Below are 42,640 nucleotides of genomic sequence, written 5' to 3'. Positions count from 1 at the left end.
AACGACCCTTTCCTGACATTCAGGTGAACGCTCAGCCCCCGGCGACCGACGGAATGATCTGGACTTCCTTCGCCTCCGCGAGCGAGGTCTTCGCACCGTCGAGACGGCGGCACTCCTCACCGTCCACATAGAAGTTCACGTACCGCCGCAGCGCACCCGTTTCATCCCGCAAACGCCGTTCCAGCGCGGGGAAACCGGCGCCGAGCGAGTCCAGGACCGCGTCGAGCGTCGGGGCGTCGACGTCGAGCGTTCCCGCCCCGCCCGCGAGCGGCCGCAGCATCGCGGGCAGCAGGACCCGGACCATCTAGACCACCTGGGCCCGGACGCACAGCACGTCCGGCAGATGCGCGGCCACCTGATGCCAGGTGTCGCCCCCGCCGGGGCCGGCCCACACCTCACCGGATCGAGTGCCGAAGTAGATGCCGTCCCGCGCGTCGGCGCACATGGCGTCCCTGAGCACACCGGCGTAGAAACCCTTGTCCGGCAAGCCGTTTCCGAGCGCCGTCCAGGTCTCGCCCGCGTCCTCGCTGCGGTAGACGCGGCAGCGGCCCTCCGGCGGGAACCGGAGCACGTCGGCCACCAACGGGAAGTTGTAGACGGTGTCCGGCTCGGTCGGATGGACGACCATGGCGAACCCGAAGTCGTTCGGCAGCCCGCCGGCGATCGACTTCCAGGTCTTCGCGTCGTCGTCGCTGCGGTAGACGCCGCCGTGGTTCTGCAGGAAGAACCGTTCGGGCCGGGCCGGATGCATCGCGACCTTGTGCACGCACTGCCCGAATTCGGGTTCCTCGTCGGGGAGGAATCCCGCGCTGATGCCGCGATTCGACGCCGTCCAGCTCTTGCCGCCGTCCTCGGTCCGGTAGACGCCGCCCGTCGACATGGCGACGGTGATCCGCTGGGAGTCGGTGGGATGCGGCAGGATCGTGTGGATCATCTGGCCGCCGCCACCGGGAGTCCAGTGTGGACGGTGCTCGTGATCCCACAGCCCGCGTACGAGTTCGAAGGTCTCGCCGCCGTCCTCGGACCGGAACAGCGCGGACGGCTCGACACCGGCGTAGACGACGTCACCGGCGAGCACGAGCTGCCAGATGCCTTCGAGCGCGGTCTCCGTGTCGGCGGGGAAGGCGACCGGGGCGTGATCGGGCTCGGACCAGGTCTCGCCGAAGTCCTCCGACGTCGCGATGGTCGGTCCGAAGTGTTCGTTGACCGCGGCCGCGTAGACCTTGCCGGGGGTCAGCGCGACCGCGCGCACGGCCTCCATCGGGAACTTCGGCTCGGAGAGTTCCCAGTTCTCGCGATCCTCGCTGCGGGCGAGGAACAAACCCTTCCTGGTACCGATCCCCAGCTGGAACTCCACGACGCCGTCCTCCTCGCTCCGGTTATGTGACCCAGGTCACCGTACTACCCGGAGCGCGGAAATGGAGGCGTCGCGCCGGCTGCTGTCCAAGGGGTCGTGGCCTTCGCCTTCTCGGGAGAACGAGGGTCACAGACGAGCAGCCGGCGCGACGGGCTTTCGGGGCGGTCAGGTGCCGCTGATCAGGCGCAGGGCGAGATCGGGGCTGAACTGACCGGCTTCGACGTTCGGCGCGATCCCGCATTTGCCGTCGGAGTCGCCGGGCACCTTGACCCAGAGCAGCATCTCGGCGCCGCCGCCGGTCTGCGAGGTCGCCCCGAGCTTGCGCCCGGCCGGGTTGCACCACTCGGAGCCCAGCGGGCCGTTGCCGTTGCGGCTGGTGTCGATCACGAACGGCTTGGTGTAGCCGTACTTGCTCGACAGCGCGGCGCTGACGGCTTTGCCGTAGTTCGCCGAGTCGGTGGTGGTCTTGTAGTTCGACACGTTGATCGCGAGACCGCGGATCGACTTCACCCCGACGGCGTTGAGCCGGTCGGCCATGGTCGCGGCCGGGATCCAGGTCGAGTTGCCGCCGTCCATGTAGGCCCAGGTGTTCGGAGCCTTCGCGGCGAACTGCTCCGCGGCGTACTTGAGCAGGTCGAGGCGGGTCTGGCGCTCACCGGTGGGCAGGCAGTCGACCTGCGCGAGCGCGTCCGGCTCGATGACGACGACCGCGGGCTTGCCGCCGATACCGTCGGCGAAGTTCGAGATCCAGGAGCGGTAGGCCTCCGGGCTGCCCGCGCCGCCACCGGAGTGACCGCCGCAGTCGCGGCCGGGGATGTTGTACGCGACCAGGATCGGCAGCTTGTCCGCGACGTCGGCGGCGTAGGTGTAGCCGTCGACGGCCTTCTTGATGTCACCGCTCCAGTTGCCGAACCAGCGTGCGCCCGCCTTCGTGGAGATGGCGGCCTTGATCTTGTCGGCGGTGCTGCCCGGGTGGTCCCTGACCCAGACCGCGGGGTTGGAGTTCGGGTCCACGTAGAAGCCGTTGGTCTTCTCGAGCGGGTTGCCGTCGGCGGCCATGGCCGGCGTGGCGGCCATGGCCAGCAGCGAGGCGGCCAACAGACCGAGCGTCTTGATGCGCATGTGCCCCAGCTTCGGGCCCTCCCGTACAAGATTCGTACAACCCGCGCGTTTCGTCCTCCGGACGCATCCAGAGGACGAAACGCGGCGTGGGTCAGGCCGAGTAACCCTTCGGCGGGATCAGGGTGGCGAGCTGGTTGAAGGTGAGCCAGTAGATCTGGTTGCCGCCGAAGTTGGCGGGGTCGGCGATCTTCACCGTCATGTTGTCGCTGTTGTAGCCGATGATCGTGAAGTAGTGGTAGATCGTGTAGTTCGGGTAGCCCGGCGGGTGGTTGTCCGCCGGGGCGACGATGTTCGCGACGATCGCGTAGCCCTTGTCGATGTCCAGCACGATGTCGCGCCACAGCAGGTCGCGCTGCGCCTGCGTCGGCGGGTCGTTCGGCATCTCCTTGGTCTCGTACCAGCCACCGGCGACGTGGTTGTTGAGGACGCGGGTGACCTGCCCGATCCAGTCGGTGCCGTTGGTGGTGGTCGGCAGTTCGTTCGCGAGCTGCTGCTGGCTCGGCGGGTTGCCGTTCTTGGCCGAAATGGCGATCCGGGTGGCGGCCGGGCCGCACCAGTACCCGGTCTCCTGGATCTGGTACTGGATGTTGAGCTCCGCGGCCGCCCTGACCCCTTCGACCTTGGCGGGCGGCGCCATCGACTCCACATCGACGACTGTTTCACCTTGAGCGACGGCCACCGCCGGAGCGGTGATCAACGCGGACGCCGCGAGCGCGGCGACGACCACGATCCTGAGTCGACGCATGGTAATCCTTCCCCAGTTTCACTTTTGAATGGTGAATAGTGAACATAATCTCCGGTCGCGCGGCTTTTGTCTGCGGCTCACCTGCGCTTTCCCCGGTCGGCCCACGACGAAAGTAGGATCGGATGAACGCTGGGAGGGGCATCGGGCAAGAGCGATCGTGCAGGTGATGAAAGACGATCACGAGCAGGCCGGATCGCGTGGACCGGACAGGCCGGATCTCGGCGGCCCCGATCCCGCACCCGTCTTCGGCATGCTCTTCGACGCCCACGCGGCACCGCTGCAGCGCTATCTCGCGCGCCGCGTCGGCACGGAGACCGCGCACGACCTCGTCGCCGAAACCTTCCTCGTGGCGCTCCGGCGGCGCGAGACGTACCGCCCGGAGGCCGGGACGGCGCGGGCGTGGCTCTACGGCATCGCGACGAACCTGCTGCGTCATCATGTCCGCACCGAGATGCGGGCCCTCAACGCGACGGCCCGGCTCGCGGCCGCCGACCGGGCGGTCTCGGCCGGACACGACGGCCGGGTCGCCGAGCGGGTCGACGCCCAGTCCCGCGCGGCCCAGTTGGCGGGTGCCCTGGCCGAGCTGAGCGTCGCGGACCGCGACACCCTGTTGCTGGTGTCGTGGGCGGGCCTGGATCCCGGCGAGGTCGCCGAGGCGCTGGGGATTCCCGCCGGGACGGTGAGATCACGGCTTCACCGGATCAGGAGATGGCTGCGCGCCAACGCCCCGGAGTCCACAAAGGACGGATCGAGCGAAAAGGAGGAGGGCGGAAGTGCACGGCGATAGCGTCAGGAAGGTGTGGTCCGAGGCCGAACTCGACGAGGCGCTGGCCTGCCTCCACGCCGAACCGGTAACCCGGCGGGACGAACTGTCCCGTGCCAGGGCGGCGCTCCTGCGCGCCGCCGGCGAGGTCGAGGACGAACTGCTCCCGACGCTCACGCCCCCGGCGAGGAGACGGCCCGGCGCGTGGCGATGGATCGCCGCGGCGGCCGCCGCCGCACTGGTGTCCGGCGGGGGGATCGTGGCGACGAACGCCTTCACCGGCGGCGACGGCCCGGCACCGGCGGACCATTCGGTCGTCGGGCCGAACGAAGCCGCGCTCGAATCCCTCCACGGTGACGACTTCCCGCTCCGCGACGATCAGTACCGGCTCGTCACGGAATCCACCTGGACCACACGCGTCACCAAGTCCGGGCTGGTCTACCAGACCCACGAGATCCTCGAACGCTGGCTGCCGGCGCCGGGCTGGAAGCCGTTCAAGAGCAGGTTCACCGGCACCGGCGAGATCCGCTGGATCAAGGGCGACTACCAGACGGCGAAGAGAAACGGGGAAGCACTGCCGGGCCCGTCGTCCTCGGTCAGCGTGAACGACGGGCCGCCGCCGCAGCCGACCGCCACCACGACGTCGTCGCCGCCGCCACCTCCGGTCCTCCCGCCCCAGGACCGGCTGCCTTCGGAGAGCGGCTGGACACACCCCGCCACGGACTTCCTCAAGGAACTGCCCATCGACCCCGGGAAGATGGCCGACCGGCTCCGCCACGACGGCATTTGGCCGGACGGCCGCCCCGCGGAACTGCCGAACTCGGCACCCGAGATGTTCGAGATGGCCTTCAACGTGCTCCGCTCGTCCCAGGGCTTCGGCGCACAGCGGGTGGCCCTGTGCAAAGCGCTCGCGAGAATGCCCGGCATCACCCTGGAGACCGTGACGACTCCTGACGGGCGACCCGCGCTGTCGTACTCGGTCACGATGCCCGACCGGACACGCACGTTCATCGTCGACCGGGCGACGGCGGCCGTCGTCGGGAGCCGCGCCGTCCGGTCGAACGACATACGGGAGGGCTGGCCGGGGCTGACCCTGTTCGACACGACGATCTCGGTGGTGATCACCGACGACGACGGCCCCTAACGAGCGTGTTTCGCGGCGTTGAGCGCGCTCGCGACGTCACCGACCTCCAATACCCGGATGCCCGGCGGGATCTTGCCGGAATCCGGCGGGACCAGCGCGTACGTGAAACCGAGCCGGGCGGCCTCCGCGAGCCGCCGCCCGACGCTCGGCACCCGCCGGACCTCACCCGAGAGCCCGACCTCGCCCATCGCGACGAGTTTGGGCGAGAGCGGGGTGTCCCGCGCCGACGACATCAGCGCCAGCACCACCGCGAGATCGATGCCGGGCTCGGTGATCTTCATGCCGCCGACCGTCGCGACGTAGACGTCCTTGTCGCCGACCTTGATACCCGCCCGCTTCTCCACCACGGCCAGCACCATCGCGACACGGGCCGAATCGAGGCCGCTCACCGCGCGCCGCGGCTGCGGTGACTGGGTCGCCGACACCAGGGCCTGCACCTCGCCCAGCAGCGGCCGCTTGCCCTCCATGGTCACCGTGACCGCGGTGCCCGCGACCGGCTCCGCGGTGTGGCTCAGGAACAGCCCCGACGGGTCGGGCACGCCGACGATGCCCTCCTCGACCAGTTCGAAGCAGCCGATCTCGTCGGCGGCGCCGAAACGGTTCTTGATGCCGCGAAGCATCCGCAGCGTCGAATGCTTGTCGCCCTCGAACTGCAGGACGACGTCGACCAGATGCTCCAGCACGCGCGGCCCGGCGACCGAACCGTCCTTCGTGACGTGGCCGACCAGCACGATCGGCAACCCGCGTTCCTTGGCCAGCGCGACCAGCCCGGAGGTGACCGCGCGGACCTGGGTGACCCCGCCCGGCGCGCCCTCCACCTGCGGGGAGGCCATGGTCTGGACCGAGTCGACGATCAGCACGCCCGGCTTCACCGCGTCGACGTGGCCGAGGATCGCGGAAAGATCGCTCTCGGCCGCGAGGAACATCTCGTCGTGGACGTTGCCGGTGCGCTCGGCACGCAGGCGCACCTGCCCCGCCGACTCCTCGCCCGTGACGTACAGCGCGCGGCCCGCGGTGGCCGCCCACTGGTAGGCGACCTCCAGCAGGAGGGTCGACTTGCCGACACCGGGCTCCCCGGCGAGCAGGATGACCGCGCCCGGCACGAATCCGCCGCCGAGCACCCGGTCCAGCTCGGAGACCCCGGTCGGCTTCGCGCGCGCCGTCTCGACGTCGACCTCGCCGATCGGACGCGCGGGGGCACTGGGCGCGCCGGCCGCGACCCTGGCTATCGCGGGGCGGGCGTCGCCGCGTTCTTCGAGCGTTCCCCACGCCTGACATTCGGGGCAGCGCCCGACCCACTTCGGCGCCTCGTACCCGCACTCACCGCAGCGGTAGGTGCTGCCTTTCTTGACCACTCCGCGAGGCTAGCGGCCACCACCGACAAACCCGGGGAGCGACAAGTACATGAAGGCCCCCTTCATTGCGTCTAGCGCTGTGAAGGGGGCCTTCATGTACTTGCGAGAGATCTAGTGCCCGCCGCCCTCGGCTTCCTTCTCCGGCGCGGGCGCCCGGCTGCCCGGGTGCGACGGCGCCGCGACCGGCAGGTCCACGGTGATGGAGCCGGAGTTCTTGAAGACGAAGGTGACCTTGATGGTCTGGCCCGCCCACACCGGCTGCTTCAGCCCCTGCAGGACGATGGTGGCCTTGCCCACCTGGTCCGGCGCGTTGGTCTGCTCGGGGCCAGCGGACGGCGTGACCGTCCCGGCGGAGCTCGACGGGGCACCGGAGGACGAGGGCGCCCCCGACGAGGACGGCGCGCCCGAGGACGACGGCGGCGCGGAGGACGGGGCGCTCGTCGGCGCGACCTCCTTGGTCGACTCGACCGCGTCGGACGGGCCGATCACGAGCGCGTGGCTCGCGGCGACGACCTTGGAGCCGGTGATCTTGGCGTCACCGGTGGCGGCTTCGGAGGAGACCGAGACGAGCTCGTCGTCCAGCTTGCCCTGGTTCACGATGGTCAGCGTCAGCGGCGCGGCGGCACCGGCCGGGTACGCCTGCCCCTCGGTCGGGAACTGGAGCGCGGCGTTCCGCAGCACCAGGTCCTTCGCCTGTGCGTACGTCCCGTTGACCGCGGGCTGCTGCGAGTCGGTCTGGGTGATCTGACCAGCACCGCAGCCGGCGAGCACGAGCGCGGCGCCGAGCGCCAGCACACCTGCGCCGAACACGCGACGATTCTGCAGCCTCACGTCGGAGTCCTTCCATCTCACGGCCTCTTCACCGCGAAGACTAGCCGGGCGCCTTCGCGGACCGAGAACCCGGTGCGTGTTGGCACCCCACCAATGCGGTGACGTGCCCAAGATCAACCGTCCACAAAGGATTTGGAAATCGTTCGCTTCTCACCAGCGTGAGCATGGGCGAATTGGGTTTGTCAACCCCCGGGCGGACCACCGTCAGGCCGCTGACCTGCGACGACGATCGCGGGCCACTAGGTGGGCCTCGTCGGCACGTGCTAAGATGAATTCAGCGAAAGGGGCAGAGGACACATGGTTTTCAAGGTCGGAGAGACCGTCGTCTACCCGCACCACGGTGCCGCACTCATCGAAGCCATCGAGACCCGCGTGATCAAGGGCGAGGAGAAGAAGTACCTCGTCCTCAAAGTCGCGCAAGGGGATCTTACGGTTCGCGTGCCCGCGGACAACGCCGAGATCGTCGGCGTTCGCGATGTCGTCGGGCAAGAAGGACTGGACAAGGTTTTCGACGTTCTGCGTGCTCCCCACACCGAAGAGCCCACCAACTGGTCTCGTCGGTACAAGGCCAACCTCGAGAAGCTCGCCTCCGGCGATGTGAACAAGGTGGCCGAAGTGGTGCGCGACCTCTGGCGGCGAGAGAAGGACCGCGGACTTTCAGCCGGCGAGAAGCGCATGCTGGCGAAGGCGCGGCAAATTCTGGTCAGCGAGCTGGCGCTCGCGGAGGGCACCGACGAGGACAAGGCTGAAGTCCTCCTCGACGAAGTTCTGGAAACCGCGGCAGTCTGAACCGGCGGGTGTCCCACGCCAGGTGAGGCTGCGGGGGATACCTCTACGATCGCGCACATATGAGCACCGTCCATATGAGCACAATCGTGTTCGTCACTGTCGTTCGACACCATGCCTCCGACGCGGAGCTCGCTCTCGCGCCGGTCAATGGTGAAGCGCTACTCACGCACACTGTGCGGGGGCTGCTCGCTCTGCCGGATCTCGATCTGGTGGTCGTAGCGGCCCCCGAGCGGTGTGCTGATTTGTTTTCGGCCGCTTTGAGCGGCTTCGAGGAGCGTTGCCGGATAGTACCCGGCTCGTCGCTCAAGCATGCTTTCGACACCATCGAAAAAGAGATCACCGGGAATCCGGTTTTCCTCGTGCACGACGCTCTGCGCGCCTTCACTCCCCTCGACACGGTCCGTGCCGTCACGGACGCCGTCCGTGCCGGATCTCCCTTCGTGGTCCCGGTACTGCCGATGGCGGACACCGTGAAGGTGACTGATGCGGCGAAAGTGATTACAGGGACCGAAGACCGCGCATACCTGCGTACGGCGCAAACCCCGCTCGGCTTCACCCGTGAGACTTTTCTCTCGTATGCCGCCAAGCCGTCTCTCGACGGCGCGTACAACGTCGCCGGGCACCCGGATGCGATGCGCGTCACCAATTCGTTCGAACTGAAGCTGGCCGAGGCGATCGCCCGGGCCGGGGAAGAGGAAACCCTGTGAGGATCGGGAACGGCGTCGACGTCCACCCCGTCGAGGCGGGCCGCGAATGCTGGATCGCCGGGCTCCTCTGGCCCGGCGTCGACGGTTGCGCGGGCCATTCCGACGGCGACGTCGCCGCGCACGCGCTGTGCGACGCGCTGCTCTCCGCGGCCGGGCTCGGCGATCTCGGCGCGGTGTTCGGCACCGGGGATCCGCGCTGGGCGGGCAAACACGGCGTCGAATTCCTCGCGGAGGCGCGGCGTCTGGTCGAGGCGGACGGCTGGACCGTCGGTAACGCGACCGTCCAGATCGTGGGCAACGCGCCACGCGTCGGGAAGCGCCGCGAAGAGGCACAGAAGGTGTTGAGCGAGGCCGTCGGCGGGCCGGTGAGCGTCTCCGGGACGACGACCGACGGGCTCGGCCTCACCGGACGCGGCGAGGGCATCGCGGCGTTCGCCACGGCACTGCTGCTGCCCTCGCAGGAATAGCCGCGGCCGGGAGCCGGTTCGGGCTGTCATGGCAGTCACACTTCCCGAACCGGTCCGAGCACTGGTGGACGGCAAGAACTTCGCGACCGTGGCCACGCTGGACGCCGACGGCGGCCCGCAGACCTCGATCGTCTGGGTGGGCCTCGACGACGGCGATCTGGTCTTCAGCGCCACCGAAGACCGGCTGAAGGTGCGAAACCTGCGCCGTGATCCGCGCGCGAGCGTCTCGATCACCGACGCGGAGAACCCGTACCGGCACACGCAGCTGCGCGGCACGGTGACGATCACCCCGGATCCCGGGAAGACGTTGCCGAAGACGCTCAGCCACAAGTACCTCGGCCAGGACCCGCCGCCGGAGGGCGACGAGGTCGAGCGGGTGATCGTCCGCCTGCGCGTCGAACGGATCGCCGGGAACGTGCGGTGATTAGGCTCTCGGGCATGGGTGTGACCTTCAACGACGCGACCAAGAAACTCCTCGACGGCAACAACTTCCCGATCCTCGCGACCATCAACGCCGACGGCTCCGCGCAGACGTCCGTGCTGTGGGCGAAGCGGGACGGCGACAGGGTGGTCTTCGCGACCGTCCGCGGCCGTCTCAAGGAGCGGAACATGGCCAGGGACCCGCGGGTGTCCGTCTCGGTCTTCGACCAGGAGAACCCGTACGACTACGTCGAGATCCGCGGGACCGTGGAGATGACCGACGAGGGCGGGCGCGAGCTGATCAACGAGCTGTCGCACAAGTACCTCGGCAAGGACTACCCGGAGGAGCCGGCGGACGTCGTCCGCGTGCTGGTCCGGATCACGCCGACCAAGATCACCGGCAACGCGGCCTGATGTGTCATGAAAGGGTCGTTCAGGACGAAAAACGTCAGGAACGACCCTTTCATGACACACCCGAGGGCGGCAGGAACCCCACGATCGTGGCTAATGTGGACCTCGTGACCTTTCGCGCTGTGTTGTTCGACTTCTCCGGCACGGTCTTCCGGCTCGAACAGGACGAGACCTGGCTCGCCGACCTCACCGACCACGAGGGCGAGAGCCTGGACCTCGAAGCCCAGACCGAACTGATGCGCCGGATGACCGCGCCGGTCGGCCAGGTCGTCGATCTCGACGAGGAGCACCTGTACGCCTGGAACCACCGCGACCGCGACCCGGTGCTGCACCGGAAGGTGTACCTCGAGGTCCTCAAGCAGTCCGGGGTGCCGCACGCCGACCAGGCCGTCGCGCTCTACACCCGGCTGATCGATCCCACCCAGTGGACGCCGTACCCGGACACCGAGGCCGTCCTCAAGGGCGTCTCGGGCAAGGGCGTGAAGCTCGGGGTGCTGAGCAACATCGCCTTCGACATCCGGCCCGCGTTCGGCCGCCGGGGCTGGGACGCCTACGTCGACGAGTTCATCCTGTCGTTCGAGGTCGGGGCGGTGAAGCCGGAGCCGGAGATCTTCCGCGCGGCCGTCGAGCGGCTCGGCGTCGAACCGGCGGAAACGCTCATGATCGGCGACAGCGAGGAAGCGGACGGCGCCGCGCGCGACATCGGCTGCGCGTTCGCGCTGGTAGAGCCGCTGCCGACGACGGAACGGCCGGACGCCCTGCTCAGCGCCCTGCGCACCCATAACGTGCTGTAATACGGTCACTGCGACACCGCTCACGCCGACCCCGTACCCTTTTAGGGTGGCACTACACCTCTATGACACGGCGACCCGGAGCGTGCGGGAATTCCATCCCGCCCGTAGCGGAACGGCGTCCATGTACGTGTGTGGTGCCACCGTGCAGGGCATCCCGCATATCGGCCACGTCCGCGGCGCGCTGAACTACGACGTTCTCCGTCGCTGGCTCGTCCACAGTGGACTCGACGTGCTGATGGTCCGCAACGTCACCGACATCGACGACAAGATCCTCACCAAGGCCGCCGCGGCGGATCGTCCCTGGTGGGAGTGGGCGGCCACGCACGAGCGCGCCTTCGAGTCGGCGTACGAGGCGCTGGGCTGCTTGCCCCCTTCGATCGCCCCTCGGGCGACCGGGCACGTCACGCAGATGGTCGAGCTGATGCAGCGGCTGATCGACGGCGGGCACGCCTACGCCTCGGGCGGGGACGTGTACTTCTCGGTCAAGGCGTTCGACGGCTACGGCGAACTCTCCGGCCAGAAGCTCGACGAGGTCCAGCAGGGCGAGAGCCTCGGCGAGGGCAAGCGCGACCCGCGCGACTTCACGCTGTGGAAGAGCGCGAAGCCGGGCGAGCCGTCGTGGCCGACGCCGTGGGGCTCCGGCCGCCCCGGCTGGCACCTCGAATGCTCGGCGATGGCGACCGCGTACCTCGGCGCCGAGTTCGACATCCACGGTGGCGGCGTCGACCTGGTGTTCCCGCACCACGAGAACGAGCGCGCCCAGTCGAACGCCGCGGGTGACCCGTTCGCGCGATTCTGGCTGCACAACGCCTGGGTGACCATGTCCGGCGAGAAGATGTCGAAGTCGCTGGGCAACACGGTCTCGATCCCGGAGATGCTCAAGAACTACCGGGCGCCCGAACTGCGGTACTACCTGGTCCAGCCGCACTACCGGTCGACGATCGAATACTCCGACGGAGCGCTCACCGAGGCCGCGCAGGGCTACCGGCGGATCGAGCAGTTCCTCCGCCGGACCGCGAGCAGCGCCGGCGCCGTGCACCTCGGCGAGATCCAGGCCGGATTCGCCGCCGCCCTCGACGACGACCTGGCCACCCCGCAGGCGTTCGCCGTGCTGCACAACACGGTCCGGGACGGTAACGCGGCCCTCGACGCGGCCGACAATTCCAAGGCACTCGAAATCGCCGCCTCCGTGCGCGCGATGACCGACGTGCTCGGCCTCGACCCGCTCTCCGCGCGCTGGTCCGAGGCGGGCGGCAATGAGACGCCCACCCGGCAGGCACTGTCCGATCTCGTGGAAGGGCTGCTGACCGAACGGCAGCAGGCCCGCGCCGACAAGGACTTCGCCCGTGCGGACGCCGCGCGTGACCGCCTCCAGCAGGCGGGCATCGTGGTGGAGGACACTCCCAACGGTCCACAGTGGACCGTCAAGGACGTCTGACTCTTACTCGGTTTCTAGCTCAAGGATTCTCACTGATGGCAGGCAACTCCCGGCGCCAGGGCGCTATTCGCAAGCCCGGCACGAAGAAGGGTCAGGTCGTCGGCTCCGGCGGCCAGCGCCGGAAGGGCCTCGAAGGCAAGGGCCCGACCCCCAAGGCCGAGGACCGGCCCGGTCACAAGGCGTACCGGATGGCCAACGCGCGTGACCGCAAGGATCAGGCTCGGCAGAAGAAGGCCGACAAGCCGGAACTGATCGCCGGCCGCAACCCGGTGGTCGAGGCGCTGCGCGCCGACGTGCCCGCGACCGCGCTGTACGTGGCGATCAACATCGACATCGACGACCGCGTCAACGAGGCCGTCCGGCTCGCCGGTGACAAGGGCATCTCGATCCTGGAGATCCCGCGCGACGAACTGGACCGCAAGACCAACCGGGCCATGCACCAGGGTCTCGGCCTGCAGGTCCCGCCGTTCGTCTACGCCGACCCGCGCGACCTGATGGCCGTCGCGAAGGACTCCGGGCAGACCCCGTTGTTCGTCGCGCTCGACGGCGTCACCGACCCGCGCAACCTCGGCGCCGTGATCCGCTCGGCCGCCGCGTTCGGCGCGCAGGGTGTCCTCCTGCCGGAGCGGCGCAGCGCGGGCATGACCGCGGTCGCGTGGCGGACCTCCGCCGGCACCGCGGCCAAGCTGCCGATCGCCGTCGCCACCAACCTGACCCGTCAGCTGAAGGCGTGGAAGGACGAGGGCCTGATGGTCGTCGGCCTCGACGCGGACGGCTCGGTCGACATCGACGAACTGGACCTCGCGGCGGACCCGCTGGTCATCGTGCTCGGCTCCGAGGGCCGCGGCCTGTCCCGGCTGGTGCGCGAGACCTGCGACGCGACCGTGTCGATCCCGATGGCGGCGGGCGTCGAATCGCTCAACGCGTCGGTCGCGGCCGGTGTGCTGCTGGCCGAGGTGGCGCGCCGCCGACGGCTCGCGGGACGTGTCTGACCCCGCACTTCGTCACACGGTGCGGGAACCTCAGGCTAAGGTCACCAGCGGATAACGCGTAAACCGCCTGGGGGACCCCGCACCGATGTCGTTCATTTCACCGCTGTTCCTGTGGTACTTCATGCCGGCGGTCCTGCTCGCCGTGCTGGTGTGCCCGCGCGGCTGGCGGAACGGCATCGTCGCGGTCGGCAGCCTGATCTTCTACGCCACCGGCGCCGGGCCGTACACGCTCGTGCTGCTCGGCTGCATGGTGGTCAACTTCCTCGCCGGGCCCGCGCTGGAGCCGAACGCGTGGGACCTGCAGAACAAACGACGCAAACGGCTGCTGCTCGGCGTCATCGGCCTCAACGTCGGCATGCTGCTGATCTGGAAGTACGCGGGATTCGCGACCCAGCAGATCGCGGCCGTGACGCACTGGTTCGGCGGCGGTTTCCCGGTGGCCGACCTGGTCATCCCGATCGGCATCTCGTTCTACACGTTCCACCACATCTCGTACGTGGTGGACATCTACCGCGGTGAACGCCGCGCGCTGCGCGACCCGGTGTCGTTCGCCGCGTACATCGCGATGTTCCCGCAGCTGGTGGCCGGGCCGATCGTGCGGTACCGCGAGATCGCCGACCAGCTGCCGCAGCGGCGGTCGCACCGCCTCGACGACATCGCCGCCGGTTTCCCGCGGTTCGCGCTGGGGCTGTGCAAGAAGACGATCATCGCGGACTCGCTCAGCCCGATGGTGGACGCCTGCTTCAACACGCCACCGGACCAGATGACCTTCGCGATCGCCTGGCTCGGCGCGATCGGGTACACGCTGCAGCTGTTCTTCGACTTCTCCGGGTACTCCGACATGGCGATCGGCCTCGGCCGCATGCTCGGCTTCCGGCTGCCGGAGAACTTCGCGAGACCGTACTCGTCGGTGACCATCACCGAATTCTGGCGACGCTGGCACATGTCGCTGTCCCGCTGGTTCCGCGACTACGTCTACATCCCGCTGGGCGGCAACCGCACCGGCGCCGGGCACACGTACCGGAACCTGTGCATCGTGTTCGTGCTGACCGGGTTCTGGCACGGCGCGCAGTGGACGTTCCTGATCTGGGGCATCTACCACGGCGCGCTGCTGATCGTGGAACGCGCCTTCGGCTACGACGTCACCCCGAAGTCGCAGGCCGCCCGCATCGGCCGCCGCGCGCTGACGCTCGTGCTCGTCGTCTTCGGCTGGGTCTTCTTCCGCGCCAAGGACCTGCCGCACGCGCTCGGCATGATCGGGCACATGGTGCTGCCGGACTTCACCGGCCTCACCGACGTCGTCGAGAGCGCGGTGACCAACCAGCGGCTGGTCATCCTGCTGTGCGCGCTGGCGATCGTGTTCCTGCCCGCGCATCCGGTGACCGGGCCGCTGCTGGAATCCTCGCGGAGCCGCCCGGCCACGGCCCTGCGGATCGGCGTGATGACCGTCGGGCTGGTGTACGCGGCCATCCTGATCGCGACCGGGACATTCAGCCCGTTCCTCTACTACCAGTTCTGAGGGAGCCTGAGAATGACCGACCTGGCGGCCCAGCCCGGAGTGATCCCGTACGTGGACAACCACGACGGCCCACGCCGTCTGCTCACGGTCGAGATGCGCCCGTTCCCCTCCAGTTCCGTGCCGTACGCCCCTATCGTCAGCATCGACGGCAGGCAGTTCGTGGTCTCCTGGGGTGCGGTCACGTTCGAGATCCCCGCCGACCGCAACGTGCACGTCAGCGCGCATCTGCACACCAACTACGGGTCACAGGCCGCCGCGACGCCCTTCGCCTCGATCGTCCTGGCCCCCCATCCGGAACCGGTCCGGCTGACCGCCCAGTTCACCGGTTCCGGTGGTTCGATGTACCCGGTCGGCTAGTTTGGGCGGATGACCGGCTGGAAGCGGGATCGCATCGGTTCGGCGCTGCGCGGCGAGAATCCGACCGTGCTGCGGCGCCTGGACGCGGGCTTCGCGGTGATCGGCGATACGCAGTTCCTCCCGGGCTACTGTGTCCTGCTGACCGATTCCCCCGCCGTCGGCAGGCTGAGCGATCTACCGCGGCCGCGGCGGCTGGAGTTCCTGGCGGATATGGAGTTGCTCGGCGAGGCGGTCGAAAACGTCTGCGCGCGAAGGGATCCGGGCTTCCGCCGGGTGAATCTGGAGATCCTCGGCAACACGGATCCGTTCCTGCACGCGCATGTCTGGCCGTGATACGACTGGGAGCCGGCCGACGTGGTCGGACGGCCGGTGTGGCTGTATCCGATGGAGAACTGGGCCGCGTCGCTCGGGCCTCAGCACGAACCGCTGCGCTCCGGACTGACCGACGAGATCGACAGGCTGCGGGCCGCGTCGAGCACCAGCTGAGCGAACTCCTCGCCGCGCACCATCGGCAGGTAGTGGCCAGCCTTCGGGACGTTGATCAGCCTGCCGTCGGCGCAAGCTTCGAGAAAGCGGCGTTCATGGCGTCTGAAGTGGTCGCGTGAGCCGTTGACGAGCCAGGTGGGCCCCGGATAGGCCGCCAGGGCCGCGAGCACGTCGAAGTCCGCGAAGGCCTTGGCGACGTCCGGGATGACCTCGGTCGCGATGCCACCGCCGATCACCGCTTCGGCGAGTTTCGGCGGAAGAGCGCTTCGGAACTGCCATCGGCTCAGCCGTTCGCCTTGGTCCGGCAGCCGCATGAGCAAGCGGTGCGCCATGCGGAACGGCGTCTCCAATGCCTTGCCCGGCAGGAAGGTCGAGCCCGCGACGACGAGACCCGCCACGCGCTCCGGATACCGCGCGGCCGCGGCGATGGCGACGTAACCCCCGAGCGAATGCCCGACGACCAGCGCGGGTTCGCCGATCGCTTCGGCGACCGCGTCCGCCGCCGTGGCCAGGGTGAACCGCTCTCCCCGGCGGGCGCCGTGACCGGGGAGATCGACGGCCTTCGCGGGATGGCCGAGAGGTTCGAGTTGCCCGGACCAGGCGGCACCGCTGAGCCGGATGCCGTGGACGAAGACGACGGGGACCATGGACTACCTCCTGAATGCAACGCACCGTTGCGTTGCAAAGTACGCGTGCTCGCCGCGCAACGCAACGGTGCGTTGTATTCTCGGGCGGTGACCACTCGGAACGGCCCGCGCAAGGCGGAGGCGATCTTCGCCGCCACCCTCGAACTGCTGGCGGAGCACGGCTACGACAAGCTCGCCATCGAGGCCGTCGCAACCCGGTCCGGCGTCAACAAGACGACGCTGTACCGCTGGTGGCCGTCGAAGGACGCGCTGCTGGCCGCCGCGCTGCGCGATTCGGGCCTGTTCGCCGTCGACATCCCGGATACCGGCGGCCTGCGCGGCGATCTTCTCGCCGTGGCAACGCAAATCCACCGGTTGCTGACCTCGGAGCGCACCGCGCCGGTCGTCACGGCGGCACTGACCGCGGGCCCCCGACGCCCGGAACTCGGTGACGTGGCAAGGAGTTTCTTCGCCGACCGCATGGCACGCGAACAGCCGATCTTCGAACGCGCCACCGCGCGAGGCGAACTGCGCGCCGGAGCCGATCCGGTGCTGGTGATGGATCTGCTGGCGGGGGCGATCTGGTTCCGATTGCTGCTGCGCGGCGGCGAAGCCGATCCGAAATTCCTCGAAGAAGTCGTCGACACAGTACTGGGTGGTGCCGCGTGAAAATCACGTTGAAGATCGAATCCGAACGGCTGGAAGATTATCTCGCCGCCGACGCGATCGTCGATCACGATCATCCACTGATCCGCGAAACGGCTGACCGTCTGTCACCGGCCGGCGGCACCGAGGTCGACGTGATTCGTTCGATGTTTCACTTCGTGCGCGACGACATCGCCCATACGGTTGACGCCGCCGATTCCCGCGTCACCCTTATGGCGTCCGAGGTTCTGCGCGAGCGGGTCGGGCTCTGCTACGCGAAGGCCCACCTGCTGGCCGCTTTGCTTCGCAGCCAAGGCATTCCGGCCGGGTTCTGTTATCAGCGGATCGGCGTCCTGCACGGGCTCAACGCCGTCCACCTCAGTGGTCCGGACCGGTGGATCCGGCTGGACCCGAGAGGCAACAAGAACGGCGCGGACGCGCACTTTCCTTTCATAGGAGCGAGTCAGCCGGAAGAGGAGCGGCTCGCCTGGACGCTGGATCCATCGAAGGGCGAGATCGACTTCCCCACGGTGTACACCTCACCGTCTTCGGCCGTCGTCGAAACCTTGTCGTCGGCGAAACCCGGCCCCGAGTGGTACGAAGGAATCCTTCCGCACGCTCCGTGAGTGGTTTTTCCGCGATCCGGCGAAACCTCCGATGCGAAACCGGCATCGCCGAGCGTCACATTCGTTGCTGGTCCCTTTCCCCCGATTTTCTTATTTCGACATTGTCACGATGCGCGTAGAGTAACTCCCCGCACTCGAACAGATACGCACTGCGTTCGTCCGTTCGGGTGCTGATCAAGGAGGTGACCCTCGTGCCCGCGGAAGCCGACCGGCTCCGCCGTACCCCGTTGCAAGAGATCTTCTGGACCAGGACGAGTCTGCTGCTCACCGTACTGGTCGTCGTCGCGGGCCTCAGCCTGTGGATCTCCAGCATGATGGATCCCGGCGCCGGCAAGACACTGCTCACTTCACTGGGCACCGGCACCCTGATCTCCGCGGTGGTCGGCTTCGGCCAGACCCTGATCACCGCCACCGCGTCACAGCGCGCGATGGTGACCCCGGTGATCGAGGAAAGCCGACGAGCGCTGGAAGCGCTCAGCGCCGAATACCGTTCGCTCAACAAGGAATTCTTCCCCACCCACGTCTTCGAGGCGACCACCGATCCGGATCCGTTGTTCAACCGGGTCATGACCGAAGACCTCGACGTGACCAGGCACTACTTCTTCCGCGGGTTCTCCGGCAGGCATGCCGCAGCCCGTTTGCTGTTGTCCCGCACCGAAAGGGAACTCCGCGTGGTCATCGCCGACCCACGCGACGAGGGCGCGATCGGTGGCCGGGCGCGCTATCTCCTGCGCAGCGAAGAAGCGGGCGTGGACTACGAGACGATCCGGTCGCGGCTCAACGACGAGATCAGCATCGGCCTGGTCGGGCTGTTCCTGGCGCGCAGCCGGTGTTCGCTGGTGGACATCACCGTCGTCGCCGACCCGCCGTTGGACCGGCTCGAAGTGTTCGACGAAAGCGTTTGGGTGACCTTGTACAGCGATATCCGCGGCGCGACCACGTTGTACCCGCGGACACTGCGATTCAGCGAAGGTTCCTTCCTGTACAACAAGGAACGCTCCGAGTTCCTGCGCGTGTCCCAATCCCGGTCCGGACGGCACTTCCGCATCTCCACCACGACGACCAGGGCGGATTTCCTCGCCCTGTACGAAAAGATCACCGGCTCTCCCCTGTCCGAAGAGAACTTCCTCGAACTGGAAGGGAAATTCCATTCCTTCCGGAAGGAGTTCACCACACTCGCCGAGTTGAACCCCTGACCTCTCGGCGTCGCAGAGCACTAGATTTGAGGAGCTGAAGTTGCTCACTCGCTTGTCCCCCCTCACCCAGCTCTCCGCGCTGCTCCGAACCGCGGACCTGCCGCTGGCGCAGCACTGGCGGATCGCCGACGGGATCTTCCGCGACTGGACATCGAGACCAGAGTTGCGCGACGACCTCCGAAGGCATCTGGAATCGCTGAGCCCGGACGAGGCGAGCGCGGTACTCGAGCGCTCCAGGGAGACCACCACCCATTTCGCCTGGTGCCTGCTCGATTGCCCGGCCGATCCCTTTTCGATCTGGCTGCACGAGTACAAGGCGCCGGAGGACTGGCGTGAGGGGTACGCCGATTCAGTCCACAATCACAGATATCACTTCTGCACCACGATCCTCCGTGGCACCTACGTCCACGAGCGCTATTCGACCTTGCGCGACCAGCTTTCCGGATTGATCACATCGGTTCGGTTACGACGTAGCACGCTGTGTCAGACCGGGTCGGTAGGCGTCATGTACGCGGACGAGTTCCATCGGATTCCCGAGGCCACCGAAGGGACTATGACGTTTTTGGTGAAATCACGCCCCGTGAGCGAGTTCAGTCTTTCCTTTGACCCGAAGACCGGGACAGGACATCGTCACGTTCCGGTTGAGGTCCGATTGGGGGATCTCGCCGGACGCATCTAACTACACACCGCCGTCGCAGACGCATACCATTACTCCACCCGTCTCCTGAACGGGATCGGAGAGGTGTATGCGCGCGCGAAAGAGCACGATTCCTTCCCATACCATTGAGGCCGTCGAGCAGCACGTCCGGCGACTGTGCTGGCGTTATGCCGACAAACTGCAGTTCCACGGCTGGCACCACGTGAGTTTCGTCCGGGCCAAGGCCGCGGGGTTCGCCGACCACAACGGCGCGGATCGCACCGTCGTCGAGGTGGCGGCGCTGGTGCACGATGTGAACTACATCGTGCTCCGCAACTCCCCCGCGGCCGCCGGACGCGATCTCAGGATGGACATCCTGCGGGAGTGCGGGGTCGAGGAGGACGTGGGCCGGTGGGTCGACGACATCATCGACGAGGCCGAAATGGCCACCAGAGGCCGCCACATCTCGCTCGAGGCTCAAGCGTTGAGCGACGCCGACACACTGTTCAAGGCGCTGCCGGTGACGCCGGTCGTCCTCGCCCACCGCTATCTGCGGGAGAACGGGCTGAGCCTGCGCGAACTGGCGCACAAGATCGTCGGCGAACAACGCGACGTCCACGACAGCGGCTATTACTTCTACAACCCCAAAGCGGCGGAGAACTACTCCCGCTGGGCGTTGGCGAATCTCCAGTTGTGGCAGTGCATCAAGGAAGCCGTCGACGATCCGACGGTCGTCGAGCTCCTCGACGCGGTGCACGCCGTCGACGCCACGGACTTCGAGGCCGAGCCCGCGGCGTCCTAAAGCGTCACTGAACGTGCCGGCACCTCCGCCAGTACGCGAAGGTGACCGCTGCCAGCAACGGGCCCCACAGTAGAAGCGGCGCGTAGGTGAGCTCGAAGAAGGCGAGTTGCCAGCCGTGCATCGCATTCGCGGGGTAGTCGGCCGGGAGCGGGTCGCCTTGGATGGTGAGCCCGGAAATCCCGGTGACGAAGGCCGTGGTCCACAGAACTGTCAGGATCGTGGCGCCGACGGCGGCGGGCAGGATCGCGGCGAGGGGCCGCACTCGGCGTCCGCCCAGCAGCGGGATCCAGCGCGGGACGACCTCGCCCCAGGCGGCGATCAGCCCGATGGCGGTGAAGGCCAGCAGTTCGGAGACGACGGACAGGCCGACGATGTACACCGGCCCCGGCAACCACGACGGGAGCTGGCCCGAGCCATGCGTGGCGTCGTCGCCGATATGGAAGACGACGGTCATGATCCGCCACAGGCCGGAGGGCAGCACGACGAAGGGGATGGCGTAGGCGGCGATCCGGGCCCACCGAGGTACTCCCGGCACCGGGGCGTGCGCGTTGTGCCAGGCGGCGCGCAGCCGCCCGGGTGCCGTGGGTTCGTGGACGGTCATGTGTGCTCCTCGGACCATCGGATGCCGATCAGTCGATCGGTTCCCACGATCACAGCCGCCACTGCCCGCCGGCGTCCCTCGCCGGTTTGAACCCGGTCCGTCGCTTGGGGGAAGGTGTGGTCTAGCGCTGCCCGTAGCCGCGAAGTTTCTCCACGACGTGCTCGATCTCGTCGGCTGGGAGCAGGTTCGGCGTTCCGGCCGAGCGCGCCGTCAGCCACACCTGGCAGACCCACTCGAGCTGTTGCGCCCGGCTGTACGCGGAGCCGAGGCTGTCGCCGAAGGTGGTGGTGCCGTGGTTCGCCAGCAGGCAGCCTCGGCGGCCGTCCAGTGCCTCCAGCATGGCTTTGGCGAGCTCTTCGGTGCCGTACGTCGCGTAGGGCGCGACACGGGCCGTCGGACCGATCGCGGCGAGCATGTAGTGGATCGGCGGCACCTCGGCGACCAGGGTGGAGACCGCCGTGGCGTGCACGGAATGCGTGTGCACCACGGCGGAGATGGGCTTGCCGTCCGGATCCGCCGCCTGCCGGTACACCGTGAGGTGCATCGGAAGTTCGCTGGTCGGTTTGAGCGTGCCTTCGACGATTTCGCCGTCCAGGCCGACCACCGGGATGTCTTCCGGCCTCAGCCCGGCGTAGTCGACCCCGGTCGGGGTCACCGCGATCAGCTCGCCTTGCCTCGCGGAAACGTTGCCGGAGGTGCCGACCACGAGCCCGTCCGCGGTCATCCGCCGGGCGAACTCGCAGACCGCCAGGCGTTCTTTGGCCAGGATCACCGTCACAACCTCCAAAGTCCGCGGGCCGCGGCCAGTGAGGCCTGATAGTCGGCATAGCCCTGCTCGTAGAACCCTACGTTCTCGGGCCGGACCTCGACGACGCGCGCGCTCTCCGCCCAGAGTTCCCGGTCGACCGGTTCGCCGAGGGCGTCCGCCGCGACGATCACCGCGCCTCGCGCGCCGACCCCGGGATCACCGGGGATCACGATGGGCCGTCCGAGAACGTCGGCGAAGATCCGGGTCCATTCGAGCGACCGGACCCCGCCGCCGCAGGCGTACAACGTGCCGGTGAGCCCGGCCGCCTCGAAGCAATGCCTTGCCGCGTAAGCGATCGACTCGCACAGCGCCCGGACGATGTCACCACGCTCGCTCTCCAGGCTCAGCCCGGAGAACTGGGCCCTCGCCGAAGCGTCGACGAAGGGCGCCCGCTCACCGGACGCGGAGAGGAACGGGAGCGCGCGGACCCCACCCGCGCCGGGCCCGCTCGCGTCGAGCAGCGAGCCGATCTCCTCGACCTCGATTCCGAACAGGCGGCACATCCAGTCGATCCCCGCCGTGCCGACCATCGCCGGCATCGCCCGCAGGAACTCACCCTCTTCCGGCGTGCAGAGGAACATCCCGGCGGGCTCGCCTTCCGGATCGAACTCCGCAGAGTCCGTCAGAACCTGGCAGGCGAGGGTGGTGCCGGCGGTGAGGATACCGTCGCCCGGCCGCCGTACACCGGCGCCGATGGCGCTCGCGGGCAGGTCGAACGGCCCCGCGGTGACGGGCAGCCCGACCGGGAGACCGAGCAGCCCGGCTCCGCGTTCGTCCAAGCGGAACACGGTCTTCGGCGCCGCCGGCTCCGCGAACAGGCTCCGGCGGTGGGAGAGCCCGACGGCCGCGATGGCTTCTTCGTCGTATCGCCGGGTGGCCGGGTCGAGGAAGGGCAGTGAGGCATCCGACGCGTCGACCGTGATCTCGCCGGTCAGCCGCTGGAGTACCGCGTCGACGCAGTAGCCCGCCACCGCCGCCCTGTCCAGCGACTCCGGTTCATGAATGTCCAAAAAGGACATGATCGCCGCGGCGCAACCGGGGAACATCCCCGACGCGGTACGGCGGAACACTTCCCTGGTCACCCCGCCTGCCTGCCATTGGGCGAGCAACGAGTTCGCCCGGCCGTCGAGCCAGGAGATCGCCGGGCGAACGGCGCCGCCGGATTCGTCGCGCAGCCACAACCCGTCGCCCTGACCGGTGAGGGCCAGTGCGGTGACCGGACCGTCGAGCCGGGCGGCGACCTCGCGCACCACCGTCGCCACGGTGCCCAGCACCTGGTCGAGGTCTTGTTCGACCAACCCGCCCGGCAGGTGGTGCACCTCGGAGGTGGTGCACGCGCTCGCCACGGACATCCCGGCCTTGTCGAAGACGACCGCCTTGGTCAGTGACGTGCCGATGTCGACGCCGATGATCATGGCCGCAGGACCTCGGGGTTCGCCAGATTCGCGAGCGCCTCCCCGCGGGCGTACCGGCCGACTTCGGCGGCGACGATACTCGCCGCCCGCTCCGCCGTCTGCCTGCTGGCCCCGGCGAGATGCGGCGTCGCGATCACGTTCGGCGCGCCCCGCAACGCCCAGTCCGCGGGCGGGGGCTCGACGTCGTACACGTCGAGCGCGAGCGCGCCGAGCCGTCCCGAGCGCAGGGCTTCCGGCAGCGGCGAGTAGTCCAGCAAACCGCCGCGCGCGGTGTTGACCAGCACAGCACCTTCCGGCAGCAGCGCGAGCTTGGCGGCGTCGATCAGGTGCCGGGTCTCCTCGGTGAGGCGGGCGTGCAGGCTCACCACGAAACTGCGGCGCAGCAGGTCGTCCAGGTCGACAAGCTCCGCCCCGTCGGCGCTGATCCGGGCCGGGTCGGCGAACGGATCCGAGACCAGCACCTTCGCGCCGAACGCGACGAGCACCTTGGCCACCCGCGCACCGATCGCGCCGTACCCGACCAGGCCGACGGTGGTCCCGTCGAGTTCGAGACCGGCCTGGTCGTAAGCGTAGTAGTCGCCACGCCAGGTGCCGCCCAGCAATTCGGCCGAGGACGTCGAGATCCGGCGCATCGCGGCCAGGATCATCCCCACCGCGAATTCGGCGGCGGCACCGGCGTTGCGGCCGGGCGCGTACGTCACCGCGACGCCCGCTTCGGTGGCCGCCGCGAGGTCGACGTTGACCGGGCCGCCCCGGCACACCGACACGAGCTTGAGCCCCGGCGCGCCCGCGAACACCTGCTTGGTGAAGGGCGCCATCTGGGTCACCGCGACCTCGGCTCCCGACAGGGCCTCGATCACCTGCTCCTCGGTGCCGCTGGCCTCGTGCACGTTCGCGACCGGGCCGAACGGCTCCACGGGCCACGGCAGGGTCAGTTCCGAGAATTCGTGCCCGGCGCCGATCTCGGCACGGACGGCGTCGGCCAGCAGGCCGGTGCCGACGAAATGGTCTCCCGCAGCGAGTATCCGCAACTCTGCGTCCTCTCTCCGTGCCCGTGTCGGGCCGTCTTAGTGAGCTTGCTCGTATTCGGTGATGTGCGCGACCTTGCTCGCGCTGGCCGAGGACGGGTCGAAACGGTGGCCGACCCATTCCGCGACGATCTTCTTCGCCAGCTCCGGGCCGATCGCCCGGGCGCCGAAGGTGATCACCTGGCAGTCGTTCGACTTGACCGAACGCTCGGCGGAGTAAGAGTCGTGCGCGACCGTGGCCCGGACACCGGGGACCTTGTTCGCCGAGATCGCCATGCCGATCCCGGTCCCGCAGACCAGGACTCCGCGATCCGCCTCGCCGCGCGCGATCGTCTCCGCCGCCGCGAGGCCCAGCAGTGGGTACGCCTTGTCGTCGGACCCGTCGGCCACGCCGAGGTCGGTGACCTCGTCCACCCGGTCGTCGGCGAGGAGCAGGTCACGCAGCTGGTCCTTGAGTGCCACCCCGGCGTTGTCCGCCGCCACCACGATCCGCATTTTCAGTCTTCCTTTCCGAGAGCCTGGCCGACCGCGGTGACGAGCAGCGCGAACGAAGTGGCCCCGGGATCGGGATGCCCCTTGCTCCGCCGCGCCAACCGCGCGGCCCGGCCTTTGACGGGCACCAGGTCCGCCGTGGCCTCGGCCGCGCTCACCGCGACCTGGGCCGCCTTCTGCCAGGCCTGCGGGACGTCGGCGCCCGCGCCGGCCTGTTCGCGCAACGCCAGCCGGAACGGCTCGATGGCGTCGAGCATGGTCTTCTCGCCGGGCTCGGCCTTGCCCAGTTCGACGAACGCCTTCACCGCGCCGTCCACCGCGCCCGCGAGTGCTTCCGTGGTGACCGCTCCGGCTTCCAGGCCACGCAGCCCCGCGCCGGTCTCGGCGAGCAAGACGCCGTACAGCGCGCCGGATGCTCCGCCCGCCGCGTCGGCGAACGCCGTCCCGGCAGCCAGGAGCGCGGTGGACAGCGAGTCTCCGTCTCGCCGGGCGGCGGAGACCGCGGCCCGCATGCCCCTGGTCATACCCAGCCCGTGGTCGCCGTCGGCCGCGACCGCGTCCAACCGGCCGAGTTCGGCTTCGTTGGCCTCGATGTCGCGCAAGGCCGCGGTCAACGCGCGATCCACGATGCCCTGCCCCGGCTCGGCCTCCACCAGCAGAGCGTCCACTGTGGACTCCAGGGGAACCTGTGCCAGCGCGGCACCGGTGCTCCGATAGCCAGGGGTGTCGCAGGGGGCCGCGTAGAGCTCGGCGAGTTCGTCGTCGAGCACCAGGATCGACAACGAGACACCCGCCATGTCGAGCGACGTGACGAACTCGCCGACCTCGGTGTGCGACGGGCCGAGCCCCGCCGCGGCGAGCCGCTCGTGCACCCGGGTGTAGGTCGCGAACATCTCCTCGTATTTGGTGCGGCCCAACCCGTTCAGCAGGACCACCACGCGTCCGTCGCCCTCGGGGAGCTCCGGGAGGAGACCGTCGACCAGTTCGTCGGCCAGCTCCCGTGCGCTCAGTCTGCCGACCGTGCGGACGCCGGGCTCGCCGTGGATGCCGAGGCCCAGCTCCATCTCGCTCTCGCCGACGGTGAACAGCGGAGCGGACGCGCCGGGCAGAGTGCACCCGCCGAACGCCACGCCGAACGTCCGGGTGTTCGCGTTCGCCTTCTCCGCCACCGCGTGCACGGCGGCGAGATCGTCGCCGCGTTCGGCGGCGGCGCCCGCGATCTTGAAGACCAGGAAGTCGCCCGCGACACCGCGACGCCTTTCCGGCGCGTCGGCGGGACCGCTGGCGATGTCGTCGGTGACCAGGATGGTCCGGCTCTCGATGCCCTCGGCGGCCAGCCTGCGCGCGGCGAGCCCGAAATGCAGCACGTCGCCCTGGTAGTTGCCGTAGCCGAAGAGCACGCCGGCTCCGCTCTCCGCGGCCCGCGCGGTGCGATAGACCTGCTCGGCGCTCGGGCTGGTGAACACGTCGCCCACCACGGCCCCGTCGGCCAGCCCGGGACCGACCAGCCCGGCGAACGCGGGATAGTGCCCGCAGCCGCCGCCGATCACCACCGCGACCTTGGGCTCGGACTCTTCCCGGCGCAGTACGCCATAGGCGCCGGGAACCTTGCGCACCGAACGCCCGTAGGCGGTGACGAACCCGTCCAGCCAGTCGCGTTTGAACGTCTCCGCGGCGCCAAGGACCGTCATCGCCCGCTCGCTTCCGCGAACTCACCGGACAGGTACGCGAGCAGCTTGCGGCGCACGTCGTCGTTGTTCTCCGCGACCTCGGCGGCCAGCTCCAGCGCGTCCGGCTTCGGCGGGTACACCGGATTCGGCAAGGCGATCACGGTGAGCCCGGCCGCGGCGGCGGCGCGGATACCGTTGCTGGAGTCTTCGACGCCAAGGCATTCCTCGCCGGACCGGCCGAGCCTTGCGGCGGCTTCGAGATAGACGTCCGGACTCGGTTTGCCCCTGGCGACCTCGGCGCTGGAAACGGTCGCGGCGAACTCCGCGGTGAGCCCATGCTTCTCGAGGACCGCGTCGATCACGCGGCGGGCGGCCGACGACGCCAGCGCGACCGGCACCTTCGCGCTCACCTCGCGGACCATCTCACCGGCACCGGGCAGCAAGGGCGCCTCGCCCGCCTCGATCGCGGCGATCATGCCGTCCACCACGGCACGCTCGACCTCGGCCGCACTTTCCGGGGTGCCGGACCGCTTCGCGAGGTACGCGGCCCATTCGGGCGCGCTCATCCCCTGCACGGACGCGGTGTCCTCGGCGGTCCATTCGGTGCGGTGCCGGGCGGCGTACGCCACCCAGTTCTCCTCCCAAAGGTGTTCACTGTCGACGAGGACACCGTCCAGGTCGAACACCACCGCGGCGAGTGCCATCCGGCATCTCCTTTCACATCGATGCTGTTAAGTTAACATCGAAGTTGTGATCTGGACAAGCCCTGAGGAGGGATCGCGTGGTCGCACGGTTGTTATTGGCACGGCACGGCCAGACCGAATGGCACGCCGAGAACCGGTACGCGGGCAGCAGCGACGTCGCGCTGACCGAGGAGGGGCTCCGGCAGGCGGACGAACTCGCCGGATTCGCCGCGGCGGCCGGGCCGTCGGCCGTGTTCTGCTCGCCGCAGAGCCGCGCACGTCGCACCGCGGAGCCGTCCGCCAAGGCGTTGGACCTGCCGTTGCGGGTGGTCGACGAACTGCGTGAAGTCCACTTCGGACTGATGGAAGGGCGCACCAGGGCCGAGCTGGCGGAGGCGGATCCCGATGCGGTGGCGAGGTTTCTCGCCGACCCCGTGAGCGGCGCCTTCCCCGGTTCGGAGCCGCCTGCCGACGCGGCCGCCCGCGGGGCCGGCGCACTGCGCGGGATCGCCGCCGACGTACCGGGCGAGACGGTGCTGGTCGTCGCGCACAACACCCTGATCAGGCTGACCTTGTGCGCACTGCTCGGCATCCCGCTCGAGAACTACCGCACGGTGTTCCCACGGCTGGACAACGCGGCCATCACGGAGATCGAGATCGACGGCACGCGCACCGGCCTGCTGCGCCTCAATCAGCCTGCCCGCACGCGATACTGGGTGACATGAACGATGAGAAGACGGCCGGTGCGAGCGCGCACTCTCGTAACACGCGTCAGCAGCTGATCACCGAACACGTCTTCACAACGGGCTCCGCGAGCATCTCCGAACTGGTGGAACTCACCGGCGTCAGCACCATGACGGTGCACCGCGACGTCGACGAACTGGCGCGGCGCGGCCTGCTCCGGAAGTACCGGGGAGGCGTGTCGGCGATGCCGTCGACGATCTTCGAAAGCAACGCCGACTACCGGATGAACGTGCATTCGGAGGAGAAGATGGCCATCGCGGCGCACGCGCTGGCCCGGGTCGAACCGGGGATGTCGATCCTGCTCGACGACTCCACGAGCGCGCTCGCGCTGGCGAAGATGCTGCACCGCGTCACCCCGCTGACCGTCGCGACGAACTACCTCGGCGCCATCGAACTGCTCAAAGGCGTTCCCGACCTGCGGCTCATCTGTATCGGCGGGGACTATTCCGCGACCCACGACTCGTTCCTCGGCATGCAGAGCCTGGAGGCGATCGAGCGGATCAACGTCGACGCGACCTTCGTCTCGACCTCGGCGATGAACACACGCATGACGTTCCACCAGGAGCCGGAGATCGTGATGCTGAAACGCGCGATGCTGGCCAGCGCCCGGACGAAGGTGCTGCTGATGGACCACAGCAAGACCGAACGCGCGGCACTGCACCGGCTGGCGCCGTTGAGCGACTTCGACGTGCTGATCGTCGACGACGGAGTGGAAGAGCACCTGGCCGAGGACATGCGGAGCCAGGTGGAGGTGGACATCGCGGAGCTTTGAGGCGCCGCTTGCCAACGCGGAGGTGCGCTCGGCGAGCCTGGCGGTGTCGTTTGAGCCTCGGAGTTTGATGGCATCGGAAGCTCGGTGTGCCAGGTGCCGACGATGTAGGAATCGGGACGTTGAGTGTCCCAATTCCTACATCGTCGAGGGGGCGCTCGGGTCTCAGGGCTTGATCAAGGGAGGATTTGGGACGTTGAGTGTCCCGAATCCTCCCTTGATCATGGTCGTGCCGAGCGGGGAGGATTCCGGACGCTGAACGTCCCCAAACCTCCCCACTCGCCGAAATCGGGCTCCATTACGGCAGCAGGACGGCGTCAAGCCCGGCAGGTAAGCAAATACAGGTTCACCAGAACCCGAAACGCCACTCACGACCACCCGTACCCATGCCAGCGTCTCTCACGTGACCGACCGGACGACACACGTGATCCGGCGGAGTTCACCGCACCAGACTTGCGCCTTGCCTTCGTGAGGTCGACGTCGGCGACCGAGCACCTCCGCGACCTGCGGCGCGCGAGGCTAACACGAAAATCCACCGATGTAACATCTTGAAAGTGAAGTTAACACGATCCATGATACGCTGAACACGACGTCATGGAGGCGTGCATGAACCAGGTAACACCGCCGTTATCGCGATCCGGGAGCGGGTTCGCCCGCGTGCTGAACCGTTGGGGCCTGCCCGCCCCGCTGTTCCTCGGCTATGCCGGGCTGCTGCTGTTCATGATCGGCGACGGGGTCGAGTCGGGCTTCATCGCGCCGTTCATGGCGGACAACGGCGCGGGCACCGAGATCAAGGCTTCGTACGTGATCACCGTGTACGGCGTCGCCGTGATGCTGGCGTCGTGGTTGTCGGGCGCGTTGTCGGATCTGTGGGGGCCGCGGCGCGTGATGATGATCGGCCTGGCCATCTGGCTGGTGTTCGACGTGCTGTTCCTCGCGGTCGCGGTGTCGGGCGAGAACTACCCGTTGATGCTGGTGTTCTACGGTCTGCGCGGGTTCGGCTATCCGATGTTCGCGTTCGGCTTCCTGGTCTGGATCACCGCGGTGGCGCCGGTCGCCAGGCTCGGCGCGGCGGTGGGCTGGTTCTACTTCGCGTTCACCGGCGGGCTGCCGACGCTGGGCGCGCTGGTCGCGAGCTTCACGAACCCGGTGCTGGGCCAGTACGGGACGCTCTGGGTGTCGGTGGCGCTGCTCGGTCTCGGCGGACTGCTCGCGATCTTCGGCGTCCGGCAGCGGACGGGGTACACCCGGCTCGCGCCGCCGGACGTGAAACCGGTACAGAGCCTGGTGTCCAGCGTGTCGATCGCGTGGAAGAAACCCCGCGTCGGCGTCGGGATGCTCGTCCGCGTCATCAACACCGCGCCCGAGTTCGGGATGCTGGTGTTCTTCCCGACGATCTTCATCGAGCAGATCGGCTTCGGGGAGAGCCGCTGGCTCCTCCTGGTCTCGGTCATCTACGGCACGAACATCTTCTTCAACCTGATCTTCGGCGTGCTGAGCGACCGGATCGGCTGGCGCACCACGATCTTCTGGTTCGGCGCGATCGGCTGCGCGATCTCGATCCTGTTGCTCTACTTCGTCCCGATCGCCATGGGCGCCGAGTACTACTGGCTCGCCCTGCTCGTCGGCGCGCTGTACGGCGCCACGCTCGCCGGGTTCGTGCCGATCTCGGCGCTGCTCCCCTCGCTCGCCCCGGAGAACAAGGGTGGCGCGATGGCCCTGCTGAACCTGGGCGCCGGCGCCGCGGCGTTCGTCGGGCCGGCGATCGTCAGCGTGTTCCTCGGTCCGCTGGGCGCGGCCGGTGTGGTGATCGTCTTCGCCGCGCTCTATCTGGTCGCCGCGGTCATGGTCCGCTACCTGAAGCTGCCCGAGGAGACGGCGAAGGCGATCGAAGAGGACAAGAGCCTGCAAGAAGTCGGAGAGAAGGTCGTCACCACGTGAACCAGCCCGTCACGATCGGCATCGACGTCGCCACCGCGGGGGTCCGGGCCCTCGCGGTGCGCGGCGGCACCGTCCTCGCTTCGGCCGCCGAGCCGCTGCCCGCGCCGGTCCGCGACGGCCGCGGACACAGCGAGCAGGACGCCCGGTCCTGGTGGCCCGCGGTGAAGACGGTGCTGGCGAAGGTCACCGGCGAGCTGCCGGGCAGGGGCGGCGAGGTCGCCGCGGTGGCCATCGCCGCGACGTCGGGGACGATCGTCGGGGTCGACGCGTCCGGTGTGCCGGTCACCCCCGCGCTGATGTACGACGACAGGCGCGGCGCGGAGCTCAACCGCGAGGCCACCGCGCTGGGCGCGGATCGCTGGCGGCGGCTCGGTTTCGGTGTGTCGGCCACGGCCGCGCTCGGCCGGATCGCCTGGCTGGCCGGGCACGTCCCCGACGTCGCCGGGATCCGGCACACCCCCGATCTGATCGCCGCGGAGCTCACCGGCGGCACGGTGGCCACCGACTGGTCACATGCCTTGAAGAGCGGCTACGACCCGCTCGCCCTCGAATGGCCGGACGAGGTCTTCGAGGCGTTGGGAGTGCCCGCGAGCCTGCTCCCGTCGGTGGTCGCGCCGGCCACCGTGCTGGGCGAGGTGGCCCGTCCGGTCGCCGGGCTCCCGGCGGGCTGCCCGGTCGTGGCCGGGATGACCGACGGCTGCGCGGGCCAGATCGCGGCCGGGGCGGTCGCTCCCGGGAGTTTCGTCGGGATCCTCGGCACGACGTACGTGCTCAAGGGAGTCACCGAAGAGCTGGTGCCCGATCCGACGGGGGCGATGTACAGCCACCGTCATCCGGACGGCTGGTGGCTGCCCGGTGGCGCGTCGAACACCGGCGGTGAGGCCGTCGCCGGGCAGGATCGCCTTCCCGAACTCGACGCGGCGGCGGCCGCGCGGGGACCGGCGAAGGTGGTCGCGTATCCGTTGCGGCGCAAGGGCGAACGTTTCCCGTTCGCCAGCCCGGACGCGGAGGGCTTCGTGTCGGGCGAAGCCGACGAGGTTGAGTCGCACCGGGCCAGGCTGGAGGGGGTCGCCTTCCTCGAGCGGCTGGCGTTGGACCACCTGCGCCGCCTCGGCGTCGACGTCACCGATCCGCTGCTGGCGGCGGGCGGCGGCAGCAGAAGTCCTTTGTGGACACGGATCAGGGCGACCGTCAGCGGTCTCGGCCTGCGGGTGTCACCACACGCGGAAACGGGTTACGGCGCCGCATTGCTCGCCGCGGCGGGGGTCCTGCCGGGCGGCCTCACCGAGGCGTCCGCGGGGCTCGGCGAGGGAACACTGGTCGAGCCCGACGAGCGCGAAAGTGCCGCGCTCGCAGAGTCGTACCAGCGATTCTGTGCCGAGCTGCACACCAGGGGCTGGATCGACGACGAGCTGTTCGCCGTCGTCCGGGGCCGATAGGGATCAGGAAGGGCGTGGGCCGTTGGACTTGGTGGGAGCGGGGTTCGGCGCGGCCTCCGGCTTGGGTGCCTCGTCGGCATCAGGGGCGGGAGCCAGCAGCCGGATGGCCTCCTGGACGGCGACGTCCGTGGCGGAGAGCCGATCGGCGACCTTCGACCGGAGTTCCAGCGCGAGCTTCCGGGCCTGCTGGGCTTCGGCCTGCTGGGTCTTCGCGTCGGTGAGGGCCTCCGCGACCTGCTCCTGCTTCGCGGCGATGTCCTCCGCCGAAGACTTCTCCGACTTGGCGATCTTCTCCGCCGAGATCCGCTCGGCCTCGGCACGCTTGGCCGCCGACACCTGATCGGCTTCCGCGATCTTGTCCGCGGACGCCTTCTCGGCCGCCGCGCGACGAGCCGCCGAAGCCTCCTCGGCCTTCTTGTCCGCGGCGGCGCGGGCCCGGACGCTCTCCATGTCCAGTTCCTTGCGCTTCTGCGCCGCCTCGGAGTTCAGCCGCTCGATCTCCGCCTTGGCGTCGGCGAGCAGCTTTTCCCGCTCGGCCTGCGCGTCCTTCGCCGCCTTTTCGCTGGCGCGCTGCGTCTCGTGGGCGTACTTGTCCGCCTCGGCCCGGGTCGACTTGGCGTCCGCTTCCGCGGCGGCCTTGAGGTCGGCGATCTCCTCCTCGGCGAGCTGCATCATCATGCGGACGCGTTCGGCCATCGCGCCGGCGCCGGACGGGCTCGAACTCATCCGCACGAGGGCGGCCTTGGTCTCGTCCAGTTCCTTCTGGGCGTGGCCGAGCGCCTTGGTGAGTTCACCGGCGGTCGCCACGGCTTCGTCGCGGCTGCGTGAGGTCTGCTTGAGTTCGGTCGCCAGTTCGGCGAGGCGCTCGTCGACCTGACGCTTGTCGTAACCGCGGACAGAGCCCGCGAACGGGGACGATTTCGCTGAGGGCGCCTGAGGCGCCGTCTTCTCAGGAGCGACCATGGCGGCCACCTTAATGAGCGGGCACCCGTCGGGCAGTACCGCCAAACGGCTGCACTCGGCGTGCGGTGGACCGATCACATGGCATCCTGCATTGTTGACAGGTCGTAAGCAGCGGAGGCCCGGTTGGACATCTCGGCGATCCTCGAAGACATCCGCGAGCACTGGCACGTCTACGCCACGATGCCCTTCATCGCCGCACTCATCGGGTACATCACGAAACGCGTCGCCATCGAGATGATGTTCCGGCCGCTGGAGTTCGTCGGGATCAAACCGTTCCTCGGCTGGCAGGGGGTCATCCCGGCCAACTCGCGCCGGATGGCGACCACCGCCGTCGACCTGCTGACCAAGAACCTCGTCGATCCGCAGGAGATCTTCTCCCGGCTCGATCCCGACGAAATGGTCAAGGAACTCGAAGAGCCGCTCCTCAAGGCCGTCGAGGACGTCACCCGCGAAGTGATGGAGCAGTACCAGCCCAGACTGTGGGAACTGCTGCCGACCCGGGCACAGCGCATGCTGGTCGACCAGGTCCGGGCGCAGGCGCCGAAGGTCGTCGCGAGGCTGATGCGCGAGGTGTCGACGAATATCGACGAGGTCCTCGACGTCAACGAGATGCTGATCAACGCGATGGTCCGCGACAAATCGCTGACCTGCCGCCTGATCAAGGAGGTCGCGACCCCGGAACTGCGCTTCATCGCCCGCTCCGGCATCTGGTTCGGCTTCGTCATCGGCCTGATCCAGTTCGTCGCGTGGGCGCTGACGAAACAGCCGCTGATCATGCCGATCTTCGGTTTCGTCACCGGGTTCGTCACCGACTGGCTGGCCCTCAAAATGATCTTCTACCCGCGTGAGCCGCGCCGGTTCCTGTTCTTCAGCTGGCAGGGCATGTTCCAGAAACGCCGCCAGGCGGTCGCCAAGGACTACGGCGCGCTGATCGCCGACGAGGTCCTCACCGTGCGGAACGTGATGGAGGCCGTGCTCACCGGGCCCAAGTCGGACAAGCTGTTCGTGATGATCACCCGCGAGGTGCAGCGGACCATCGACGCGCAGGCGAGCATCGCGAAACCGTTGGTGGCGCTGACCGTCGGCGGGGTCCAGTACCAGGAGATGAAGCGGGCCGCGGCGGAAAAGGCGATCGCGTATCTCCCCGAAACGGTGAAACACGTGGAGAGCTACGCCACTGACGCGCTCGACGTCCGCAACACCATCGTCACGAAGATGCAGCAGCTGACCCCGCTCGAGTTCGAGGGGATCCTCCGTCCCGCCTTCCAGCAGGACGAATGGAAGCTGATCGCGGTCGGCGCGGTGATCGGCGGGCTCGTGGGTGAACTTCAGGTCCTGTTACTCCTCCATTGAGGACAGGCGGCTAGGTTGCCCTTCAAGCAAGACGCGGGAGGGGCTCGGAAGTGGACGCCGTCATCGCCGATCTCGGCGAGCACTGGCCGGTGTACGTCACCATGCCGTTCGTCGCCGCGCTGATCGGCTACGTCACCAAACGCGTCGCCATCGAGATGATGTTCAAACCGGTGGAATTCGTCGGCGTCAAACCGTTCCTCGGCTGGCAAGGGGTGCTGCCGGCGAACGCGGAGCGGATGGCGGCCACCGCCACCGAGATGCTGACGAACAACCTCGTCGACCCGAAGGAGATCTTCGCCAGGCTCGACCCGGCCCAGGTGGCGAAGGAGATCGAGCAACCGCTTCTGCGGATCGTCGAGGACGTCACCCGCGAGGTGATGGAGCAGTACCAGCCCAGACTTTGGGAAGTACTGCCGAACACCGCCCAGCAACTGCTGCTCAAACGCGTGCAGGCGGAGGCTCCGCGGGCGATCACGAAGATCATGGGCGAGATCTCGGAGAACATCGAGGACGTCCTCGACCTCAAGCACATGGTCGTGACGAACCTGGTGCGCGACAAGGCCTTGCTGAACCGGCTGATCCGCGACATCTCGCGGCCGGAGATGCGGTTCATCGCGCGGTCGGGGATCGTGTTCGGGTTCTCCCTCGGCTGCGTGCAGTTGCTGGTGTGGGCGCTGACGAAGTCCCCGATCGTGCTGCCGCTGTTCGGTATCGGCATCGGCTGGTTCACCGACTGGATCGCCCTGAAGATGATCTTCCTGCCGCGCGAGCCGAAACGGTTCTTCGGCTTCTACACCTGGCAAGGTGTGTTCCAGAAGCGCAAGGACCAGGTCTCCGCCGACTACGGCGACATGATCGCGCGCGAGATCATCACCATCCCGAACCTGCTCGAAGCCGTGCTGAGCGGGCCGAAGTCGGACAAGCTGTTCTCGATGATCACGCGCGAGGTGCAGCGGACGATCGACGCGCAGGCGAGTGTCGTGAAGCCGTTCGTCGCGATGGCCGTCGGGAGCAGGCGGTTCCAGGAGATGAAGCAGACGGCGGCCGCGAAGGCGGCGGCGCGGATCCCGGAGACGATCCGCCACGCCGAGAGCTACGCGGTCAACGCGCTCGACGTCCGGAACACCATTGTGGACAGAATGCGGCGGCTGAACCCGCTCGAATTCGAGCAGCTGCTGCGCCCCGCGTTCCGGCAGGACGAGTGGAAACTGATCGCCGTCGGCGCGGTGATCGGCGGCCTTGTCGGTGAACTTCAGGTGCTTCTACTGCTTCACTGAAGGCCAACCGATACGGTTTCCCCCTTCCCTGAGCGAAGCGAGGAGGTCGTGTGGACGCCGTCCTGGACGACCTCGCCCGGCACTGGTGGCTGTACGCCGCGATCCCGTTCGTCGCCGCGCTGATCGGCTACGTCACCAAACGCGTCGCCATCGAGATGATGTTCAAACCGCTCGAGTTCGTCGGGATCAAACCCTTCCTCGGCTGGCAGGGCGTGGTGCCCAAACACGGCGGGCGGATGGCCGCCGTCGCGACCGAGCTGCTGACGTCGAATCTGCTGGACGTCAAGGAGGTCTTCCGCCGGATCGATCCGGCGATCATCACGCGCGAGATCGAGCAGCCACTGCTGCGGGCCGTGGACGAGGTCGCCCGCGAAGTGCTCGAAAAGCACCATCCCAGGCTCTGGGAGGTCATGCCGACGATGGCGCAGGAGCTGCTGATCAAGCAGGTCCAGGCGTCGACGCCGCGGCTGGTGCGCGAGTTCATGGCGGAGATGACCGAGAACCTCGACGAGGTGCTCGACTTCCAGCACATGACCGTCCAGCGGCTCACCAGGGACAAGAAGCTGCTCGTCCGGCTGATCCGCGAGACGTCGCGGCCGGAGATGGCGTTCATCGCGCGCACGGGGATCTACTTCGGCTTCGGGCTCGGCATCGTGCAGGCGTTCGTCTGGGCGCTGACGAAGGAGCCGTGGGTGCTGCCGATCTTCGGTGGCTGCATCGGGCTGTTCACCGACTGGCTGGCGATCAAGCTGATCTTCGTGCCGCGCGAGCCGGTGCGGGTCGGCCGGGTGATCCTTCAGGGCAAGTTCCAGCGGCGGCGGGCCGAGGTCGCGCATCAGTACGGCGAGATGATCGCGAACGAGATCCTCACCGTGCCGAACCTGCTCGACGCCGTCCTGCGCGGGCCTCGATCGGATCGGCTGTACGCGCTGGTCGAGCGGCTGGTGGCGCAGGCCGTCGACGAGCAGGCGAGTGTCGCGAAGCCGATGGTCGCGATGGCCGTCGGCGGGGAGCGGCTGCAGGAGATCAAGCAGGCGGCGGCGCGGAAGGCGCTGGAGCGGCTGCCACCGACGATCCGGTACGCCGAGGGTTACCTGACCGAGGCGATGGACGTCGCGAAGATCGTCGAACGGCGGATGCTCGGGCTGACGCCGCTGGAGTTCGAGGGGCTGCTGAGGCCCGCGTTCCGGCAGGACGAATGGAAGCTCATCGCGGTGGGCGGGCTCATCGGCTTCCTGGTCGGTGAGCTGCAGGTCCTGCTGATGCTGCACTGACCTGCGTTTAGCGGGCTAAACGCGATCCGGGGCGCGGAAGTGAGGCGTTCTCACCTGCGGGAGACACGGGGTGATTACGGTGGAGGGGTGGCGTCCGAACCCCAGCAGCTGCCAGCCGTCCACGAGGCGTGGCTTCCGCGCGAGCACGCGTTGCACCGTCCCCGCCACGGTGGCAGGCAGCTGACCGCGCTGATCAGCGCGCTCCTGTTCTTCACCACGCCCGCGCTGCTCTGGGTGTTCGGCGTCCGGCCGGGCGAGATCGAGAACCACAAGCTCGCGAGCTTCCCCGGGCTGGACCGGGGCTGGGGTTTCTTCACCGACATGCCGGCCTGGGCGATCGACCAGCTGTCGTTCCGGCCGGGCGCGATCGCCGCCGCCGACGCGATCAGCCGCGGCGTCTTCGGCGAGGGCGCCCCGCTCGACCAGCCGCCACCGCAGCAGCAGGCGGGCCCGATCCCCGCGCCGCCCGCACCGTCGCCGTCCAAGACCGCGCCCACCCAGGGGCCGACGCCGAACGCCGCGTCCGGCTACCGCCGTGTCGTGCAGGGCCGCGACGGCTGGCTGTACTACGGCTACGACGCCGACGCGAAATGCGATCCGTCCCGTCCGCTGCCCGAGACCATCGCCAAGATCAACGAGCTCCGGCGTGCGGTCGAGCAGTCCGGGCGCCGGTTCGAGTTCGTCATCGCACCGGACAAGTCGACGATGGTGCCGCAGTTCCTGCCGGACACCTACCCCGGCAAGGACTGCTCGCGCGCGGCCGAGGCGTCCACCTGGCACCGGATGCTCAAGGACGCGCGCGCGATCGACCTGCGGCCCGAACTCCGCGCGTCCGAGGGCCGCGTGCAGCATCCGATCTACCCGCCGAACGACACGCACTGGGCCGACGAGGGCGCCCTGGTGATGACGCGCGCCATCGCGAACGCGATCAAGCCGGGGGTCACACAGACCTGGGTCAGCGTTCCCGTCGGCCAGTACGACACCGTCGCCGACCTGCCGCCGCTGATCAGCAAGCAGGGCACGAAGACGAACACGCTGTACAGCCTCCGCCCGGACGGCGTCGTCGAGCGCGCGGGCGAGCCGAACGGCGACATCGACCGGCCCGTCTACCGCACGGCGAGCCCGCTGATCGGGACCGTGGACGACAAGATCCTGATCTACGGCGACTCGTTCACGAAGGCGTCTTCGCGGTATCTCTCGGGCGCGTTCACGAACCTGACGATGCTGGCGCACTTCACGCAGAAGACGTCGCAGGCCGAAGCCGTCGACGCTTTCGTGAACGCGAACGTCGTGGTCGTCGAGGCGGTGGAGCGCAGTGTGGCCGGCGGTCAGCTCGCCTTCATCGACCCGAACTTCCTCGAACCGCTCAAGAAGGCGCTCGCCGAGAACCCGATCCGCTAGCGCAGGGCGGGCTGCGCGGTCGCGGTCGGCTCGACGCGAATCCGTGAAGAACGCCCGCGCAGCCACGCGATGAGACGGCAGACCAGGTAGATCACGAACGAGATCGTGGTGACGAACGCGCTCACCGGCTTCCCGGGCGCCAACGAAAGAATGATCCCGCCGAGCGCGGCGATCTCCGCGAACACGATCGACAGCACGGTCGCCTTCCACGGGCTCGCCGTGACCCGCGCGGCCGCCGCGGCCGGGGTCACCATCAGTGAGACCACCAGCAGCGCGCCGACGATCTGCACGCCCAGCGCGCTCGAAATCCCGACCAGCACCGCGAAGATCAGCGAAAGCAGCCGCACCGGCACACCGCGTGCCGTCGCGACCGCCGGGTCGACCGTGGCGAACAGCAGCGGCCGGTAGATCACCGCGAGCACCACCAGCACCACGACCGACGCGCCGACGAGCAGGTTCAGGTTGGTCGAGTCGATGGTGATGATCTGCCCGACGAGGATGCCGAACTTGTTGGCGCTGCGGCCTTCGTAGAACGACAGCAGCAGGACGCCCATGCCGAGGCCGAAGGCGAGGATCACGCCGATCACGGAGTCGCGTTCGGACTCGCGGCCGCCGAGGAGCCCGATCAGCAGGGCGGCGATGACCGCGCCCGCGAGGCCGCCGAGTTCGACGCCGACACCCAGCAGCAGCGCGCCCGCGGCACCGGTGAAGGCCAGTTCGGCGGTGCCGTGCACGGCGAACGACATCCGCCGCATGACCACCAGCGGGCCGAGCACGCCGGCCACCAGGCCGAGGACGGCGGCCGCGAGCAAAGCCGTCTGCACGAAGTCGAGGCCGAGGAGTTCGCCGGTCAGGGCGAAGTCGAACATCTTGTCCACGGTGCTAGCTGGCCTGTTCGTCGATGTGGTGGGGTTCGTCCTCGCACAGCGCGCTCTGCGCCCCGGCGACGTGGATCTGCCCGCCGACCTTGAGCACCTCGATCCGCGTCCCGTACAGCTCGGACAGCGTCTCCGAGTTCATCACCTCGTCCGGCTTGCCGACCCGGAACTGGCCGTTCACCAGATAGAGCACGCGGTCCACATAGGACAGGATCGGGTTGATCTCGTGGGTGACGAACAGGACGGCCGTGCCCGCCGAGGCCCGCCGCTCGTCGATCAGCTCGCTGACCGCGCGCTGGTGCGCGAGGTCGAGGGAGAGCAGCGGCTCGTCGCACAGCAGGACTTCGGGGTCGCCGACCAGCGACTGCGCGACGCGGAGCCGCTGCTGCTCACCGCCGGAAAGCCGCCCGACCGGCTGCTTCGCGTACGCCTGGGCGCCGACGGACTGGATCGCCTTCGCCACCAGCTGACGCCGTTTCGAAATCCCGAAGAGCCCGGTGCCCCACCGGTGCCCGTCCAGGCCGAGGCCGACCAGGTCCACCCCGCGCATCGTCAGGCCCTCGTCGAGGGCGCGCTGCTGCGGGATGTAGCCGATCCGCCGGTTGGTCCCGCCGGGGCGGCGCCCCGCGATCTCGACCGTGCCCTCGGGCAGCCCCTGCTGACCGAGCAGCACCTTGAGCAGGCTGCTCTTCCCGGAGCCGTTGGGCCCGAGGATCGCGAGGAACTCGCCGGGTTCGACGTCGAGGTCGAGCCCGGACCAGAGGGTCCGGGTGCCGAACGCGAGGCTCGCCCCGCGGACACGGACCGCGGGGCGGGCTTCGGCGGGTACGGAGGTCACTACTTCAGTGCTCCGGCCAGCGCGTCCACTTCCTTGGTCATCCATGCAATGTAGTCGGTCACACCCTGCGGGAGCGTTTCGGTGACGTCGACGACCGCGATGCCGGCGGTCTTGGCGTCGCCGACGACCTGCTGGGTGACCGGGGTGGTGGTCTGCGCGTTGTTGATCAGGGCCTTGATCTGCTTGCCGGAGATCAGCTGCTTGACCTCGTTGAGCGCGGCGGCGGGCACGTCCTGCTCCGCTTCCACGGCCTCGGCGAAGGCGGGCGGCGTCGCGTCGGTGACCTTCGCGCTGTCGAGCAGGTAGTGCGCGACCGGCTCGGTGGCGACGACCTTCGCGTTCGAAGCGCCCAGGCCCGAAACCTTCTTCAGCAGTTCCTGGGTCTTGCCCTTGAACGCGGTCGCGTTGGCGGTGAAGGCGTCCTTCGAGGCGGGCTGGATCTCGCCGAGCTTCGCGGCGACCTGATCGGCGATCTTCTCGACGCCGGGGAGGCTGTACCAGACGTGCTCGTTCTCGTTGCCGGTCGCGGCGATGTCGACGGCGACCAGCTTCTGCGCGCCGGTGGCCTGGTCGGCGAGCTTCGAGAAGAACTCGTCGTAGCCGCCGCCGTTGGACAGCGTCAGCTTCGCGTTCTTCGCGGCGATGGCGTCGCTCGCGGTGGTCTCGTAGGAGTGCGGGTCGGCCGAGGGGTCGTGGATGATCGAGGTGACCTCGACCTTGTCGCCGCCGACGGCGGTCACGACGCTGCCCCAGACGTCGGTCGAGGCGACGACCTTGATCTTCTCGCCACCACCCGGGTTCGCGGCGGACGCGTTCGGCGAACCGGAGCCCGTCGACGCCTTGTCGCTCGACGCGCAAGCCGTCGCGCCGAGCGCGAGGACGGCCAGGGCCGACACGGCCGCGAAAACACTCTTAGTACGGCGGGAATTCATTTACTGCACTCCTGCGGATGCCCAGGCCAGGTGTCCCCAATGCCGGGTAATGGAAACCGTTGTCAGATTCAACTGTACCCCATCCGGATGACCGCGCTCCCCGTCCAGGCACGAGCTGTACCCAGGGTCACTCTGAATCGAGACCTGCCACACGTCGGGTGATGCTTCTGCAAAACGTTCTGAACCGTTACGGTTTGCGGATGGGCCGTCCTATCCGCACCAGGAGGCAGGCGACACTGGCGTCGTTGGCCGCAGAGCTCGGTGTGTCGAGGACCACCGTCTCGAACGCCTACAACCGACCCGACCAGCTGTCGCCTGAGCTGCGCCGCCGCGTCCTCGAGACCGCGCGCCGCCTCGGCTACCCGGGCCCGGACCCGGTGGCCCGTTCACTGCGGACGCGCAAAGCCGGCGCTGTCGGTCTTTTGCTCACCGAGAACCTCTCCTACGCCTTCCGCGACCCCGCCGCCGTCGGCGTGCTCGAAGGGCTCGCGCTGGCCTGCGAGGACGCGGGCGTCGGCCTGCACCTGGTCCCGGCCAGCCCGGGCCGCGAGGACGTCGCGGCCGTGCACCGCGCCGGCGTCGACGGCTTCGTCGTCTACTCGGTGCCCGACGACGACCCGCATCTGGGCGCCGTGCTGGAGCGCCCGGTGCCGACGGTGATCGTCGACCAGCCGCGCGTGGACGGCGTCGACCGGGTCGGCCCGGACGACGCGGCCGCGGTCACCGCCATGGCCGAGCACCTCATCTCGCTGGGTCACCGGCAGATCGGCGTGCTGTGCATGCGGCTGGCCCGCGAGCGCAACGACGACTTCGTCTCCATCCAGCGGCAGAGCGCCGCCCACTTCCACGTCCAGCGGATCCGGCTGGAGGCGCTGGCCGCCGCGTTCTCGGCGGCCGGGGTCGACTGGGCGACCGTGCCGGTGGTCGAGCGCTTCGACCACACCGTGGACGACGGCGCGTCGGCCGCGCGCCAGCTGCTCGACGCGTATCCGCAGGTCACGGCCGTGATCTGCACTTCGGACATCCTCGCCCTCGGCGCGCTGGCCGAGGCGGAGCGCCGTGGGCTGCGGGTGCCGCAGGATCTGACGGTCACCGGGTTCGACGGCATCACCGAGGCCGAGCGTTCCGGGCTCACCACGGTCCACCAGCCGGTGCTCGAAAAGGGCAAGGCGGCGGGCAAGCTGCTGCTCAGCTCCGCCGACCGGGTCGGGCCGAAGGTGATCACCCTGCAGACGGAACTCCGCGTCGGGCGTACGTCCGCGCCGCCGCGGACGGCCGAAGAACGCTGGTTCGGGCCGTGATCCGCGTCCACCCGCGTTGCCGTCGCCCGGCGCGTCGGTTCCAATGAACACGTGACCTCAATCGACGTACTGCTCAAGCGAAACCAGGAGCTGGGTGATGTCACTCCTGGTGACCGCTCGTCTCCGAGGCCATCGCTGCACGTGACGATCCTGACCTGCATGGACGCCCGTATCCGGGTGTTCGAGATCTTCGGCCTGATCCAGGGTGAGGCGCATATCCTGCGCAACGCGGGCGGCGTCGTCACCGACGACATGATCCGCTCGCTCGCACTCAGCCAGCGGAAGCTCGGCACGCGTGAGGTGCTGATCGTTCAGCACACCGACTGCGGCCTGTCCATGGTCACCGAAGACGACTTCAAGGACGAGCTCGAAGCCGCCAGCGGGCTGCGCCCGACGTGGTCGGTCGAGGCGTTCCGGGTGGTGGAGGACAGTGTGCGCCGGTCGGTGCAGCGTGTGCGGCGCAGCGACTTCCTGGCGCATACCGACAACGTGCGCGGCTTCGTCTACGACGTGAAGACGGGGCGGTTGTCTGAGGTCGCGTAGAGCTGAAGGGGACTTTCCCCGCATGCGATGCGGGGAAGGCGCGGCGGTCTCAACTGGTTGT

46 protein-coding genes are annotated in these 42,640 nt (G+C 68.6%); 28 read left to right on the top strand and 18 right to left on the bottom strand.

Translation table 11 applies throughout. The features are described 5' to 3' along the window. Window positions 1-31: 31 nt before the first annotated feature. The 4 genes from AVR91_RS29560 to AVR91_RS29545 all read right to left on the bottom strand — a co-directional run bounded on the left by AVR91_RS29560 (window position 32) and on the right by AVR91_RS29545 (window position 3,224). Complete coding sequence (locus AVR91_RS29560) at window positions 32-304, bottom strand: MoaD/ThiS family protein (RefSeq protein WP_063274666.1); 273 nt, start codon at window positions 302-304, stop codon at window positions 32-34. After that, entirely contained in the window at window positions 305-1,357 is a 1,053-nt protein-coding gene (locus tag AVR91_RS29555; RefSeq protein ID WP_063274667.1) for a sialidase family protein, read from the bottom strand. A 165-nt stretch (window positions 1,358-1,522) separates the two neighbouring features. Further along, a complete protein-coding gene (locus tag AVR91_RS29550; protein WP_063274668.1) occupies window positions 1,523-2,479 on the bottom strand; it encodes a glycoside hydrolase family 6 protein in 957 nt (318 codons plus the stop codon). A 91-nt stretch (window positions 2,480-2,570) separates the two neighbouring features. Further along, entirely contained in the window at window positions 2,571-3,224 is a 654-nt protein-coding gene (locus tag AVR91_RS29545) for a C39 family peptidase (protein ID WP_063274669.1), read from the bottom strand. A gap of 157 nt (window positions 3,225-3,381) precedes the next feature. Between AVR91_RS29545 and AVR91_RS29540 the strand changes: the two genes are divergently transcribed. Together AVR91_RS29540 and AVR91_RS29535 are read left to right on the top strand one after the other, a co-directional pair. Further along, window positions 3,382-4,011, top strand: a complete 630-nt coding sequence (locus AVR91_RS29540; RefSeq protein ID WP_083737780.1) for an RNA polymerase sigma factor — start codon at window positions 3,382-3,384, stop codon at window positions 4,009-4,011. Then, window positions 3,998-5,131, top strand: a complete 1,134-nt coding sequence (locus tag AVR91_RS29535) for a CU044_5270 family protein (protein ID WP_063274670.1) — start codon at window positions 3,998-4,000, stop codon at window positions 5,129-5,131. The genes AVR91_RS29540 and AVR91_RS29535 overlap by 14 nt, the downstream gene beginning before the upstream one ends. Here AVR91_RS29535 and radA read toward each other — a convergent pair. Continuing rightward, on the bottom strand, window positions 5,128-6,486 hold the full coding sequence (gene radA / locus AVR91_RS29530) for a DNA repair protein RadA (protein ID WP_016337697.1): 1,359 nt from the start codon (window positions 6,484-6,486) through the stop codon (window positions 5,128-5,130). The two genes, AVR91_RS29535 and radA, sit on opposite strands and share 4 nt — an antisense overlap. Window positions 6,487-6,597: 111 nt before the next feature. Further along, a complete protein-coding gene (locus tag AVR91_RS29525) occupies window positions 6,598-7,317 on the bottom strand; it encodes a copper chaperone PCu(A)C (protein WP_063274696.1) in 720 nt (239 codons plus the stop codon). Between the two features lie 297 nt (window positions 7,318-7,614). Between AVR91_RS29525 and AVR91_RS29520 the strand changes: the two genes are divergently transcribed. The 11 genes from AVR91_RS29520 (at window position 7,615) to AVR91_RS43565 (ending at window position 15,544) form a co-directional block, all read left to right on the top strand. Continuing rightward, window positions 7,615-8,106 (top strand): CarD family transcriptional regulator, encoded by a 492-nt coding sequence (locus AVR91_RS29520; protein WP_005165253.1) that lies wholly within the window; start codon window positions 7,615-7,617, stop codon window positions 8,104-8,106. Window positions 8,107-8,165: 59 nt separating this feature from the next. Then, window positions 8,166-8,813, top strand: coding sequence for an IspD/TarI family cytidylyltransferase (locus AVR91_RS29515; protein WP_394329974.1), 648 nt, complete (start codon window positions 8,166-8,168; stop codon window positions 8,811-8,813). Next, window positions 8,810-9,280 (top strand): 2-C-methyl-D-erythritol 2,4-cyclodiphosphate synthase, encoded by a 471-nt coding sequence (gene ispF, locus AVR91_RS29510; protein WP_007028591.1) that lies wholly within the window; start codon window positions 8,810-8,812, stop codon window positions 9,278-9,280. The genes AVR91_RS29515 and ispF overlap by 4 nt, the downstream gene beginning before the upstream one ends. 28 nt (window positions 9,281-9,308) lie before the next feature. Next, window positions 9,309-9,704: a PPOX class F420-dependent oxidoreductase gene (locus AVR91_RS29505; RefSeq protein WP_016337700.1), complete on the top strand. Its 396-nt coding sequence runs from the start codon at window positions 9,309-9,311 to the stop codon at window positions 9,702-9,704. Window positions 9,705-9,718: 14 nt separating this feature from the next. Further along, window positions 9,719-10,114: a PPOX class F420-dependent oxidoreductase gene (locus AVR91_RS29500; RefSeq protein WP_063274671.1), complete on the top strand. Its 396-nt coding sequence runs from the start codon at window positions 9,719-9,721 to the stop codon at window positions 10,112-10,114. A gap of 104 nt (window positions 10,115-10,218) precedes the next feature. Then, window positions 10,219-10,905: an HAD family hydrolase gene (locus tag AVR91_RS29495; RefSeq protein WP_063274698.1), complete on the top strand. Its 687-nt coding sequence runs from the start codon at window positions 10,219-10,221 to the stop codon at window positions 10,903-10,905. Window positions 10,906-10,951: 46 nt separating this feature from the next. Continuing rightward, a complete protein-coding gene (gene cysS / locus AVR91_RS29490) occupies window positions 10,952-12,343 on the top strand; it encodes a cysteine--tRNA ligase (protein ID WP_063274672.1) in 1,392 nt (463 codons plus the stop codon). A gap of 35 nt (window positions 12,344-12,378) precedes the next feature. After that, window positions 12,379-13,335: a 23S rRNA (guanosine(2251)-2'-O)-methyltransferase RlmB gene (rlmB, locus tag AVR91_RS29485; RefSeq protein ID WP_063274673.1), complete on the top strand. Its 957-nt coding sequence runs from the start codon at window positions 12,379-12,381 to the stop codon at window positions 13,333-13,335. 85 nt (window positions 13,336-13,420) lie between these two features. Beyond that, complete coding sequence (locus tag AVR91_RS29480; RefSeq protein ID WP_016337705.1) at window positions 13,421-14,854, top strand: MBOAT family O-acyltransferase; 1,434 nt, start codon at window positions 13,421-13,423, stop codon at window positions 14,852-14,854. 12 nt (window positions 14,855-14,866) lie between these two features. Next, window positions 14,867-15,211, top strand: a complete 345-nt coding sequence (locus AVR91_RS29475; protein ID WP_063274674.1) for a hypothetical protein — start codon at window positions 14,867-14,869, stop codon at window positions 15,209-15,211. Window positions 15,212-15,220: 9 nt separating this feature from the next. Continuing rightward, window positions 15,221-15,544: a hypothetical protein gene (locus AVR91_RS43565; protein ID WP_211282785.1), complete on the top strand. Its 324-nt coding sequence runs from the start codon at window positions 15,221-15,223 to the stop codon at window positions 15,542-15,544. A gap of 80 nt (window positions 15,545-15,624) precedes the next feature. Here AVR91_RS43565 and AVR91_RS29465 read toward each other — a convergent pair whose 3' ends face one another. After that, entirely contained in the window at window positions 15,625-16,344 is a 720-nt protein-coding gene (locus AVR91_RS29465; protein ID WP_063274675.1) for an alpha/beta fold hydrolase, read from the bottom strand. A gap of 87 nt (window positions 16,345-16,431) precedes the next feature. On the opposite strand from AVR91_RS29465, the gene AVR91_RS29460 reads away from it, so the two are divergent. From AVR91_RS29460 to AVR91_RS29440, 5 genes are all read left to right on the top strand, one after another. Beyond that, window positions 16,432-16,992: a TetR/AcrR family transcriptional regulator gene (locus tag AVR91_RS29460; RefSeq protein ID WP_063274699.1), complete on the top strand. Its 561-nt coding sequence runs from the start codon at window positions 16,432-16,434 to the stop codon at window positions 16,990-16,992. Further along, window positions 16,989-17,594 (top strand): transglutaminase-like domain-containing protein, encoded by a 606-nt coding sequence (locus tag AVR91_RS29455; protein WP_063274676.1) that lies wholly within the window; start codon window positions 16,989-16,991, stop codon window positions 17,592-17,594. The genes AVR91_RS29460 and AVR91_RS29455 overlap by 4 nt, the downstream gene beginning before the upstream one ends. A 149-nt stretch (window positions 17,595-17,743) precedes the next feature. Continuing rightward, window positions 17,744-18,790, top strand: a complete 1,047-nt coding sequence (locus AVR91_RS29450) for a hypothetical protein (protein WP_228688429.1) — start codon at window positions 17,744-17,746, stop codon at window positions 18,788-18,790. A 40-nt stretch (window positions 18,791-18,830) separates the two neighbouring features. Beyond that, entirely contained in the window at window positions 18,831-19,469 is a 639-nt protein-coding gene (locus AVR91_RS29445) for a hypothetical protein (protein WP_063274677.1), read from the top strand. A 67-nt stretch (window positions 19,470-19,536) separates the two neighbouring features. Further along, window positions 19,537-20,229: an HD domain-containing protein gene (locus AVR91_RS29440; RefSeq protein ID WP_063274678.1), complete on the top strand. Its 693-nt coding sequence runs from the start codon at window positions 19,537-19,539 to the stop codon at window positions 20,227-20,229. 4 nt (window positions 20,230-20,233) lie between these two features. On the opposite strand, the gene AVR91_RS29435 is transcribed toward AVR91_RS29440, so the two are convergent. The 7 genes from AVR91_RS29435 to AVR91_RS29405 form a co-directional block, all read right to left on the bottom strand. After that, window positions 20,234-20,830 carry a hypothetical protein gene (locus AVR91_RS29435; RefSeq protein ID WP_063274679.1) on the bottom strand — a complete coding sequence of 199 codons (597 nt, stop codon included), beginning with the start codon at window positions 20,828-20,830 and terminating at the stop codon, window positions 20,234-20,236. 121 nt (window positions 20,831-20,951) lie between these two features. Further along, window positions 20,952-21,602, bottom strand: a complete 651-nt coding sequence (locus AVR91_RS29430) for a class II aldolase/adducin family protein (protein ID WP_063274700.1) — start codon at window positions 21,600-21,602, stop codon at window positions 20,952-20,954. A 2-nt stretch (window positions 21,603-21,604) separates the two neighbouring features. Next, window positions 21,605-23,053: an FGGY-family carbohydrate kinase gene (locus AVR91_RS29425; protein ID WP_063274680.1), complete on the bottom strand. Its 1,449-nt coding sequence runs from the start codon at window positions 23,051-23,053 to the stop codon at window positions 21,605-21,607. After that, entirely contained in the window at window positions 23,050-24,084 is a 1,035-nt protein-coding gene (locus tag AVR91_RS29420) for a 2-hydroxyacid dehydrogenase (RefSeq protein ID WP_063274681.1), read from the bottom strand. The genes AVR91_RS29425 and AVR91_RS29420 overlap by 4 nt, the downstream gene beginning before the upstream one ends. A gap of 36 nt (window positions 24,085-24,120) precedes the next feature. Further along, window positions 24,121-24,576 carry a ribose-5-phosphate isomerase gene (locus AVR91_RS29415; RefSeq protein ID WP_063274682.1) on the bottom strand — a complete coding sequence of 152 codons (456 nt, stop codon included), beginning with the start codon at window positions 24,574-24,576 and terminating at the stop codon, window positions 24,121-24,123. 2 nt (window positions 24,577-24,578) lie between these two features. Beyond that, window positions 24,579-26,264, bottom strand: a complete 1,686-nt coding sequence (locus AVR91_RS29410) for a dihydroxyacetone kinase family protein (protein ID WP_063274683.1) — start codon at window positions 26,262-26,264, stop codon at window positions 24,579-24,581. Continuing rightward, the gene (locus tag AVR91_RS29405) at window positions 26,261-26,947 is read right to left on the bottom strand and encodes an HAD family hydrolase (RefSeq protein ID WP_063274684.1); all 687 of its coding nucleotides are present in this window, start codon (window positions 26,945-26,947) and stop codon (window positions 26,261-26,263) included. The genes AVR91_RS29410 and AVR91_RS29405 overlap by 4 nt, the downstream gene beginning before the upstream one ends. 77 nt (window positions 26,948-27,024) lie before the next feature. Here AVR91_RS29405 and AVR91_RS29400 point away from each other — a divergent pair, with 77 nt between their 5' ends. The 4 genes from AVR91_RS29400 to AVR91_RS29385 all read left to right on the top strand — a co-directional run bounded on the left by AVR91_RS29400 (window position 27,025) and on the right by AVR91_RS29385 (window position 31,819). After that, window positions 27,025-27,651 carry a histidine phosphatase family protein gene (locus tag AVR91_RS29400; RefSeq protein ID WP_063274685.1) on the top strand — a complete coding sequence of 209 codons (627 nt, stop codon included), beginning with the start codon at window positions 27,025-27,027 and terminating at the stop codon, window positions 27,649-27,651. Then, window positions 27,648-28,442 (top strand): DeoR/GlpR family DNA-binding transcription regulator, encoded by a 795-nt coding sequence (locus AVR91_RS29395; protein WP_063274686.1) that lies wholly within the window; start codon window positions 27,648-27,650, stop codon window positions 28,440-28,442. The genes AVR91_RS29400 and AVR91_RS29395 overlap by 4 nt, the downstream gene beginning before the upstream one ends. 603 nt (window positions 28,443-29,045) lie before the next feature. Beyond that, window positions 29,046-30,380, top strand: coding sequence for an MFS transporter (locus AVR91_RS29390; RefSeq protein ID WP_063274701.1), 1,335 nt, complete (start codon window positions 29,046-29,048; stop codon window positions 30,378-30,380). Further along, window positions 30,377-31,819 (top strand): FGGY-family carbohydrate kinase, encoded by a 1,443-nt coding sequence (locus AVR91_RS29385; protein ID WP_063274687.1) that lies wholly within the window; start codon window positions 30,377-30,379, stop codon window positions 31,817-31,819. Before AVR91_RS29390 ends, AVR91_RS29385 begins: the two co-directional genes overlap by 4 nt. 3 nt (window positions 31,820-31,822) lie before the next feature. On the opposite strand, the gene AVR91_RS29380 is transcribed toward AVR91_RS29385, so the two are convergent. Then, window positions 31,823-32,782 (bottom strand): coiled-coil domain-containing protein, encoded by a 960-nt coding sequence (locus AVR91_RS29380; RefSeq protein WP_063274688.1) that lies wholly within the window; start codon window positions 32,780-32,782, stop codon window positions 31,823-31,825. A gap of 123 nt (window positions 32,783-32,905) precedes the next feature. Between AVR91_RS29380 and AVR91_RS29375 the strand changes: the two genes are divergently transcribed. The 4 genes from AVR91_RS29375 (at window position 32,906) to AVR91_RS29360 (ending at window position 38,087) form a co-directional block, all read left to right on the top strand. Continuing rightward, window positions 32,906-34,135: a DUF445 family protein gene (locus tag AVR91_RS29375; RefSeq protein ID WP_063274689.1), complete on the top strand. Its 1,230-nt coding sequence runs from the start codon at window positions 32,906-32,908 to the stop codon at window positions 34,133-34,135. Between the two features lie 50 nt (window positions 34,136-34,185). Next, entirely contained in the window at window positions 34,186-35,412 is a 1,227-nt protein-coding gene (locus tag AVR91_RS29370) for a DUF445 domain-containing protein (RefSeq protein WP_083715535.1), read from the top strand. 50 nt (window positions 35,413-35,462) lie between these two features. Further along, window positions 35,463-36,686 carry a DUF445 domain-containing protein gene (locus AVR91_RS29365; RefSeq protein ID WP_063274690.1) on the top strand — a complete coding sequence of 408 codons (1,224 nt, stop codon included), beginning with the start codon at window positions 35,463-35,465 and terminating at the stop codon, window positions 36,684-36,686. Between the two features lie 87 nt (window positions 36,687-36,773). Continuing rightward, window positions 36,774-38,087: an alginate O-acetyltransferase AlgX-related protein gene (locus AVR91_RS29360; RefSeq protein WP_016337728.1), complete on the top strand. Its 1,314-nt coding sequence runs from the start codon at window positions 36,774-36,776 to the stop codon at window positions 38,085-38,087. On the opposite strand, the gene AVR91_RS29355 is transcribed toward AVR91_RS29360, so the two are convergent. Genes AVR91_RS29355 through AVR91_RS29345 form a run of 3 tightly spaced genes read right to left on the bottom strand, consistent with a single transcriptional unit; the run spans window position 38,084 to window position 40,735 of the window. Further along, complete coding sequence (locus tag AVR91_RS29355; RefSeq protein ID WP_063274691.1) at window positions 38,084-38,965, bottom strand: metal ABC transporter permease; 882 nt, start codon at window positions 38,963-38,965, stop codon at window positions 38,084-38,086. The genes AVR91_RS29360 and AVR91_RS29355 overlap by 4 nt on opposite strands. Before the next feature lie 4 nt (window positions 38,966-38,969). Continuing rightward, the gene (locus tag AVR91_RS29350) at window positions 38,970-39,803 is read right to left on the bottom strand and encodes a metal ABC transporter ATP-binding protein (RefSeq protein ID WP_063274692.1); all 834 of its coding nucleotides are present in this window, start codon (window positions 39,801-39,803) and stop codon (window positions 38,970-38,972) included. Then, a complete protein-coding gene (locus AVR91_RS29345) occupies window positions 39,803-40,735 on the bottom strand; it encodes a metal ABC transporter solute-binding protein, Zn/Mn family (RefSeq protein WP_063274693.1) in 933 nt (310 codons plus the stop codon). Before AVR91_RS29345 ends, AVR91_RS29350 begins: the two co-directional genes overlap by 1 nt. 200 nt (window positions 40,736-40,935) lie before the next feature. Here AVR91_RS29345 and AVR91_RS29340 point away from each other — a divergent pair, with 200 nt between their 5' ends. Beyond that, window positions 40,936-42,036 (top strand): LacI family DNA-binding transcriptional regulator, encoded by a 1,101-nt coding sequence (locus tag AVR91_RS29340; protein WP_005165317.1) that lies wholly within the window; start codon window positions 40,936-40,938, stop codon window positions 42,034-42,036. Window positions 42,037-42,087: 51 nt separating this feature from the next. Then, window positions 42,088-42,579: a beta-class carbonic anhydrase gene (locus tag AVR91_RS29335; RefSeq protein WP_063274694.1), complete on the top strand. Its 492-nt coding sequence runs from the start codon at window positions 42,088-42,090 to the stop codon at window positions 42,577-42,579. Window positions 42,580-42,640: the final 61 nt, after the last annotated feature.

This window comes from Amycolatopsis keratiniphila subsp. keratiniphila (assembly GCF_001620365.2).
GTDB classification, from domain to species: Bacteria; Actinomycetota; Actinomycetes; order Mycobacteriales; family Pseudonocardiaceae; genus Amycolatopsis; species Amycolatopsis keratiniphila.
This window is presented reverse-complemented; position numbering and strand designations above follow the sequence as displayed.

Coding starts and splice junctions, on each gene's coding strand:
- AVR91_RS29560 (WP_063274666.1), bottom strand. CDS start 304: ATGGTCCGGGTCCTGCTGCCCGCGATGCTGCGGCCGCTCGCGGGCGGG.
- AVR91_RS29550 (WP_063274668.1), bottom strand. CDS start 2,479: ATGCGCATCAAGACGCTCGGTCTGTTGGCCGCCTCGCTGCTGGCCATG.
- AVR91_RS29545 (WP_063274669.1), bottom strand. CDS start 3,224: ATGCGTCGACTCAGGATCGTGGTCGTCGCCGCGCTCGCGGCGTCCGCG.
- AVR91_RS29520 (WP_005165253.1), top strand. CDS start 7,615: ATGGTTTTCAAGGTCGGAGAGACCGTCGTCTACCCGCACCACGGTGCC.
- AVR91_RS29515 (WP_394329974.1), top strand. CDS start 8,166: ATGAGCACCGTCCATATGAGCACAATCGTGTTCGTCACTGTCGTTCGA.
- AVR91_RS29505 (WP_016337700.1), top strand. CDS start 9,309: ATGGCAGTCACACTTCCCGAACCGGTCCGAGCACTGGTGGACGGCAAG.
- AVR91_RS29500 (WP_063274671.1), top strand. CDS start 9,719: ATGGGTGTGACCTTCAACGACGCGACCAAGAAACTCCTCGACGGCAAC.
- rlmB (WP_063274673.1), top strand. CDS start 12,379: ATGGCAGGCAACTCCCGGCGCCAGGGCGCTATTCGCAAGCCCGGCACG.
- AVR91_RS29480 (WP_016337705.1), top strand. CDS start 13,421: ATGTCGTTCATTTCACCGCTGTTCCTGTGGTACTTCATGCCGGCGGTC.
- AVR91_RS29475 (WP_063274674.1), top strand. CDS start 14,867: ATGACCGACCTGGCGGCCCAGCCCGGAGTGATCCCGTACGTGGACAAC.
- AVR91_RS43565 (WP_211282785.1), top strand. CDS start 15,221: ATGACCGGCTGGAAGCGGGATCGCATCGGTTCGGCGCTGCGCGGCGAG.
- AVR91_RS29465 (WP_063274675.1), bottom strand. CDS start 16,344: ATGGTCCCCGTCGTCTTCGTCCACGGCATCCGGCTCAGCGGTGCCGCC.
- AVR91_RS29440 (WP_063274678.1), top strand. CDS start 19,537: ATGCGCGCGCGAAAGAGCACGATTCCTTCCCATACCATTGAGGCCGTC.
- AVR91_RS29435 (WP_063274679.1), bottom strand. CDS start 20,830: ATGACCGTCCACGAACCCACGGCACCCGGGCGGCTGCGCGCCGCCTGG.
- AVR91_RS29425 (WP_063274680.1), bottom strand. CDS start 23,053: ATGATCATCGGCGTCGACATCGGCACGTCACTGACCAAGGCGGTCGTC.
- AVR91_RS29415 (WP_063274682.1), bottom strand. CDS start 24,576: ATGCGGATCGTGGTGGCGGCGGACAACGCCGGGGTGGCACTCAAGGAC.
- AVR91_RS29410 (WP_063274683.1), bottom strand. CDS start 26,264: ATGACGGTCCTTGGCGCCGCGGAGACGTTCAAACGCGACTGGCTGGAC.
- AVR91_RS29405 (WP_063274684.1), bottom strand. CDS start 26,947: ATGGCACTCGCCGCGGTGGTGTTCGACCTGGACGGTGTCCTCGTCGAC.
- AVR91_RS29395 (WP_063274686.1), top strand. CDS start 27,648: ATGAACGATGAGAAGACGGCCGGTGCGAGCGCGCACTCTCGTAACACG.
- AVR91_RS29390 (WP_063274701.1), top strand. CDS start 29,046: ATGAACCAGGTAACACCGCCGTTATCGCGATCCGGGAGCGGGTTCGCC.
- AVR91_RS29380 (WP_063274688.1), bottom strand. CDS start 32,782: ATGGTCGCTCCTGAGAAGACGGCGCCTCAGGCGCCCTCAGCGAAATCG.
- AVR91_RS29345 (WP_063274693.1), bottom strand. CDS start 40,735: ATGAATTCCCGCCGTACTAAGAGTGTTTTCGCGGCCGTGTCGGCCCTG.
- AVR91_RS29340 (WP_005165317.1), top strand. CDS start 40,936: ATGGGCCGTCCTATCCGCACCAGGAGGCAGGCGACACTGGCGTCGTTG.